Genomic DNA, 57,671 nt, shown 5'->3' with positions numbered 1-57,671 from the left:
TACTGCAAAAGTCGCAATGGGACGGAAAAGACTTCGCAGACGGTCAGTTGCAAGACGTGCCGGTCGGCAGCGGCCCCTATGTTGTCGATGGCTACGAAGCCGGTCGCTATGTGAACCTACGCAGGAACCCCGACTATTGGGGGGCCGATATTCCATTCCGGCGTGGCACCATGAATCTGGATGAAATGCGGATCGAGTTCTATGGCGACGCAACCGTTCTGTTCGAAGCGTTCAAAGCCGGTGAACTGTCCGCAGTACGCGAATTCAACGCAGATAAATGGGACAACCAATACGGATTTCCGGGCGTTCAGCGCGGGGATGTGATCAAGACGGAAATTTCCCATGGCAAACCATCGGGTATGACCGGGTTTGTCATGAACACCCGCAAAGCACCGTTTGATGACTGGCGTGTGCGCGAAGCCCTGACTCTGGCCTTCAATTTTGAGTTCATCAACGACACGATTACCGGCAGCGCGCAGCCGCGCATCACATCTTACTTTTCCGGCTCGGACTTGGCCATGCAACCCGGCCCCGCAACCGGCAGGGTCGAAGAATTGTTGCAGCCTTTCGCGGATGATCTGCTGCCCGGCACGTTGGAAGGCTACGGCCCACCTACGGGGGACGGATCGGCGCGAAACCGGGCCAACATACGCAAAGCCACAAAGCTGTTGGCCGAGGCTGGTTGGGCCATACAGGACGGTGTTCTACGCAACCAGAACGGTGAAGCATTCAAGATGACAGTGTTGCTGCAACAAGGCGACACCGATATGGCGACTGCGGTCGAAATCTATGCCCGCGCACTTGAACGCTTGGGCATTCAGGTTCTGACGGAACAGGTCGACAACGCGCAATACACCGGCCGCACCGCCGAACTGGACTTTGATATCACGCCATTCCGACGTGCGATGTCCCTGTCACCAGGAAACGAGCAGCGCCTGTATTGGGGTAGCGAGAATGCGGACGCCCCAGGAACACGCAACCTGATGGGCGTCGCATCACCGGCCGTGGACGGAATGATTGATGCCATGCTCGCCTCGGAGTCACGAGAGGACTTCGTGGCCGCCACACGGGCGTTGGACCGCGTTCTGACAGCGGGCCGCTACGTGATCCCAATCTGGAGCTTTGATATCGGGCGCATCGCCCATGTCAGCACTTTGAAATTCCCAGACACGCTGCCGATATACGGTGACGGACCGCAATACATGCCCGAAGTGTGGTGGTACGAGGAGTAGTGCGGCCACCCCCGGCCCCCAACCAGATTGTTTAAGCAAGGCTTACGAACTCGGGTGACGCTCGCAAGGTAATGTGCCGATTCATTGAACTCGAGGATGAAAACCGGGCAGTTTTGTCGTTAATAGGCTTTTGATCAGTCAACCGAGTTGTCATCGGTTATTTTTCGGCAAAATCTGGCACATCATTCGACGACACGAGATGTGGAAAAGCACCTCACGAGACCACTGCATAAAGCTATCGAGACTGCATCTAGTGTGCTGGAAAGAAACACACACATGCGCAATGCAAAGCGCTTCAAGCTATTGCAGCGCGCGAAGAACATGGCTTCAATCACGGTCTAAATATCTATATGTTTCTGACACATAAGCCTGATCCATCCAAGCCGTCCGGAACAGAATAAATCTAGCGATCACCCGTCGGACATAAAGTTCACTCGTCCTAAGCGCGACGCGCCGCAGTTCGAAGGTTCCAAACATGAACCTCTCGTGCCCTGCGACATTTTGTCATGTCTCACGTGACGTAAACCCGTTCGTACCCTGTAGTTGGGGAGAGCAGTTCTGAACCCGAACAACTGAAAGCTCGCGATGCTGAACTGGACAGATATCACAAAAGACTGGGGCGCGACCTATGAGCGCGCGAAACGCCGTTTTCCGAACCTGCGCGACCAGGACATGATGCGTGTTTGCAAGGATCGTAAACGGTTCGAAGCCTATCTTGCCGAACGCCACCATCTGACGGTCAACGAGGCCCACGAAGAGGTCGAGGATTTTCTGTTTACTGAACGCCTGAACCGGGAACTTCTGGTGCACGCATCTTAGGACAGTGATGTAACCCAAAGGATGGTCGCATCCTCATCGCTGACCGAAATCACGTTATGCCCCATACTGCCATCGTAGTAGGCACTGTCCCCGCGGCGCATTTCTACCGGTTCATAGAATTCTGTGTACAGGCGAACAACGCCGGTCAACACATACATGAACTCTTCGCCGTCATGGCGTACCCAGCCTTCGAATTCGTCCATTGATCGTGAACGAACGCGGGCCCGATATGGCAGCATCTGCTTTTTTGTCAGTGTTTCAGCCAGCAATTCATGCTCGTAGGTCGCAGTGGCATGGGCAGCGCCTTCGCCCATTCGGGTAACGGCCATACGCCCGATCACCTGATCCCGCTGAGGCGGCGTGAAAAGCTGCGGCACCGAAATCTCGAGCCCGATCGCCAGCTTTTTGAGCGCATCATAAGTAGGCGACATTTGCCCATTCTCGATCTTGCTGAGCGTTGACCGCGCAAGCCCTGCTTGACTGGCCGCCTGTTCCAACGTCCATTTCCGCGCTTTGCGCAGCTCTCGCACTCTTGCGCCAAGGTCCAGCGGTTCGAGTTCCGAATGATCGCCTGCGTCACGGGCAATACGGATAAGGGATTTGGGATCTTGGGTACTCATATGCCTTTCTATAGGGCCAGCCAACCGTGCTTGCAACGCGCCATGCACCGCGATAGCCAGTCGTCATGTTGTCGATCTTCGATCAAGGACCGCCGCCGCCCTGCCCTTCGCCCTTTAATCTGGCCGCACATGTCTTGCGACGGGCAGACCGGAGCGCAGCCAAGACCGCGTTGTCGGTACTTGGTACGGACGGCGCCATCGACTGGACGTATCGCGAACTACAAACAGCCATTCTGGGAACCGGAACAGGCTTGCTGCGGACCGGACTGAAACCCGGAGACATCGTTCTGATGCGCTTAGGGAATACGGTAGACTTTCCAATCGCCTATCTGGGCGCTATCGCCGTTGGCATTGTGCCCGTGCCGACTTCATCGCAACTGACGGAACCCGAGACCGCGCACATGATCGAAGATCTGTCACCTGCGGCTGTTCTACGAGACCCTACAGTCGCCTGCGCGTCGCACCCCTGGCAAATCGACCTGACCGAGCTGACCGCCATGCGAGGTCTGCCTCCTGCTGACTATGCCATGGGTGATCCTGAGCGGTTGGCCTATGTGGTCTATACCTCTGGAACTTCTGGAAAGCCGCGCGCCGTGGCCCATGCGCACCGTGCCATCTGGGGGCGACAGATGATGGTGGACGGTTGGTACAGCCTGCGGGAAGACGACCGGCTGTGCCATGCGGGTGCGTTCAATTGGACCTATACGCTGGGCACCGGTCTAATGGATCCGTGGACCATCGGTGCAACGGCTCTGATCCCTGAACCAGGCACCGACATCTTTGCACTGCCCGCCTTGCTGCGCCAGCACCGCGCTACAATTTTTGCCGCAGCGCCCGGCGTCTATCGCAAGTTGCTCTCACACTCAGAGGAGATTGATCTACCAGACCTGCGCCACGGCCTCTGCGCGGGTGAAAAACTGTCTCGTCATTTGCACGAACACTGGCAACAGGCCACCGGAACCGAGCTTTATGAAGCCTATGGCATGTCCGAATGTTCGACCTTCATCTCGTCCAGTCCAGCACATCCGGCGCGCGGTGAGGCGCTGGGGCAACCGCAACCGGGGCGCCGCATCGCCATTCTCGGGCCGGACGGTCCCATGCCACAAGGTCAGGAAGGAACCATCGCCATCCACCGGTCCGATCCGGGGCTGATGTTGACCTATCTCAACGCCCCTGACGAGGCGCAGGCCCGGATGCTGGGCGACTGGTTCCTGACCGGCGATCAGGGTGCAATGGCCGTCGACGGGCAGATCACCTATCTGGGTCGCGATGACGACATGATGAATGCGGGTGGCTACCGCGTCTCACCGGTTGAGGTTGAATCCGTCTTGTCGCGCTTTCCCGGTATCACGCAGGTTGGCGCGGCAGCGGTCGAGGTCAAAGAGAACACATTTGTGATAGCCGCCTTCTACACCGGGCCCAAAAAGCTGGACGAAGACGCGTTACGGACCTATGTGGAGGCCAATCTGGCCCGGTACAAACAGCCGCGCGCCTTTGTTCATCTGACCGAATTGCCCAGTGGTGGCAACGGCAAGCTCCTGCGCCGCGCCCTGCCGGCCTATTTCAAGGCGTCTACCGAATGACCCAGACCGTCAAGCTCGATATCCTATCCGATCCGATCTGCCCATGGTGCTATATCGGCAAAACCCATCTGGACAAAGCGCTGGCCGCCGTTCCGGATCATCCCTTTGTTATCGAATGGCACCCATTTCAGCTGAACCCGGACATGCCGGATGCGGGCATGGATCGCCGTGAATATCTGGAACGCAAGTTCGGCGGCAAGGAAGGTGCGGTACGCGCCTATGCGCCCGTGGTTGAACACGCCGAAAACGCCGGTTTGAAGATCGATTTTGAAGGTATGAAACGCACGCCCAATACGCTGGACGCGCACCGACTGATCCATTGGGCTGGTATTGAAGGCAAGCAAAACGACGTCGTTGATGGGTTGTTCGATGCCTATTTCGTTCAGGCCCGCGACATTGGCGACCCCGAGGTGCTGGCAGATGTCGCTGACGGTGCCGGAATGGATGCAGCCGTGGTCATGAAACTGCTTAAATCAGACGCCGACCGCCAAGACATGAGCCAGCGCGATACCCATTCACGGGAAATGGGCGTCAGCTCGGTCCCGACGTTCATCGTGGCCAATCAGCACGCCGTTCCGGGCGCACAACCGCCTGAAATGTGGGCAAAAGTTATCGAGGAGATCATGTCTCAACTTGAGGCTTCCCCTGCAGAATAGCACATAGGTCTGTGCAAATTTCCGGTCTGGCGCAACCCGATCCGCCGTGATAGCGCGAACGGGTTAGGAGACCTTCATGGCCAACCGCATGTCCAAGGCGGAGTTCATTGCATTGATCGCAATGATGTTCGCCACCATTGCATTTTCGATTGATTCAATGCTGCCCGCCCTGCCCGAAATCGGCGCGCAGCTAAGCCCGGATGACATCAACCGGGCGCAACTGATCCTAACCTCATTTGTGTTGGGCATGGGGATTGGTACGTTCTTTACTGGCCCTTTGTCCGATGCAATCGGGCGTAAGCCGGTTATATACGGCGGCGCGGCGCTTTATGTCACGGCTTCTGCCGTTGCCTGGGCGAGTTCATCGTTGGAATTGGTATTGATCGCACGCGTGGTTCAGGGGCTGGGCGCCGCCGGTCCGCGCGTGGTGGCGATGGCGATCATTCGAGACTTGTATTCGGGCCGGGAAATGGCGCGGATCATTTCGATTGCGATGATGATCTTCACGTTGGTGCCTGCAGCCGCTCCGATGCTGGGCGCAGGTGTGATCGCGTTGTTCGGTTGGCGTGGGATTTTTGTATCGTTCATTCTGTTTGCACTGGTCATCATCTCTTGGATGGGTGTCCGCCTGCCGGAGTCTTTGGCCCGCGAAAACCGTCGTCCGATCCGGCTGCCGCTGATGATCTCTGCTACGAAAGAGATGTTTTCTCATCCGACCGTCCGCCTTTCGATTATGGTTCAGACCCTGTGTATGGGGGTGTTGTTCACCATGCTGACTATGGTTCAGCCGGTTTATGACGTAATCCATGACCGCGCCGATAGCTTTCCGTTCTGGTTTGGTTTCGTTGCGCTGATGTCCGGGTCAGCCAGCTTGCTCAACGCAGCCCTTGTTGTGCGCGTTGGCATGCGCCGGATGGTGACATGGGCGCTGGGGGGACAAATCCTGATTACCGCCTCCGTTATGGCCCTAAGCGCTACGCAGCTTTCGCCTGACGCCTCATTTGCGCTGTTTGTCTTCTGGCAGACCATGGTATTTTTTATGGCCGGCGTAACACTGGGCAATCTGAATGCCATCGCGATGGAGCCGATGGGCCATATCGCAGGCATGGCCGCTTCGGTCATCGGATCGATTTCAACTGTACTGGCCGCTGCCATTGCAGCCCCTATCGGCTTGTTGTTCGACGGGTCTTTGACACCACTGACGATGGGCATCCTGACTATGTGCATCATTGCTTTTGGGCTGATGGTCCATATGGGACGGATTGAAGACAGATTGCCTGCCTGAATTGTGCTGCGCGACTGAATCGCGCTACTCTCATCACCAAGCCGAGGGGAGTCATTCAATGAGCGATTATTACGATCTGGGCACCTATTCCTGTCCTGTCACAACCACGTCGCCCGAAGCACAGGTCTGGTTCGATCGGGGGCTGAACTGGACATACGGCTATAACCATGAAGAAGCCGTAGTCTGCTTTAAGCGCGCAGCAGAATTTGACCCGGAATGTGCCATGGCCCATTGGGGCGTCGCCTACGCGGCAGGTCCGAATTACAACCTGCCCTGGGATCTGCAGGATGACCGTGGGAAACAAAAGGCATTGGCGTTGGCCTATGACGCTGCCCAAAAGGCACTGGCGCATATGGAGGGGTGCACCGATGTAGAACAAGCCCTGATCCGCGCCCTACCCGCCCGATACCCTCAGCGTGAACCAACCCCGGATATGCACAAATGGGATCACGATTTCGCGGATAGCATGCGTGCGACATTCGCCGCGCATCCTGATCACCTGGACTTGCGCACTGTTTTTGTCGAAGCGTTGCTGAACCTCACCCCCTGGCAGATGTGGGACCTGAAAAGCGGTCAACCCGCTAAAGGCGCCGCCACGCTCGAGGCGCAAGAGACGCTTGAGTGGGCCATGACCAATGATCCGGCCGCCATGTCACATCCCGGGCTGCTGCACCTTTATGTTCACTTGATGGAGATGTCGCCAACTCCGGAAAAGGCGCTCAAGGCCGGGGATGTGCTGCGGACAATGGTGCCCGACGCTGGGCATCTGGTTCACATGCCCACTCATATCGATGTGCTGTGTGGGCATTACCACAACGTTGTGCATTGGAATGAAAAGGCGACCGAAGCCGATCTGAAGTATTACGAACGCGAAGGTGCCTTCAACATCTACACTGGCTATCGCCAGCATGATTACCATTTTACCATCTACGGTGCGCTGTTTCTTGGCCAGATGGAACCGGCCTTACGGGCCAATCAGGGCCTTTGGGACACCACCCCCGAGGACATGCTGCGCATCGAAAGCCCACCGATGGCAGATTTTTTCGAAAGCTACATGTCCATGGGTCCGCATATCCTGATCCGCTTTGGCCGCTGGGATGAGGCTAAGGCGTTGGGGTTGCCGTCGGACCCCGAATTGTATTGCACCCTGACTGCGACAATCCACTACGCACGCGCCATTGCCTTTGCCGCCACGGATCAGGTGGCGCAGGCGGAAGCGGAGGAGCAAGAATTTCTGGCGGCCATGTCGAGGGTGCCTGACTCACGCCTGCTGCACAATAACCGCGTCATTGATCTGCTTGAAATCGCGCGCGAAATGCTGCGGGGCGAGATCGAATATCGCAAACGGAACTATGATGCAGCCTACACTCATCTGCGCCGCTCGGTCGAGCTGGACGACACCTTGCCATACGACGAGCCCTGGGGCTGGATGCAACCAACGCGTCACGCGCTTGGGGCGCTGTTGTTCGAACAAGGTCATGTAGCCGAGGCCGAGGCCGTTTATCGCGAGGATCTGGGACTGGGCGGAACCCTTAGCCGTGCGTCTATACATCCTGACAATGTCTGGAGCCTGAAAGGTTTACATGATTGCCTGAAGGCACGCGGTGAGGGCATTGAAATAAAACAGATTAAACAGCGCTTGGACCTTGCGCTGGCACGCGCTGACCGAGCTGTTGGCGCTTCCTGTTTCTGTGCGCAAGCCGCAATGAAGGCTGCCGAATGAAGTACCTGTCTGCCCTACTGGCCGCTTTGGTCTGCGGTCCGGCTTTAGCTGATCGTCAGTCTTTTCCACCCGTTGATCAGGCCGGTCGTGACCCCGCACTTGTTGCCTTTCGCGACGACCTTCTGGCCAAGATCACCGCGCGCGATACCGAGGCTGTCGTGGCCAGCGCCTGCCCTGATATCTATCTCAGCCATGGCGGCGACGGTGGCCCCGAAGAACTCCGCGAAAACCTGACGGTAGATCCCGAAAAACTTTCTGAAGAGCTTCGCGATCAGGCCGATGAGATGCGTGAAAGCTACTGGGTCGCATTGCAGGATACGCTGTCGCAACCTGGTTACTTCGACGATCAGGGTGAATTCTGGATGCCGCATCAATGGCAGATCAGTCTGCCCGCATCCCTTGACCCGTTCACCGCCTATTTCATCACCGGCGAGAAGGTCACTTTGCGCCGGGAACCTTCGCGTGGTGGGGCTATACTCGGGCTGATCAGCCATGAAGTTGTTTTTGTCCCGGACTATCAGGATGGGGCTGAATACCAATCAGTGCGCCTGACGGATGGCACCGTTGGTCATATGCACAGTGACTTTTTGTGGTCCATGGTCGGCCACCGTGCCGCGCTGGTCAAATCCAATGACGGCAACTGGCAATTGTGCACGTTTGTCTCGGGCGACTAGGCTTTGGCCTTTTTCTTCTGGGCCACCACTTTTTCTGCCAGATCCCGTGCGATGGCAAAGGCACCTTTGATCTTGTCGCTGTCCTTTTTCCAATCCCGACGCACGACGATCTTGTTGTCCTTGACCTTGGCGAGGCCGCGCTGGGCCTGAATGAATTCCACCAACCCCTGAGGTGAGGCGAATTTATCATTGTGAAACTGGATCGTGGCCCCCTTCGGCCCGCCGTCCAACTTGGCAATGCCCGCCCGCTTGCACATCGCCTTGATCCGCACCACCAGCATCAGCGTATTCACCTCTTTCGGCAGACTGCCAAAACGGTCAATCAGCTCGGCAGCAAAACCTTCCAGCTCGACCTTGGTGGACAGCGATGACAGGCGACGATACAGCCCTAGCCGCACGTCCAGATCGGGCACATAGTCTTCGGGGATCAGAACCGGCACACCCAGATTGATCTGCGGTGCCCACTGATCGTCGGCCTCGCTGAGACCCTCCATCTCACCCGCCTTGATCTTGGCAATTGCCTCTTCCAGCATCGATTGATACAGCTCGTATCCCACATCACGCATCTGACCGGACTGTTCTTCACCCAACAAGTTTCCGGCACCACGAATATCCAGATCCTGCGAAGCCAGCGTGAACCCTGCCCCCAACGTGTCCAGCGAACCCAAAACGCGCAGACGTTTTTCGGCCGTATCGGTCAGCTTCTTGCGCGGCTTTGTGGTCAGATAGGCGTAAGCGCGGGTCTTGGACCGCCCAACGCGACCCCTGATCTGATAAAGTTGCGCCAAGCCAAACATATCGGCGCGGTGCACGACCATCGTATTGGCAGTGGGAATATCCAAGCCGCTTTCCACAATCGTTGTGGCCAGCAGGACATCGTATTTCCCATCGTAAAAGGCGTTCATCCGATCATCGAGCTCACCCGCGGCCATCTGCCCATGGGCGACCATATACGTCAGCTCGGGCAGTTGTTCTTTCAGGAATTCCTCGATCTCGGGCAGGTCCGAGATGCGTGGGACAACGTAGAAGCTCTGCCCGCCGCGATAGTGTTCCCGCAGCAGCGCCTCGCGTATCGTCACCGTATCGAACTCACTGACATAGGTTCGGATCGCTAGCCGGTCGATGGGCGGCGTGCCGATGATCGACAAATCGCGTACACCGGTCAGGGACAGTTGCAACGTCCGCGGGATCGGCGTTGCCGTCAGGGTCAGCACGTGGACATCCGACCGCAATTGCTTGAGCCGTTCCTTATGAGCCACACCGAAATGCTGTTCTTCATCAATGATCAGAAGGCCCAGATTGTTGAACCGTATTCCCTTGGCCAGCAGCGCGTGGGTGCCGATCACGATATCGACCGTGCCCCGCGCCATCCCGTCCCGGGTCTGTTGCGCATCTTTTGCCGACACAAAACGGGACAGTTGCCGGACCTCCATTGGGAAGCCCCGGAAACGTTCCCGAAAACTGGCCGCATGTTGCCGCGCCAACAGAGTCGTAGGCGCAATGACCGCCACCTGAACACCCGACATCGCGGCCACAAAGGCCGCGCGCATGGCGACCTCGGTCTTGCCGAACCCGACGTCGCCACAGATCAGGCGATCCATAGGTGCGCCCGAATGCATATCCTCCATCACCTCGGCGATGGCACGCAATTGGTCGTCGGTTTCTTGATAGGGGAACCGGGCGCTGAACTCTTCCCACGCGTGTGGCGGTGGGTCCATCACCGGAGCCTTGCGCAGGGCGCGTTCGGCAGCGATGCGGATCAGCTTGTCCGCCATCTCGCGGATACGCTCTTTCAGCTTGGCTTTCTTGGCCTGCCATGCACCGCCACCAAGCCGGTCTAACAGACCCTCTTCGTGGCCGTATTTTGATAGCAGTTCAATGTTTTCGACCGGAAGATACAGCTTGGATTTTTCAGCATATTCCAGCAGCAGGCATTCGTGGGCAGCGCCTGCGGCGGTGACCACTTCCATACCCATGTAACGCCCAATGCCGTGATCCACGTGGACAACCAAATCACCAGGGCTGAGGGACTGAGTTTCGGTCAGGAAATTCTCGGCCTTGCGGCGTTTCTTGGGCTGGCGGATCAACCGATCACCCAGCACATCCTGTTCTGCGATCACTGTCAGACCCGGGGTTTCGAACCCATGTTCCAGCGCCCAGACGGCCAGATGCAGACCGCGCTTGCCAATTCGGGTGCCGTCAGCGACCGGAACCGCCTCTGCCAGACCTTCATCTTCAATCAAACCCGTCAGCCGTTCCCGCGCCCCTTCCGAATAGGATGCGATCAGCACCGGCCCCTTGCCCAACTTGCTCGTGATGTGGTCGGCCAATGCACCGAACAGGCTTATGCTCTCCTGTTGGCGTTCTGGGGCAAAGTTTCGTCCGATCCGCCCGCCTGCATCGATCACACCCGGCCCACTAGCCTGCGGCAACGGGCTGAACTGCATAACCCGCCTGCCGCCCACCGCCTTATCCCAGGCCGCGTCATCCAGATACAACAGGCCGGGCGGTGTTGGTTTATAGACCGTGTCCATGCGCGAGCGATTCTCCAGCGCATGTTTTCGCGTCTCGTATTGGTCTTCGATGCTATCCCACCGCGCCAACCGCGCTGGCGTCACCTGATCATCGACGGAAATCGTCGCGTCCGGTAGATAGTCGAACAAAGTCTCAAGCTGTTCGTGGAAGAAAGGCAGCCAATGCTCCATACCCTGATGCTTGCGCCCGGCACTGACCGCTTCGTACAGCGGATCATCCGTCCCTGCGGCACCGAATTCGATCCGGTAGTTCTGGCGGAACCGAGTGATCGCTGCCTCATCCAGAATAACCTCGGATACCGGTGCCAGTTCGACCACATCCAATTTCTCAGTCGTGCGCTGAGAGACGGGATCGAATCGGCGGGCGCCGTCCAGAACATCTCCGAACAGATCAAGGCGAACCGGTCCCGATTCACCCGGAGGGAAGATATCGATGATACCGCCCCGGATTGCATAGTCGCCCGGCTCCATCACCGTTGGGCTTTGGGTAAACCCCATGCGAACAAGGAAATTTCGTAAAGCGCCTTCATTGATGCGATGATTGACGCGGGCGGTGAATGCCGCTTCCCGCAGAACATCGCGCGCCGGAATCTTTTGCGTCGCCGCGTTCAGCGTCGTCAGCAAAACGAACTTCTGCGGCATTTGATGCACCAGCGCGGCCAAAGTCGCCACCCGTGCAGCCGAGATATCTGGATTGGGTGAGACACGATCATAGGGAAGACAATCCCAACCGGGAAACACGAAGACCGGCATATCCGGGGCAAAGAAAGATAACGCCGCCCGCATTGCCTCCATCCGCTTGTCATCGCGGGCCACGTGGCAAACCGGCGCGCCCGACCGCGCAATTTCGTTCAGCACAAGCTGTGCGTCAAACCCTTCAGGGGCGCCGCCGACTGTAACGTGGTTCGGAGCCTTCATCGCCTTGCCTTTCAGATTTTTGCTATCCCAGAACGCCGATCGAAATGTTCTGATACATGCCCCAAAGCGCAGTGACCAGCACCGAGATCATACCGATGATCTGGGTATACAGCCGACAGCGAGACAGGGTTTTTGCAACCCGTTCAAGCGTCAGCTCCTCTTGGCGTAACCGCCGGGCGTGAAAAATGTTCACAAGCGTCACGAATGTCATTGGAAACGCCAGCAGGAAAACTGCCTGAGCAAACTCGACTCCGTAAAAAAAGCCCAAAGTACCAAGCCCCGTGGACACAAAGCACACGATGGCCAAAAGCAGCGTTCCGGACATATCAACGATGTTTAGCATCCGATTGGTTTGGATCCGCACGATGTCCAGCAGATCGGCTTCGGCCTGACCACCGACGCGACGGGCGCGGATCACAAGATCATAAGGGACGCCCATCACCCAATGGCTGGTTGACGACCAAACCACCGCCAAGACGATCCAAAACCACAGATTTGAAAAGCTGCGCATGTCGATGAGTTCGAAGATCGAAGTGTACCAGTCCAAACCCAGCCCTTTATTCAAAATCCTCAGGGGGTTCTATCGCACCAGCGCGTCCATTGGTACCCTTGAGACCGTCGCGAATTCATGCCACCCAATGCGGCATTGTTCAAGGAGAACGAGTCATGAAACCGACCATTGCCCCTTTTCCCCTGACCCGGTTCCGGCGTGCGCGTCAATCTGCGGCTGTTCGGGGGTTGGTTCGGGAAAACACTTTGACCAGCGATGACTTGATCTGGCCGGTCTTTGTCAGGGATGGGGAAGGCGTGGAAGAACCCGTGTCCTCGATGCCCGGTGTCATGCGCCGTTCCGTCGACCTGATCGCCAGAGCGGCTGTTGAGGCACAAGCGCTTGGCATACCCGCAATCTGCATCTTTCCTTATACGGATGCGTCTCTCAAAACCGAAGACTGCGCCGAGGCCTGGAACCCAGACAACCTGTCCAACCGGGCGATCAGGGCGATCAAGACGGCCGCGCCTGACATCGCGGTCATGACCGATGTGGCGCTGGATCCCTACAATATCAACGGTCATGACGGCTATGTCGTTGAGGGTGAGATCGTAAATGATCAGACCGTCGAAGCGCTGGTGAAAATGACATTGGCCCAGGCCGAGGCCGGGGCCGATATTATCGGCCCATCGGACATGATGGACGGCCGTATCGGGGAAATGCGCCGCGCGCTGGAAAGTGCTGGCCATCACAACGTTATGATCCTCAGCTACGCCGCGAAATACGCCAGCGCCTTTTACGGGCCGTTCCGCGATGCTGTTGGCGCATCAGGCGCACTGACCGGTGACAAAAAGACCTATCAGATGGACCCGGCCAATTCTGACGAGGCCATTCGCCTGATCGAACGTGACCTGACTGAAGGCGCCGATATGGTGATGATCAAACCGGGCATGCCCTATCTGGATATCTGCCGCCGCGTAAAAGACACGTTTGGGGCACCGACCTACGCCTATCAGGTGTCCGGAGAATACGCGATGATGCAGGCGGCTGCGCAGAACGGTTGGATAGACGGTGAGAAGGCAATGCTGGAAAGCCTGATGGCCTTCAAGCGTGCCGGATGCGATGGCATCCTGACCTATTTCGCCCCGCAGGTCGCAAGGTATTTACAAGACTAAACCGCCGACCCATTGCGGTTTTCCGCTGGTGTGCGAGGCTGCTACGCCAGCTTTTCCCGTGACATAGCGCAACAATCCGCGTAGTCTAACGGCCAAGATCGGGTTCACCCGACATTTCAGGCACTTCGACAGAGATATAACAATCATGAGCAGTTCCAACTCCCCCCGACTGACGCGTCGTGGTTTTGCCCTTGGCATGACCGGTCTGACCTTTACTGCCGCTTGCGGCAACGGGGTCGGTTCATCCAATGCCACCACGATCGACGCCCGCGTCGATGCGACGCTGAACGAAATGTACACGCGGTACCCCAATACGGTCGAGATTTCGCAAAAGGCAACTGGCATGCTGGTCATGCCGTTGATCACCGAAGCCGGCTTTATCTTTGGCGGCGCTTACGGGCGCGGTGCGTTGCGCATTCAAGGCGCAACCGTCGATTACTATTCCGCAGTTTCCGGCAGCGCTGGTTTGCAGATCGGCGCACAACAATACACCCATGTGCTGTTCTTCATGACGCAGGATGCATTGAACGATTTCCGGCGCGCCAGCGGTTGGACCGCGGGTGCCGATATCGGCTATGTTGTCGATGCGACAGGCGAAACCCTGTCAACGGATACGACGACGTTGCGGACCCCAGTTCTGGCGGCCATCTTTGGGCAGGCCGGTCTCAAATTCGGCGCAACCGTAGAAGGCACCAAATACACGCGCATCATTCCTTAACTCGGGCGATACCTACCACTTTTCCCACCCCGTTGCCGTGTTTGTCACTGCGACGGGGTTTTCATTTTGCCCTGTCTTTGACACGTTCTTGCGCCGTTCCTCTTTCGGTCACAGCCGCCATCCACTAGTCTTTGCGACATCGAATTATGAAGAAGAATGTGGGGCATTGATGGGTCTTGTTTTTCGCTGGCTGGTGCGCATTGCCTCGGGCCTGGTCCTGCTGATCCTCGCCGGTGTGGGCCTTGTCTATTTTCTGGCCAGTCAGTCCCTGCCTGAATACGACCAAACCCTAGAAGTTCGCGGGCTGACCGCTCCGGTCGAGATCGTGCGCGATACGGCCAATGTGCCTCATATTCTGGCTGAAACCGACCCGGATGTCTTTTTCGGACTAGGGTATGCCCATGCACAGGATCGCCTTTGGCAAATGACAGTGATGCGCCGCACGGCGCAGGGCCGGTTGTCCGAAGTGTTTGGACCACGCACCGTTCATATCGATAAACTGCTGCGCCGGTTGGATCTGTATGGTCTGGCGCATCGCTCGGTCGAGGTTCAGGACGACTACACCAAAGCTGCACTGAGGTCTTATGCGGCGGGCGTCAACGCCCGCCTGACCGAGATCAACGAAGAAGCGTTGGGCCGCGGCGCGCCCGAGATGTTTCTGTTCAAAACCCCCGTATCCCCTTGGCAACCCGGCGACAGTATTGCGGTGATCAAGCTGATGGGGCTTCAGCTGTCCGGGCATTTGCAGGATGAGGTGCTGCGGGCCCGCACCTCGCTGATGCTGAACAACCCTGAACGGCTGGCCGATATCCTGCCCGACGTCCCCGGGCCCGGAATAGCCGCATTGCCAGAATATGCATCATTGTTTCCAACCCTGCCACGTTATGCGCGCGGAACCGACATGCCCAACACGCCGCTGTCGCCCTTCCCCAAACGTGGGTTGGCCGGGGCATCCAACGCATGGACCGCTGCTCCGTCCCGGTCCGCCAGTGGTGGCACCCTGTTGGCCAATGATCCCCATCTGGGGCTCACAGCTCCGGGTGTCTGGTATCTGGCACATCTGGGGCTGGCCAAAGGCGGCGTCATCGGTGCAACAATCCCCGGCATACCAGCCGTCATGAGCGGTCGCAGCGACCGGCTTGGATGGGGGCTAACCTCGTCCTATCTGGACGATCAGGACGTGCATATCGAGCAGCTGAACCCGAACAACCCAGAAGAATACCTGACACCAGACGGCTACAAAGAGTTTCGCAAACGCCCCTCGATCATCGAAATCCAGGGCGAAGCCCCTATAACGCTGACATTGCGCTGGACTGATAACGGCCCGGTCCTGCCGGGCAGCCACTACGATCTGGAAACGATCACGCCTCCGGGGCATGTTGCGTCTTTATCGTGGACCGCGCTCAGCCCTCAGGACACATCAATGACCGCCTCAATGGCGTTGATGAATGCAGACAATGTGGACCAGGCCATCGAAGTAGCCGAACAGTTTATCGCCCCGTCGCAGAACCTGTCGTTAGTCGATACGGACACGATTGGAATGAAACTGATCGGAGCAATGCCGGGGCGCCATCTGCGCAATCAAAGCCAAGGGCGCATTCCGACACCGGGCTGGATCGAAGCCAACCGTTGGCAAGGGCGCCTGCCCTATGCAGAAAACCCCGAATTCGTTGCCCCTGTAGGTGGTGTTTTGGGCAATACCAACAATAAGATCATTGATCGCCCGTTTCCAAATCACGTGTCTTTTGAGTGGGGCGATACGCAACGCGTCAACCGATGGGAACGTTTGATGATGTCCCGCGAGGTTCACACCCGCGACAGCTTTATCGAAGCGCAATTGGACACGGTCAGTTTCACCGCCCGTTCATTGCTGCCGCTGATCGGGGCTGATCTATGGTTTACAGGGGCGTCCGCCCCCGAAGGCACGCCAGAACGCCAGCGCCAGATTGCCCTGACGCTTTTGGCCGACTGGAATGGTGAGATGAACGAACATCTTCCAGAACCTCTGATCTATGCCGCATGGTTGCGGGCGCTTCAGGCCCGTCTGATCTCGGACGAGCTTGGCCCTCTGGCCGGTGAGTTCAAACATGTTGAGCCCTTGTTCATCGAACGGGTCTACCGCGACATTGACGGTGCTGGGGTCTGGTGCGACGTCCGCCAAAGCGCGCCCAAAGAGACCTGCACGGAAATGGCACGTCTGGCGCTGGACGATGCGTTGATCTGGATATCCGAGCGGTATGGCAGCGCGTTGGAATCGTTGCGTTGGGGCGATGCGCATCAAGCCACTCATGATCACCCTGTTCTAGGTGAAGTCCCCGTTCTGCGGTATTTCGTGAACATTCGCCAGTCTACAAGCGGTGGTGACAACACCCTGCTGCGCGGTCGCACATCCGGCGAGGGCCCGGATCCGTTCCAGAACGTGCACGGTGCGGGCTATCGTGGTGTTTATGATTTTGCCGACCCTGACAGCTCGGTTTTTATCACTGCAACCGGGCAGTCAGGTCATTTTCTGTCTCGCTATTACGACGATCAGGCACAGCTGTGGCGGCGTGGTGAGTACATCCCGATGTCACTGGATATGGATCTGGCGCGGGCCGCGGCTGTCGGCGTCACAAACCTGATCCCGCGATAAGCCATCCGTTCGGCAAGTCCTCGCCCCTTTTTTTTCGTGTCGTGGACGCCGACAGCCGCGCCGCCTACTATCCACTGGCCGACAAACGGCGACCAGGGGACAATCATGGCCAGTATTCGCGACATTCTGAACAATCTCGCACGTGATTACGCAATCGCCTGGAGTTCGGGCGACGCCGATGCCGTGGCCAGCTTTTATGCACACGACGGACAGATTGCGATTAACCGAGGCGAGCCTATCCAAGGCCACGCCGCAATCGCCGAGATGGCGCGCGGCTTTTACAGCGAATTTCCCGATTTAGAAGTCCGGTGCGACATGCTGCGGTGGGCGGGATCTCATGCCATTTTTGTCTGGACCCTCGAAGGCCATCATTCCGAAACCGGTAACCATGTCATCGCACGCGGCTGGGAGGAATGGGAACTGACGCCAGACCATAAGGTTCAGTCTTCGTTGGGCTGGTTTGATGAAGAAGACTACCAGTCTCAGATCAATGGCAAAAAGGCCTAGATCGCAGCAAATTGTGATGCCTGTTTATCGGTCCACAAAACTGCGATTTGGAAGCCGTCTTCTGTCTGTTCTTCAGACCGAACTACGTCATGTCGGTACAACCAGGCACGCTTGTCACCTTCTGCAAAGCTTAGCGTCAGGGTTTCCTCGCGCCGGGTGCCTTGCAGTTTTTCTGCAACCTCGGCCAATAACGTACTGATCCCCTCACCCGTTATGGCCGAAATGGCAAAGATCTCGGCCTCCCGATCTGCTCGGGCCAACGCCGCTTCGCGCTCATCTGCATTCAGCAAGTCGATCTTGTTCCAGACTTCCAGGCGCGGACGGTCTTCATCAACCCCCAGCGATGTCAGGATCGTCTCGACGTCTGCCGCCTGAGCTTCGGTTTCATCATGACTGATATCCCGGACATGTACGATCAGATCAGCGCCCAGAACCTCTTCCAGCGTGGCACGAAACGCCGCCACCAACTCGGTCGGCAGGTTCGAGATGAACCCAACCGTGTCCGACAGAATAATCTCGGGGCCGTCCGGCAATTCCACACGCCGCATTGTTGGATCCAGCGTGGCAAACAGCATGTCCTTGGCCATGACCTCGGCGCCGGTCAGGCGATTGAACAGCGTCGATTTACCCGCGTTCGTATAGCCGACAAGCGCCACAATCGGATAAGGCACTTTGGCGCGCGCCGCACGATGCAGCGTGCGGGTCTTAATGACTTTCTGCAACTGACGCCGTAGACGCACCAGTTGATCATCAATAGCACGGCGGTCAGCCTCGATCTGCGTTTCGCCGGGTCCGCCGACAAATCCCAATCCGCCCCGCTGCCGCTCAAGGTGGGTCCAGGCGCGGACAAGACGTGTGCGCTGATAGCTAAGGGCCGCCATCTCGACCTGCAACACACCTTCGCGGGTTCGGGCACGATCCGAGAAAATCTCGAGGATCAGACCGGTCCGGTCGAGGATTTTAACATTCCATGCCTTTTCAAGATTGCGCTGCTGAACCGGCGTTACAGGGCCGTCGATCAGGACCAGCTCGACCTCGGCGTCATGAAACCTTTCGCCCAGCTCTTCGATCTTGCCGCTGCCGAACAACAACCCCGGCTGAGCGCGCGGCAGGCGCACAATGTCGGATCCGATCACGTCCAGATCGGGCAAAGCCACGGCCAGTGAAACTGCTTCGGCCAGCGCCGGTTCAGGGACACGGCGCTGTTCATCTGATTTGATTTCGGGATGCAGCACCCAAGCCCGGGTGCGCGTCCTGTCATGTTCCATCAAGAGGCGTCTTCGCCCTCGTACAGGTTAATAGGTTGTGATGGCATGATGGTCGAAATCGCGTGTTTGTATACCAACTGCGACTGTCCGTCGCGGCGCAACAATACGCAAAAATTATCGAACCAGGTGATCACACCCTGCAATTTGACGCCATTGATCAGGAAAATCGTGACCGGGACCTTTGCTTTTCGTACATTGTTCAGGAAGGCATCCTGAAGATTCTGTCTGTCCGAAGCCATATTTTTATAAACTCGCCGTTGTTCTTGCTACGCGCTGCGGACCAACGCGCTCCCTCTGCGTGAGTATGGAGTGCCGCGCAGAGATATTCCAGATGAAAAATAAGGCAGTAAAGACCAGACGCAGGCGTTGGCTTAGTCTCGCCAAAGCGATGGTGTGATCAAAGCAACAATTGCAAGCGTCTCAAGACGGCCGATGACCATGGCCGCGCATAAGGTTATTTTGGCGCTTCCGGGCAGGTCAATCAGCCGGATCGGAACATCGGTGGCCAGCTCGATCAACGGCCCGGTTGTGCTCAGCGCGGCGACGCTCAGAACCATCGCTTGCTCAAAACTGGATCCCATTGCGGCCAGCAGCAGGTTGAACACTGCCAGGGTCAGCGCCAAGAGCATCAGGAAGATCCAGGCGATAAAGGCACCACCACTTTGAATGCGCCGGTTGCCGCCACCGGCACCGCTGATCGAAGACGGGTAGATCAGCCGATCAATCTCGCGCGCGCCATTGAGATACAAAGCGAACACACGCAGCAATTTGACACCGCCGGCTGTCGTAGCGACACCGCCGCCAATCAACGCCAGCCCCATCAGGATAAGGCCCGGAGTGCCGAGTCCCGATAACTGCTGCGCATCATCCCAGTTGGCACTCTCGAACCCGGTTGTGGTCAGAAAGGCCATGACCGTGAACATCATCCCCCACAGCACCTGCAGCGCCTGGAGCGGATCGATCTGAACGCCGATTTCGCTTACCCCAGCCAACACGCGGAGAAACAGCAAGGTGGCGACGGCCAAAACGACCATAAGGCCAATACGAAATTCAGGGTCCTTGTCCAGGCGAGAGTAACCGGTTGTCGCCGTGTCTGTGGAAAACGTCAGGCGCGACAAGGCAAAGAACATGAACAAAAACAGGATCGCCTCACCAGTGATACCGGCCTGCGCCCCTTCAAGCCCGCCCACAGGAGAAATCCCGGATGTGGCCATGATCGACATGGCATGACACACCGCCGTCAGTCCGTTTTCGCCGGCAATCAACAGAAGAACCCAGATCACGGCTGTCAGCCCGATGTAAACCGGAGTCAGCGTACGCGTTACACGGATAAGGCGCCCGCGGGGGTCTACCTTTTCGCTTTGTGCAACACCTGATACCGGACGCCCGGGCTGCCCCCGGGCGGTGACCTCGAACCCACCCAGCGACAAGGGCGCCAGAATCGCCGCCGCAGAAATCCACATCAACAGCCCGCCCATCCAGCCGACCAGTGCGCGCCAAAGATGTAGGGGTGCCGTCAGACGATCGGGATTTGGAAACAGATCTGCCCCTGTCGTGGTCAAAGCACTGACCATGTCGAAATAGGCGTTCAGAAAAGTGGTGTTGCCAAGTGCATCATGAAACGGAATCGCCAGAAACACCGGCAGCACCGTGAAGCACGCCAAAAGGACCGCCAACTGACCCAAGGTTCCCCTTCTAGGGATTCGATTTGACGAGGCCAGAGCAATCGTGGCCACCAGAAACAGACCTAGAATCCCCGAATAGAAAAAGGATCTGGACGTATCATGATCATCCAGCGCCAGCGCATAGATCGCGGGGATCCACATCGCGAGTGCGACGCAACCCCAGATCAGCAGAAACAGGGGCAATCGCCGTAGAAGCCCGACTTTTTGTGTTCGAGCGCGCGCCATCAGAAGAAATCGATCGAGACCTGCATCAGCCGCTCAACCTCGGGCACGTCCTTGGCCATCGCAAAGATCGCAACCACATCTTTTTCATCGATCCGGAGGCTGCCCGTCGGTCGTAGAACGTCTTCGCCTTTGCGCACAGCTCCGACCAATACACCTTCGGGGAAATCAATATCCCGCAGCTTTTGCCCCGCCATGGGCGACGTTGACAAGACTTCGGCTTCGATCACTTCGGCCTCGGCATCGCCAATAGAATAGACCTGTCTGACGCGCCCATGGCGGATATGGCGCAAGATCGAGCTGACAGTGGTGGCGCGTGGATTGATGTAGGCATCAATTCCAAGCGGCCCCATCAGGGCCAGCATACTGGGATCATTGATCAGGGCAATCGCCAACGCACAACCTTCGGCCTTGGCGCGCACTGCCGCTAACAAGTTTGTCCGATCATCATCGGTAACGGCCAACATGGCGTCTGCCCGGTCGATTCCAGCCTCACTCAGCAATCCGGCATCCAGACCGTCACCATTCAGAACAATCGTCCGTTCCAGCGCCTCTGCAGCCACTTCCGCACAATGGCGATCACGCTCAACAATCTTTGCTCGCACGCGGCTTTCGCGTTCTTCCAGTGTTTTGGCGACTTCGAGCCCAACATTGCCACCACCGACAATCACCACACGGTCTTGCTTTTTTTGGGACTTACCAAAAACCTCCATTGTGCGGTCGACATCTTTGACGTTGGTAAAGACATAGCACTCGTCACCGACAAAAAGCTGATCTTCGGATTCAGGCGCAAACAGTGTCCCGTCCCGTCGAACCCCAACCACGATTGAACTGAGTGTCGAGAACAGATCGGTCAGTTGGCGCAACGGCGTGTTAACGATTGGGCAGTCTTCATCAACGCGAATACCAAGTAGCTGCGCCTTACCTTCCATGAAAAGTTCGGTGTCGAACGCCGCCGGTGCCGACAATCGGCGCATCGCAGCAGCAGCAACCTCACGTTCCGGGCTGATCACCACGTCGATCGGCAGATGGTCCCGACGGTAAAGATCGGAATGGATCGCTTCGAGATAGGATTTCGACCGCAACCGCGCGATCTTTCGTTGGATTGCAAAGACGGAATGGGCCATCTGACAGGTGACCATGTTCACCTCGTCCGAATGGGTCGCAGCGATGATCATGTCGGCGTCACGGGCCCCTGCCCGTTCGAGCACGTCAGGGTAACTGGCGAACCCTGCAATCCCCTGAACATCCAGCGTTTCAGTGGCACGGCGCACCAGATCGGGATTGTTGTCCACCACAGTGACGTCATTCAGTTCGCCCGAAAGGTGCCGTGCAATCTGCCAGCCAACCTGACCCGCACCGCATATAATGACCTTCATGTATTTGGCCCTTCTGCATGAAATCTTTGAATGACAGATGCCCCCAAAGCGGTCAATTGAATTGTCATACCAGCGTGACTGAGGCAAGGTAAGCATATGAAAACACTGCTTCGCCTACTCGTACCCTTGATGCTGCTGTCCACATGTGGCCCGCTTTCTCTGTACTATCGCGAAGGTGAAAGCGTCTCGAAGATGCAGAGGGAAACCACCCAATGTCAGGTCGACGCTCTTAAGGATGCACCGGTTGCCAATCAGGTGCGGCAGAGCCCGCCGACCTATTGGCCAGGGCGAACGCATTGCGACAGCAATGGCCGCTGCTATCGCTCGGGCGGTTGGTGGCAGCCGGGGCAGATCTATACCGTGGATGTGAACCAGGGCCTGCGCAGCACCGTCGAAGCGCAGTGCATGGCTGCAAAAGGCTATCGCCCCGTCAGCCTGCCGCCTTGCAAACAGAACGTAAAATCCAGCGTCCCGGCAGTTCGGACAACAACGCTACCGCCACTTGGTACGGCTTCCTGTTTTGTGAAGTTCGACGACGGTTCGTTTCAAATCATAACCCCGGGTCAGGCTGGTTAGGATTGCCGACGGGCCTGACGTCGACGGGCTAACCACAGATGCGCGGTGATTGCCGCTGCATAGATACCAATCACTGCTGCAAGCACCCCGGCATCGCCGCCACGCCATAAAACAGCCAACAGAATAGGCGTCCCGAGTAGATTTCCCGCATTGCCCATCTGCGCCATGGCCCCATAGCTCAGCGCCTGCGCCTCTGGCGTTTCATTCAACTCTGGCACGGCGGCAAAACTTCCGCCCTGAACCAATCCCAGTACTGCAAACAGCGCCACACATACCGCAGCCAGTGGCAGCCCCATAAAAGCGGCGCAAAGTATGGAGATTCCCAATGCAAAACCCAGACTAACCACCGCGACACATGACATGACACTCAGTAGTAACGGGACCGCCAACCACGATAAGACGATACCTGCCAGGGGCATGAGCCCGGCGATCGTCGCACTTAGATGCTCTGGCAGGCGCCCCGGTAAAATGGCCAGCAGGGACACAAAAGTCAGAGTATAGAAAAACCAGCCGATTGCCGGAGCGGAAATGAATGGCGAGCGGTAGGCTTTCACATGCGCGTTGACCCATTCCGAGATCCCAAATCCTACGCTTCCTGACTGCTCTAAATCGACGCGAATGCGGCAGGCGTAGATGATCCCCGCTATTAACAGCATCAGCAATCCATGGATCAAAAAGTAACCCGTCAGCCCGAAACGGGCGACCATCGGCAGGCCGGCCCAAGCGTTCAGTGCAAATGCGACCCCGAAAAACGTGCTCCACAAAACCATGGCCGCATTGCGTGCCCGGCCATGCGTGATCTGTGCAATCAAGGTCGGCGCCGCAACAACAATTGCGAGATGCGACAATCCTTCGACCACACGCGTTAACAGCATGACATAAAAGCCAAGCCCGGTTGCTTGAAACAGCGACATGGCCCCGCCCAAAAGAAGGCCCAATATCAACAAGGTGGATGGACCGATCCGACCGGCAATCGCCCCTGAAAAAGCGCCCAGAATAACCCCGATCAAGCTAACGATCGACAACAGCCATCCAATCGTATCCGAGTGTGCAGGATAAAGCTGTGATATCTCGGCAAACGGCACCGCGATCTTGGCAAATTGGGTAGCGGCGCCAAGCCCCGCGAGCCATAACAGTACAACTTGAAAGAAAACGCGAAAAGAATCCGTCATGTCACGGTTCTACTAGGCCAGCACCGCGCGTTGAACGCATAAATTATGCGGTGCTGGCCCGAGAGCCGCTGACCAACCGAACCGGTGTGCCATCCGACAGATACAAGCGCTCCCACCTGATTTCGCCCGCGCTGATCCGGATCCGGTCATGCACAGCCTCGGATGTCAAAAAAGCCTTGGGATTGGGCGAGTGCTGATCCCACCACCCCTCGTTCGCCAATTCAGCTTCGGCATGGCGAATTTCTTCGGTGGCGAATTGCCAAAGTGACACGCCCAGCAAGGCCTGCTGGCTGGTGTTCCAGTCACGCGCCCGACTGGCCGAATAGGCAAGACACTTATGACTGGTCTCTTCTACGAGATGAACACATTCGGTGGAACTCATGACCAGCCGCCGCAAGGCGCTGTCATCTTCCTTGATGGGACCAAGGGCTGAAAACACCGCCTGTTGTGTTTCCAGCAATGGCGTTTGGGCACCGTTTTCCCATCTGGATATCGTGGTTTGATCGACCTGCAACAATTCGGCCAGAGCCGCCTGTTTCAACCCAACAGACCGGCGCAATCGTTTCAGGCGCTTGCCGAAGGCGGGATACCCTCGAGTCTCGAGCGCGTAGCTGACAATATGTGCAGGCCCCTTATTCACACGCGTGTCCTCGTCTGACTGGTTCCCGACACGTGTGATCGCCAACTATTGGACGACGACAGGTCGGAAACGCGATCAGGTTGTCGCGGCTGATTACTCTGCCGGTTCCGGTTCATCCAGTTGCGCCACCCGCGCGCCAGACTTGTTGGACGTGACCACACCCAGAGATTTCAACTTGCGGTGCAACGCGCTGCGCTCCATCCCGACGAAACTTGCCGTACGGCTGATATTGCCACCAAACCGGTTGATCTGAGTCAGCAAATATTCCCGTTCGAATGCTTCGCGCGCCTCGCGCAATGGCAGGGTTGCCAGAGCACCAGACAGAACCACCCGGCCTGATTCTTCGGCCTTGTCCTCATCGCTTGGCAATTCACGGGCTTCAATCGGGCCCGTCCCATCACCCAGGATCAGCACGCGTTCTATCAGGTTCTTCAACTGCCGCACGTTGCCGGGCCACGTCATGGTTTGCAACAAAGCCACGGCTTCCTCCGACAATTCGCGAACAGGCAAACCCTGCGATTCGTTGCACATTTCGATAAAATGCTGCGCCAGAACCGGGATATCTTCGCGCCGGTCTTCCAGCGACGGCACCGCAATCGGTACCACGTTCAGGCGATGATAAAGTTCTTCACGAAAGCGATCCGATGCAATCTCGTCGTCCAGATCCCTGTTGGTTGACGATATCACCCGCAGATCGACCCGCACCTTGTCGGTGCCACCTACACGCTGGAACTGCTGATCCACCAACACGCGCAGGATTTTCGACTGAGTGCCCAAGGGCATGTCGGCGACTTCATCGAAGTAGACAACGCCGCCATGCGCCTCTTCCAGCAGGCCGGATTCAACACCGCGTTCCGAGGATTCGCGTCCGAACAGAACCTCTTCCATTCTCTCTGGCTCGACCCCAGCGCAATTGACTGTCACAAAGGGAGAGTTCGCCCGGTTGGAATGCGCGTGGATATATCGCGCCGCGATTTCCTTGCCGGACCCGGCAGGACCGCTCAGCATCACACGGCCATTCGATTTGGTCACTTTGTCCAGCTGACCCTGCATGGCCCGGAACGAGGCGGACTTGCCGATCATGTCCGAATTGCTGACCTCTTTCCGCTTGAGCGAGGCATTCTCGCGACGCAGGCGAGAGGTTTCCATCGCACGGCGGATCACCACCATCAGTTGGTCGATGTTAAAGGGCTTTTCGATAAAATCATATGCGCCCTGCTTGATCGCCGCCACGGCGATTTCGATGTTGCCATGCCCCGAAATGATCACCACCGGCACATCCGGGTTGTCCCGTTTCACCGATTTCAGGATATCGATCCCGTCCATGCGGCTGTCTTTCAGCCAGATATCCAGGATCAGCAACCCGGGGGGCTCGGAATTGATCGACGACATGCACTCATCCGAGTTTGCTGCCAGCCGGGTTGAATAGCCTTCGTCCTCCAGAATGTCGGACACCAGTTCGCGAATATCGCGTTCGTCATCTACGATCAGAATGTCGCTCATCTTTGGCCTGCTTTCAGTTTGTTGGTTTTAATCGCCTGCTTCTGTGGCGCAGCTGTTGGGGCGATATTGGGCCCCGGTAAACGGATCACAGCCATCGCGCCAAAATGGTCCTGTCCGTCAAAGACGGGCGCGTCTTCCAAAGTCAGCGCGCCGCCATGTTCTTCGATAATCTTTTTGACAATGGGCAGCCCAAGGCCGGTCCCTTCGTCACGTGTCGTAACATAAGGTTCGAACAACCGCGCCCGGTCTTCAGGAAGACCGATGCCGTTATCCGCAATCGTGATGATCGTACCCGCATCATCACTGGAAACCGCCACTTTGATTTGCGGTTTTAGGTTGTCAGGTGCGCCTTTTTCCTTAAGTGTTCCAATGGCTTCACCTGCGTTCTTGATTAAGTTCGTCAGGGCTTGATTCAACATCGTTGCATCCACATCCGCCAGCACTGGTTGATCCGGAAGATCGGCATCGATTTGCACATCCGGCTGTCCTGCCTTTTGCAGCAGCACCGCCTCGCGCACCAATCCGACGACATTCTCCTCACTGCGCTCAGGCTCCGGCATACGTGCGAATTTCGAAAATTCATCGACGATACGCCGCAAATCGTTGGTCTGCCGCACGATCACATCGGTCATCGATTCAAGGCTGTCGCAATCTTCCTCATCCAGCTTGCGCGAAAACTTGCGCTTGATCCGTTCTGCACTGAGCTGGATGGGGGTCAGCGGGTTCTTGATCTCATGTGCGATGCGACGTGCAACGTCGCCCCAGGCCGCCATCCGTTGCGCGCTGACCAGGTCGGTCACATCGTCAAAAGCCACAACATAACCTTCCAGACCACCATCTTCACCGCGCCGGATCGCCATACGCACCAGCAGGTTCTCCAACTGACCCTTTCGGGCCACCTTGACCTCACCCTGAACAGCCTCTTGCCCGCTGCTTTTCAGATTGTCGAACAAGGGCAGGAATTCTGGCACGGCAATGCCGATGGCCAATTGGTCCTCACCGCGCGACCAGTCCAGCAGCCGCTCGGCCGAACGGTTAACGAAGGTCACGCAGCCTTCGGAATCCACGCCGACGACGCCTGACGTCACCGAACTCAGAACAGAATCGAACAAGCGACGGCGGCGCTCGATCTGACGGGTGTTCTCCAGCAAGGTATCTCGCTGACCTTTCAACTGGCGGGTCATCTGGTTGAAGTAACGCCCTAACATGGCGATCTCGTCGTCGCTGGCCTCTTCTATGACCTGCACACCCAGATCACCGGCACCGACGCGTTGCGCAGCCGTTGTCAAACGGCCCACTGGCCGAGACAGGCGTTCCGCAAACCACATGCCCAGCGACATGGCCGCCAGTATCAGGATCAACGCAAAACCGAGATAGAGTAGTCCAAAGTTGAACAGGACCCTGCCCCGTTCACTTTCCAACTGCTGATAAAATCTGGCTGTTTGCTTGGTATCATCAAGCAAGGTCAACAAATCTCCGTCGACCTCACGACTGACGTAGAGATAGCGGTCCAGATAGGATTGCAGCGGTACCAACGCGCGGAATTCGTTGTTTTCCCAATCTGCAATAATCAGGAGCCCAGTGTCAGTCGACTCGACGATCTGTTCGGGCGTCGGTGGTTCGTAGTTGAATAGATAGGAACGATCCCCGCGCGAACGGATTTCACCACTGCCATCAATGACATATGCCTCGCGCAATCCGCGCTGAATCTGCGCTTGCCCTTGCGCCAGAACCTCGCGCAGCTCGGCATCAGAGATATAGAAATCCAGCGAGCGTGCGTTGTCCAGAAAACGCGCCAGAACGGCGGCATCCTGTGTCAGGCCCTGGCGGTGTTCTAGTTCATATGCTTCAGCCGCAGTGAGAGATGAGCCAACAACCTGACGCACCCGGTCTGAAAACCACCCCTCAAGGCCGATATTAACAGTCAGACCGGCGAAAATAGCCACCGTGACCGTCGGCACGAGCGCCAGCAACGTAAATGCACCGATCAACCGCAAATGCAGGCGTGAACCGGCGGATTTCGCGCGCCGCGCTGCGATCAGACTGCCGACCTGACTTAGAACAAGCGCTGCGACCACGAGGACATAGACCAGGTCAGCAAGCAGAATCAGCCGTAGCGTCGGAGCGGTCGCCCCAAGATCAAATGGACCAATAACAAGGTAGGTTGCCAACGCCAGCACGGGTCCTAGAAGAACCAACCCCAAGGTGCCGAAATTGCGCAGTTTTCGGGATTTCCGCCATCGATTAATCGATAGGATCATCCCGCTCTGTGCTCGGGTTGCCACCGTCTGCCCTCATCCTGATGTGCCGCTTGTGCGGCTTACCGCCATATATCGTGGTCTTTACCCGAGAGAGACCCGGATGCCACGGTTTGTGTGGCGATATTACATCAGTTTGCGTCGGCGTGTCACCTGTATATCGAGATCTGTAATCTTTTTCCGCAGCGTATTCCGGTTAATCCCCAGTAAATCGGCGCATTTCGCCTGATTTCCGCCCGTCGCATCCAGTGCAATTTCAATCAGCGGCGCTTCGACCTCGCGCAAAATCCGCTGGTACAGGCCCGGAGGTGGCAGCATATTCCCGTGCAAGTCAAAATAGCGCCTCAGGTGTCGTCCGACAGACGTCGACAGCTTCTCGCGTTCCCCGCCCCCCAAAACCGGTTCAGCCTCGGGCTGGCTTCCCAACACCATTTCGACCTCGGCCTTGGATATCTCATCTGCCCGGCTGGTCAGGCTTAGGCGGCGGATTGCATTTTCCAACTGGCGTACGTTTCCCGGCCAGGAATATCTCCGAACCAGCTCAACCGCCTCGGGGCTAAGCCAGCGTTTCGCACCGCTTTCCCGCTCCTCTCGCGCAAGAAAATGCTCTGTCAGCAAGGTGATATCATCCACCCGCTCGCGCAGCGCAGGGACATGGATCGTGGCACCACATAGCCGGTAGTACAGATCCTGACGGATCCGCCCCCCTTCCATGCCTTCGGTCAGGTCAGTCTGACTGGTGGCCATGAACCGCGGAACATGATCGCCTGGTGTGTCCATCATTCGTACGATACGGGCCTGAATCTCGTCATCTATGTCGGCAATCTCATCGATCAGCAACGTGCCACCACGTACCCGAGCCATGACCCTGGCCGGCCCTTCCAAATCACGAAGATCAGCTGCAGTCGCGGTGACAAAAGGCAACGTGCGCCGGTCCGAAAAATCGTGAATAGCCCGTGCAATCAGGGATTTCCCGGTGCCACTTTCACCTGAAATCATCACCGACAGGTCGGTGTTCATCACCCGTGCCACCAGCCGGTAAAGCGCCTGCATGACCGGTGTTCGCCCAACCAGAGGCAGCTCATCCGGGCGTTCGCCGCTATCGTCGGCGGGCTCTATTTGTGATCGTTGCTTTTGATCCAGTGCCCGGGCGGTACGCTTCATCAAATCCGGCAGATCGAACGGCTTTGGCAGATAGTCATACGCATCCGCCTCGGCCGCCTGGATCGCCGTCATGATCGTATTCTGCGCCGAAATCACGATGACCGGCAGACCCGGACGATCTTCGGCAATTTTAGGCAACATTTCCAAACCATTGCCGTCCGGCATGACGACATCCGAGATCACAACATCACCCTTGCCTTCGCTGACCCATCGCATGAGTGTTGTCAGGGATGAGGTGGCATGCACCTTGCACCCTGCACGCGTCAGTGCCTGGGTCAGAACCGTGCGGATCGTGCGGTCGTCATCTGCGACAAGTACAGTGCCATCCATCAACTGCTCTCCTTATTGTCTTCTGTCTGGTCTCGCGGCGCACGACGCAGCGAGATTCGAAATACAGTGCGGCCCGGCACAGACTCGGCCGAAATCCATCCGTCATGATCCGAGATAATCTTGCTGACCAATGCCAAACCCAGCCCTGTGCCGTTTTCCCGGCCCGAAACAAACGGGTCGAATATGTCACCACGGATGTCTTCCGGCAGGCCCGGACCATCATCAATGATTTCGATCTGCAAGGGCAGCGAGTGACCCGATCCATCGCTTCGTCGCAGGCGAAACGAGTGTTCGAAATATGTGCGCAAGCGAATGGACCCGCCTTTGGGTCCAGCCGCCTCGGACGCGTTTTTAAGCAGGTTCAGAACCACCTGCAAAAACTGATCCGGATCGCCATAGGCGAGCGGCAGCGAAGGGTCATAGTCCTCGATGATTGCCATATCAGCGCCAAAGCCCAACAGTGCCGACCGGCGCGCCCGGTCCAACACATCGTGGATATTGACCGGTTTGAAATCAGGTTGCTGAAGGTTTCCGAATTGCTCGACCTGCTCTAGCAATTTCACAATTCGGCGACTTTCAGCAACAATTAGATCTGTTAGTTCAAGGTCTTGCTGCGCGATATTCATGCTAAGAAGCTGCGCGGCGCCGGTGATTCCGGCCAAGGGGTTTTTGATCTCATGGGCCAGCATTTCGGCCATACCGATGGCCGATTGTGCTGCTGATTTGACCGTGTTCCCCCGTGTCATCCGCCCCGCCAATTCCCGAGGGGATATGATCATGATCATCGATCCCGGATGACCAACCAGTGGGGCAATCTGTAGCGCGCATTGCAATGGCGCGCGGTTCCCAGATCCTGCGTCGACATCATTCACGAACAAGGGGGTACCCTGTGCTCGTGCGCGTAAAAACGCCTCTTCCAGCGGGGCATCCACAGCGATCTGGTCCCAGACCGGATGGCCAATAACCGCCTTGCGCGAGGCATTCAAAAACCCTTCGCCCGATGAATTCACATCCGAGATCCGGTCGTCTGAATCAATGATGAAGGCGGGAACGGGCAGCGAATTCCAGATGCTTTTGTCCGAGTTCATGCCGCTTCCTCGGCCGTGTCGCTCAGCGCATCGCTGATCAGGCGCAACACGTCGTCTGTATCGCGCGACGTTAAGACAGCGCGGCGCAAGGGTGCAGGCGTGCCAGCCTCATCCATGTACCATCCCAGATGTTTGCGTGCCACGCGCAGGCCAAGATCAACGCCGTAGAAGGCCAACATCGCTTGGTAATGGGCCTGCACCATATCAACCAACGCTGCGCCGGTCGGGATTTCGGGCGCGCCGGTTCCATAGATCTCATGACAAACCTGGGCCAGAACCCAAGGCTTGCCCTGCGCCCCTCGCCCAATCATAACGCCATCGGCACCAGATTGATGCAAGGCGGTGCGTGAAGCATTGGTGTCCGTGATGTCCCCATTTGCAATCACCGGGATCGAAACGGCGTCTTTGACGGCACGAATGGCCCGCCAATCGGCATGACCTTTGTAAAACTGGCAGCGTGTGCGCCCGTGTATCGTGACCATCTGAATGCCTGCGTTCTGTGCCCGCCTCGCCACGTCCGGGGCGTTCAGCAAGGCATCGTCCCAGCCTAACCGCGTTTTCAGCGTGACCGGCACATCTACCGCCTCAACGACTGCCTCGATCAGTGTCAGCGCATGGTCCGGTGTCTTCAACAAAGCCGAGCCGGAATACCCATTCGTTACCTTCTTGGCCGGGCAACCCATGTTGATATCAATCACGCGCGCGCCGCGACCCGCGACCTGTCGTGCGGCTTCGGCCATCCAATGCGCCTCGCGCCCAGCAAGCTGAACAGCGGTGTTTTCAACGTCGGCCGACAGTTCCGCACGCTCACGCACGCCCGGCTTGGCTTGCACCATCTCCTGACTGGCGACCATTTCGCTTACCACCATCCCGGCGCCAAAGCGCATCACGAGATCACGGAAGGGCCGATCCGTGATTCCGGCCATCGGTGCCAGCAGCACAGGCGGGTTCAGATCCTTGTCAGCAAGATGCAGGGTCAACGTGCTTAATCCTTGGGCAGTTGCGAGTTTGATATCGAATCCGCGGCGTATGAACAACAAAACGGCGGCCCACAAGCCCGCAAAATCATCATCCGCCTATTTTTTAGGCACAGTGACGCGGGTGATTGCCTCTGCTTTCACCGCCCCCTAAACAAAGACCAGAGCAGAGGAGAACACCCCTAATATGACAACCGCCGCCATTATCGTCGCCGCAGGACGCGGTTTGCGCGCCGGAGGGGATACGCCCAAGCAATGGCGCACGCTGGCGGGACGGCGTGTGGCCGACTGGACCATCGACAGGTTTCGAGGTCACGTGGATCACATCGTATTTGTGCTGTCGCCTGACGACGCGGCCGCATGGGACGAATTCCAGAACAGCGACCTGATTCTGGCCGAGGGCGGTGTTGATCGCGCCGGGTCGGTGCGCAATGGGCTGAACGCCTTGGCAGACCTAAGGGTGGAAAAAGTTCTGATCCACGACGTGGCCCGGCCTTGCGTCAACACGCGGATCATACACGATGTTCTTGCGGCACTAGACACCAAAGTCGCCGCGGCCCCTGGACTGGCTATAACTGATGCCCTTTGGACCGGTCAGCAGGCAACTGTCACCGGAACGCAGGACCGTTCGGCACTTTTTGCTGCGCAAACTCCGCAAGGGTTTCACTATGCCGCCATCGTTGGCGCGCATGCGGCGCATCCCGGCGGGGCGGCGGATGATGTGGAGGTTGCCCGGGCGGCAGATATCCATGTGGCCATCGTGCAAGGTGACGCAGACAATATCAAAATCACCAGACCCGAGGATTTTGCCCGGGCGGAACGCATAATGGGGCTGAACATGGATGTAAGACTGGGCAACGGGTATGACGTGCACCGGTTTGGGGATGGGGATCATGTGATCCTCTGCGGCGTCAAAGTTCCGCATGACCGCAGCCTGCAAGGCCATTCGGACGCGGATGTGGGAATGCATGCTGTGACCGATGCGATCTATGGTGCCTTGGCGCAGGGTGATATCGGCCAGCATTTCCCGCCCTCTGATCCGCAATGGAAAGGCGCCGCTAGTGAAATCTTCCTGCGGCACGCGGTCGAGCTGTGCAAACAGATGGGCTATCGAATTTCGAATGTAGATTGCACGCTGGTGTGCGAGTATCCAAAGATCGGGCCTCATGCGCAGGCCATGCGGGAAGAAATGTCCAGAATCATGGGATTAAACCCCGATCAGGTCTCGGTGAAAGCCACAACCTCCGAACGTCTGGGCTTTACCGGGCGCAGCGAGGGCATCGCCGCATTGGCCACGGCCTGCTTGGTGAAAACATGAGCGTCGCGCAGCTGATCGGAACCGTTTGCGGGGTCGGACACTTGCGTCCCGCACCCGGCACCTGGGGATCACTGGCAGCACTGCCGTTGGCTTGGGTATTGCACACAATCGGAGGGTTCCCCTTGCTGGTGGTGGCGACATTGGTCGTGTTTTTTGCGGGCCTTTGGGCCACGCGCATCATGACTGAAGGACAGAAAGATCACGACCCCTCAGAGATCGTGATTGATGAGGTTGCGGGCCAGTTCATCGCGCTCTGGGCGATTTCATACCCGTCCTGGGCCCACGGCATCGAGATTACCGCGCTCTGGCCCGGCTGGGTGGCCGGGTTCGTGCTGTTTCGGTTCTTCGACATAACTAAACTCGGCCCGGTAGGTTGGGCAGACCGCCGTGGCGATCCGATGGGCGTTATGCTTGATGACGTCATCGCCGGTGTATTTGCAGCGATCGGCGTTCTAGCCCTAGCTGGCATTGCGCATGGAGTTATGGGCCTGTGACCGCCGCCGATCTTCTTGACCGCGCCAAAGCGCGCAACGTGATGATCGCCACGGCGGAAAGCTGCACGGGTGGTATGGTCGCCGCCGCACTGACGGACATTCCCGGCAGCTCGGCGGTGGTCGAACGCGGGTTCGTCACCTACACGAATAAGGCCAAGCAGGACATGCTGGATGTTCGCGCCGAAACACTGGGCACCTATGGCGCCGTGTCGGAAGATGTAGCGCGTGAAATGGCCGAAGGCGCGATTCGCCATTCGCAGGCCCAATTGGCCGTTTCAATCACCGGCATCGCCGGACCGGGCGGATCCGAGTTCAAGCCCGAAGGCCGCGTGTGCTTCGGATTGGCGGCCAAAGGACATCCGACGCGGGTCGAGACCATCGAATTTGGCGCGCCGGGTCGTGACGCCGTCCGTCGCGCAGCGCGCGATCACGCGCTGGATCTGCTGTCCGACGGGCTTTCTCTTTTCGCTTAAATTTCTGGCAATCACCCCAAAATGGCGCAAGTTTAATCACCAGTTGAAAAAAGGCTGCCAAAATAGGCGATCTTTTGGGGTACTGCCTCTTTTTTCCCCGCTCGTCATTCGCTTCAACCCTGTGCACACCACTCACGAAGTGCCGGTTTGCAACGTGTTTTTGTAGACCGACACACCTGAAGCGAAAGAGGAGAACGGCCCATGAACGGAGCCGATACAGCCTGGATCATCGTCGCAACCGCGCTGGTCCTGTTCATGACATTGCCAGGCCTTGCCCTGTTTTATGGCGGCCTGGTTCGGGCCCGAAACGTGCTCAGCGTCTTCATGCATTGCTTTTCCATTGCCTGCCTGATGAGCATCTTGTGGCTGGTCGCGGGTTACTCCATTGCATTTGGTCCGGGTGAGTCCGGGCTTTGGGGTGGCCTGGGCAAGGCATTCCTGAACGGCGTCGACGTTGACAGCCTGTCCGGCACCCTGCCCGAGATACTGTTCTTTGCGTTTCAGATGACATTTGCGATCATCACCCCGGCCTTGATTGTTGGCGCATATGTCGAACGGGTTGGTTTTGGGTTCGTCCTGACGTTTTCGGGCCTTTGGATGTTGCTGTGTTACGCGCCCGTGGTGCACTGGATCTGGGGCGGCGGCATGCTGACCGATGGCGGCATTCTGGGCGAGATTGGCGTGCGGGACTTCGCAGGCGGCATCGTCGTGCACGAAACGGCTGGCATCGCTGCGTTGATCATCGCTGTTGTACTTGGTCCTCGCCTTAACCGCACGACGCCGCCACATAACCCGGGTTTTGTCATGATCGGGGCAGCGATGTTGTGGGTCGGCTGGTTTGGCTTCAACGGCGGCTCGCAATTGGCAGCCGACGGTGGCGCCGCAATGGCCATGACCGTGACGCATTTGTCGGCGGCCACGGCCTCGCTGACCTGGGCCTTGTGGGAAAAGGTCAGGTTTGGCAAAGCCTCGATGGTGGGGCTTGTCACCGGCACAATCGCTGGTTTGGCCTCAATAACACCCGCCTCTGGCTTTGTTGGGCCGGTCCAGGCGCTGATCATCGGTGGCGTTGCGGGCATCCTGTGTCAGGAGGCCGTGTATGTTATCCGCAACGTCCTTAAAATCGACGACACGCTGGATGTGTTTGCCGTGCACGGTGTCGGCGGCATCTTTGGCACGCTCATGATCGCGCTGTTTGGTCTGGGCACATGGACCGCGCAGCTGGGTGGGCTTGTTATCGTGGGTGCCTTTACGGCAGTTGTGACAATTGTGTTGGTCAAGGTGGTTGCACTGATTACGCCGCTTCGCGTAGACGCTGAGACCGAGACAAACGGGCTCGACCTTTCGGTCCACGGAGAGCGCGCCTACGATATGAGCAGCTGAGCCCACCTTAGCCTGCTCTGCCCGCAAGGGCACAAGCGGACCTTTAGGGGTCCGCTTTTCTTTTGCGCCATCCCCTCTCGACTCTGGCCTTGTCGACGGGCTATCAGCCCGCAACGTCACTGCAATCCGCCGAGGTCCCGACATGATCCCCAGTTCATTTCCCGATAGCACCGAAATCGCCCGCCTGACCGCGCGGATGCTGCTTGAGATCAAGGCCGTCCATTTCAATTCCCGCGAACCCTTCACGCTATCCAGCGGTTTGCCCAGCCCGACCTATATCGATTGCCGTAAGCTGATTTCGTACCCGCGCATCCGTTCGACCCTGATGGATTTCCTGACGGTCACTGTGATGCGCGACGTAGGCTTCGAGGCATTCGACAACATCGCAGGCGGTGAAACAGCAGGCATCCCCTTTGCCGCGATGGTCGCCGAACGTATGGCGCTGCCGATGACGTACGTTCGCAAAAAACCCAAAGGCTACGGTCGCAATGCTCGCATCGAAGGAACGATGGGCGAAGGCGATCGCGTTTTGCTGGTCGAGGACCTGACCACCGATGGCGGATCAAAGCTAAGCTTCGTTGATGCAATCCGGGAAACCGGCGCGACCTGCGGGCACACGGCCGTCATTTTCTATTACGGCATCTTCCCTGAAACCGAGAAAACGCTGGGCGATCACGGGGTTCAATTGCACAGCCTTTGCACATGGTGGGACGTGCTGGCCGAGGCCAAAGCGCAGAAAGCTTTTGATCAGGAAACACTTGATGGCGTCGAAGCCTTCCTGAACGACCCACGCGGCTGGCAAGAGGCGCATAAATCGTAAATTAGGGGCTGTGAGTGGTTTGGGGATATCGGCAGTCCGAATCGTCCCCTTGCGCGCTTATTTAGCTAATTTTCGCCTCACCCCTACCAAATGTTGCGAGAACACTGTTCTCATGACAAGATGGGGCAATGTTATCCCCAATCGGGTGGGCAGTTATCCCGACTTACCCCCATTCATTTGCAGATAGCTTGAACCGGGGCATCACGTGTAGAACCGCCGAATGGCAGCGGGGGCAGTATGAACGAGATCAGCAGTATCGAGCAGGCAGCGGCGCAAATTCAGAACGCCGAAACCATGCCGCATTCCATTGAGGCTGAACAACAGCTTCTGGGTGCGATTCTGACCAATAACGACCTGTATGACCGGGTCGCCTCAATCATTGGGGCGGAACACTTCTATGATCCGGTTCATTCGCGCATTTACGAGGTCGCCGCGACCCGTATCGCCAAGAACGCGCTGGCCTCACCGGTCACGCTGAAATCCTTCATGGCCGAGGATGAAGGCCTGAAGGAACTGGGTGGCCCGGCTTATCTGGTTAAACTCGCCGGTGCCTCGATCAGCGCCTTTGCGGTGCATGACTATGCACAGATGATCTATGATCTCGCCATCCGGCGCGAGCTGATCCGGCTTGGTCGCGATATCTCGGACAAGGCGGCACGTGTTGAAGTGTCCAGCGAACCCAAGGAACAGATCGTCGAGGCCGAACAACAGCTCTACCAACTATCCGAGCAGGGCCAGACCGAACAGGGTTTCCAATCCTTCCTCAAGGCGGTCACAGAAGCCGTTAACGTCACCAACGAGGCCTACCAGCGCGGTGGCGGCATGGCTGGGATTTCCACCGGTCTGGCCGATCTGGACAAACAGCTGGGGGGTTTGCACCCGTCTGACCTGATCATTCTGGCGGGGCGGCCGTCGATGGGAAAAACCTCTCTGGCGACCAACGTGGCGTTCAACGTGGCCAAAGCCTATAAACGCGGGCAGAAGCCGGACGGTAGCGAAGGCGCCGTTGACGGTGGCGTCGTTGGGTTCTTTTCATTGGAGATGAGCGCCGAACAGCTGGCGGGCCGTGTTCTGGCCGAAGCGTCCGAAATTTCGTCGCACAAAATCCGTCAGGGTGACATGACCGAGGCCGAGTTCCGCCGCTTCGTGGACGCCGCCAAAGAACTGGAAGCCTGTCCTCTGTTCATTGACGATACCCCTGCCCTGCCGATCTCGCAGCTGGCCGCTCGGGCGCGGCGATTGAAACGGACCCATGGGCTGGACCTGCTGGTGATCGACTATCTGCAGCTATGCCGCGGTATGGCGGAGAACCGCGTGAACGAGATTGCCGAGATTTCGATGGGCATGAAGGCCATCGCCAAAGAGTTGCAGATTCCGGTGATTGCCCTGTCCCAGCTATCGCGTCAGGTCGAAAACCGCGACGACAAACGCCCACAGCTGTCCGACCTGCGGGAATCAGGCTCGATCGAACAGGACGCCGATGTGGTGATGTTCGTGTACCGCGAGGAATACTACAAAGAACGTGAAAAACCCGGTGACCACGAGCTTGACAAGATGGAGGAGTGGAAGCAAGCCATGGAACGCCTGCATGGCAAGGCCGAAGTGATTGTCGGCAAGCAGCGCCACGGCCCCATCGGGACGGTTGACCTGTCATTCGAGGCGCAGTTCACCCGCTTCGGCAATCTGGTCAAGCCCTGGCAGCAAGACGGTCAGGTCGAAGGGTACTGATCACCGTCAATCGGCGTATCACCAAAGCTCCGGCTTGTTCAAAGCCGGAACACAGCGGGACGGACCCGGCACAGGTGTCAGATCCGACCCATGCAGCGATTGACCCAGCCATCCATGCGGATGGTTCAGCGGAAGTGGCGCAGGTACAACATCCTGAGAAACAGGCATAAATCCGGTTTTTCGGTAATATTCAGGATCGCCATAGGTGATCGCGATGTCGAACCCTTTGCCGCGCAGGCCGTCCAATCCGTAAGCGATCAGTTTCTGCCCCACACCTGCCCGCTGCCGATCCGTCCGAACCGCAACCGGTGACAACAAACAGAGCCGCCACGCATCCCCGGCAAACTTAAGCCGTGAAAAGAAGATACACCCAAGCAAGGTACCCTTATCCAACGCGACATAGACAAACAGATCCGTATCCGGCGTTGTAACCATCAGATCATCGACGAACCTGCGGATGATCTGACCCTCATTTGCCCCCTCGGAGGCGGTAAAAACGCTTTCGAAAAGGTTTGGAATTTCGACTTCAAACCCCGCATATCCTTCGACGCATTTCATCACATGTTTCCCCGAGTGCAGCGCGTTCTGATCCCGCGAGTTTTAAATCACCTTATGGCGTCAACATACAGCCCATAGCGGCCAACAGCGGTCACTTACGATTGGTTACGTTCCAGCATGATAGAACGACCGGCAATCGCGGTCGGGTTTGATCCCGCTTGGTGCAAAACTATTGGCCGACACATTCGATCAGAATGTCTAAAACCGGGTGAATTAACCCTGTATCAAGCCGGAAGTTGCTTATGACGCACGGAAATCCCCCGATAAACTGCCTCTTCCCCCTTGACCTCGAAGGCTCCGATGTCATGAACAGTGCCATGAGTACCGCGCGTTTAAAAATCAATCTTCAAGCACTCGTCAGCAATTGGCGGGCTCTTGATGCGACCACCGAAGTTGAAACCGCAGCCGTGGTCAAAGCCGACGGGTATGGCCTGGGTGCCGGGCCGGTTTCATCCGCACTGGCCGAAGAAGGCGTGCGCACGTTCTTCGTGGCCGTGGCCGAAGAAGGCGCCGACGTGCGTAAGGCTGTCGGCCCCGGCCCGACGATCGAGGTTTTCTCGGGTCATATGGAAGGCGACACTGATCTGCTGCGGGCCCATGACCTGACACCGCTGATCAATTCCCCGGAACAGTTTCAGCGCCATTTACAAGCTCTGCCCGACCATCCGTTTGGTATCCAACTGGACAGCGGAATGAACCGTCTGGGGCTTGAGCCTGCTGACTGGGCCGAACTGAGTGAAAAGATCAAGGCATTGAACCCCCGCCTTGTGATATCGCATCTGGCCTGTGCAGACCAACCTGATCATCCGATGAACCAGCAACAGCTCAAGACGTTTCGCGAGATGACAGAAGGCGTGTCAGCACCCCGGTCTCTGGCGGCAACGGGCGGCATTCTGTTGGGCTCTGCGTTTCACTTTGATCTCTGCCGTCCGGGTATCGGGCTGTATGGCGGGTTGCCGTTTGCAGGGGCCAAACCTGTCATAACCATCGATCTGCCGGTCATCCAAGTGCGCGCCGTCGAAGTCGGTGAAACCGTTGGCTACGGCAACACCTGGACCGCGCGGCGTCCGTCGCGCATTGCAACCGTTGCGGCAGGTTATGCCGACGGTCTGCACCGCGCTATCGGTGGTGGAATCGACACCTTTGCGGGCGATCAGCCCTGTCCGGTTGTCGGGCGCATCTCGATGGACTTGATCACCGTGGACGTCACCGATCTGTCCCACGACCCGGATCACCTGCGCATCCTGAACGGCCATCAGACCGTGGATGATCTGGCCGAAGCCGCTGGCACTATCGGCTATGAAATCCTGACCTCGATCGGCCAACGCTATTCACGGGGTTACGTGGAATGACGCCTGTCGCAATGCTGGGTGGATTGGGCCGCGCGGTCCTGGGCTTGCTCGCCGCCTTCGGGCGTGTGGCCTTGTTTGCGCTAGACGCCATTTCCCATATCATCCGCCCCCCGTTTTACCCGCGAGAATTCGGTCTGGCCCTGCTGAACATAGGTTGGCTGTCGCTGCCGGTTGTTGGCCTGACCGCGATCTTCACCGGCGGCGCCCTGGCATTGCAAATCTATGCAGGCGGTGCCCGTTTCAATGCCGAGGCCGTGGTGCCCCAGATCGTGGCCATCGGCATGGTGCGCGAGCTTGGACCGGTGCTGGTTGGACTGATGATCGCCGCGCGCGTGACCTCATCCATCGCGGCCGAGATAGCGACTATGAAAGTGACCGAACAGATCGACGCGCTGGTCACCCTCTCGACCCATCCGATGAAATACCTCACGGCCCCGCGTGTGCTGGCGGCGGTGATAACTGTGCCCGCACTGGTCGCAGTCGGTGACGTCATCGGCATCGCCGGAGGCTACACGGTCGCCACCCAGAACCTGGGCTTCAATCCTGCGACCTACCTTAAGAATACAGTCGATTTCCTTGAACTGCGCGACATCGTCTCGTCCCTGGTCAAAGGTGCTGCGTTTGGCCTGATCGCCGCCATCATGGGCTGCTATTACGGTATGTCCTCGGGTCGCGGCGCACAGGGTGTTGGCCGCGCCACCAAGGGCTCGGTCGAAGCCGCCGCCGTGCTGATCCTCGCCGCCAACTTCGTTCTCACAGGGGTGTTCTTCTCGCTATGATCCGGATGGAGAACGTACATAAAGCCTTCGATGACAACCACGTCCTGCGGGGCATGAACCTAGAGATTCCCAAGGGCACGTCGATGGTCATCATTGGCGGCTCGGGCACCGGTAAATCCGTGGCGCTAAAATGTATTCTGGGCCTGATCACCCCAGACAGCGGCAATATCCTGGTCGACGGCAAAGACGCGCAATCCGGCGACCGCGACGCGTTTCTGGCCCGGTTCGGGATGTTGTTTCAGGGCGGCGCCCTGTTTGACTCCCTACCCGTCTGGCAGAACGTCGCCTTCCGCCTGCTACGCGGCTCGCTGAAACGCACTGCCGACGAGGCACGCAAAATCGCCATCGAAAAACTGCGCCGCGTCGGCCTGAAATCCGACGTTGCCGACCGCTTCCCGGCTGAACTGTCGGGCGGTATGCAAAAACGCGTGGGCCTGGCGCGCGCCATCGCCGCCGAACCCGAGATCATCTTTTTCGATGAACCCACCACCGGCCTCGACCCGATCATGTCCGGCGTCATCAACGACTTGATCCGCGAGATTGTGACCGAGATGGGCGCCACCGCGATGACCATCACCCATGACATGAGTTCCGTTCGCGCGATTGCCGACAACGTGGCCATGCTGCACGGAGGGGTGATCCAGTGGACCGGACCGGTTGAGCAGATGGATGCGTCTGGTGATCCCTATGTGGAGCAGTTCATCAGTGGGAGTGCTGAGGGGCCGATTGAGGCGGTGCGTTGAATTCTCAACTCCATAGAATTATTGGCTAAAAATTCGCGGGACGAGCAATGGTATTCCTTCTTTTGCTAGTTCTTTTTGTTCCGGTAATAGCTGTATGGACTTCGGTCTCGCTGGGAACAAAAATTAGAAAAAATACGCCGTTTCAAAGACTTGGATGCATTCTGATTTGGGTGCCTGTTCTCAGCTTCGTTTGGAACACTGTTTTTGCAATCGCCCTATTTTACATGCCCGAGCTTCCAGAACCTGTCAAAGAACTGATATTTTATTGCAAATGGTTGGGGTACTTTATTTTTTTTGAAGTTTTTCTTGGCCCTGTTGTGACCGTCGGCGTTGCAGCAATTGCCATTCACAAGAGACTCTACGTCATTCATAGTCTCCTAACGATCCTCTTTTGCATTCTAGTTATTTGGTGGTTCTTTTCGCTTCTGTCCTAGTTGCATCGCCATCCAAGGGCTTGAGATCTATCAAACTCCAAAACTAGACAGCCAATTCAAATTGACGCTTGGAATCCTGATTTTAATAACCAATGTAGGCACATGCTCCGCCTCGCCACCCTTTCCCTGCTGATCCTCTACCCCATCGCGTGGTTCGCCCCGCTGATGCGCGCCGGGTTCCTTCCGATCTTTGGCCTTTCAGAGATCAGCGTCATCACCGGCCTTCAGTCCCTGTGGAAATCCGACGTCTTCCTCGCACTGGTCGTCACCATCTTCGCGCTCTTCGCTCCCTACATCAAAACCATCGGCACCGCCCTGATCCAATGGAACCTGCTGGACGCCCGTGTCCAACCCGCACTGAACATCCTCGGCAAACTGGCCATGGCCGACATCTTCCTAATCGCGCTTTACATCACATTGGCCAAGGGAATCTCATACGCGACAATCGAAACAGCATGGGGTCTATACCTGTTCACACTCTGCATCCTGGCGTCGATCCTTCTGGGCTACCTGACAGAACGCCAAAGCAAATCCAGCGACGCTCCGGTTTAACCAAAGCGACGGCGCGTCAGCGCCCGCCGCACCCGATGGCCCGCAGGGCCTGAGGACGCGGCGCGCCACCGGCGGTGAGGAAAGTCCGCAAGGGCTTGAAGAACCACCCATCCTCGGGCACCAAGGGCGCCATGGCAAAAACGACAACTTTCTCCTGCTCAGCCTGCGGCGCGACACATACTCGCTGGTCCGGGCGTTGTGACGGCTGCGGCGAATGGAACACCATCATACAGAACGCACCGCTATCAGCGGGCCCGGCCAAAAAGTCCTTGGGTGGAAAGCGCGGTCAATCCATTGTCCTGTCCGATCTGGCGACCGAAGAAGCCCCGCCACCACGCACCTTGTGCGGCGTGGACGAACTCGACCGCGTGCTGGGGGGTGGTCTGGTGCCGGCCTCGGCCCTTCTGGTCGGCGGTGATCCCGGGATCGGGAAATCGACCCTGCTGCTGCAAGCTGCCGCGCGGTTCGCGCGGGCCGGCGTGAAAACAATCTATGTCTCGGGCGAAGAGGCCAGCGCTCAGGTTCGGATGCGCGCCCGGCGTCTTGGGCTCGAGGACGCGCCGGTGCAACTGGCAGCCGAAACCAACCTGCGCGATATCCTGACCACGCTTGAGGCCGAGAAACCCGGCCTCGCTATTATCGATTCGATCCAGACCATGTGGGCCGACAATGTCGACAGCGCCCCCGGCTCGGTGTCACAAGTTCGTGCGGCAGCGCATGAATTGACCACGTTTGCGAAACGACACGGGGTGTCGATCATCATGGTCGGTCACGTCACCAAGGAAGGCCAGATCGCGGGTCCCCGCGTTGTTGAACATATGGTCGACACCGTGCTCTATTTCGAAGGCGAACGCGGCCACCAGTTCCGCATCCTGCGCGCCGTCAAGAACCGTTTTGGTCCGGCGGACGAGATCGGAGTGTTCGAGATGACCGGTAAGGGGCTGGCTCAGGTCACCAATCCCTCTGCACTTTTCCTGTCCGAACGCGGCACACCAAGCCCGGGGTCTGCTGTATTCGCAGGGATCGAAGGCACTCGGCCCGTACTGGTGGAACTACAGGCCCTTGTTGCCCCATCGCCGCATTCGCAACCCCGCCGCACCGTTGTAGGCTGGGACAGCGGGCGGTTGGCGATGATCCTCGCGGTGCTCGAAGCCCGCTGCGGGATTCCCTTTGCAGGGCTTGATGTGTATCTCAACGTGGCCGGCGGGTTGAAAATTGGCGAACCTGCAGCCGATCTGGCAGTGGCCGCCGCACTTCTAAGCGCGCGCGAAGACACGGCCCTGCCCGCCGATACCGTTGTTTTTGGAGAAATCTCGCTATCTGGGGCACTTAGACCGGCCCCGCAGACCGAAAACAGGTTGAAAGAAGCGCAAAAACTTGGTTTCACAGCTGCAATTGCTCCGGCAGGTGGCAAAACCGGCACTGTGGCAGGTCTGACACTCACCCGACCCTCTGATTTGGTGGGGTTTGTTGGCGAAACCTTCGGAGCAGGTTAAGGTCGCGCCCTGAGGGGCAGAAAAAAAGAACAGGCGAGGGCCATGGAAGGTTTTACAATTATTGACGGGGTGGTCGCCCTGATCATCGTTCTGTCGGGCCTGCTGGCCTATTCGCGCGGGTTCATGCGCGAAGTCATGGCCATCATAGGCTGGGTCGCGGCCGCCGTTCTGGCGTTCATTTTCGCGCCACAAGCGGTACCGCTGGTCAAGGAAATCCCGGTGGTTGGAGATTTCCTGCGCGACAGCTGTGAATTGTCGGTGATCACCGGTTTCGCAGCCGTCTTTGCAATCGCCCTGATCGTGGTCAGCATCTTCACACCGCTGTTTTCCTCGCTGGTGCAGCGCTCGGCGCTTGGCGGGCTGGATCAGGCGCTGGGGTTCTTCTTCGGTATTGCTCGCGGCATCCTGTTGGTGGCCATCGCCTTCTTTGTCTACGACACCGTTATGACCGGTCAGTCTTATACGATCGTTGACGAAAGCCGCTCGGCCAAAGTGTTCGAACAGTTCAGCTCGCAAATCGAAGAGCAGAACCCAGAACAAGCTCTGGGCTGGGTGACACAACAGTATGAAGAGCTGGTGGCAAGCTGTACCGCTGGCACCGAGGCACCTGCCGAAGCGGCACCCTCCGATAGCTGATTACGCAAGTTCACAAGTTTGTATCTAAGCCCGGCGTTTGACTGGGCTTTTTCTTGCGCAGCACTCAGACGAATCCTTCTCCGCCGCAGACAGTGCAACGGCTTGATTTCACCCCGAAACACCCATCACAACGGCTGCTGATCGGCTTGCCATAAACATCGCGGCTTTTGATCACTTCACCCGTCCCGTTGCAAATCTGACAGGGCGCCCGCCCCATACCCTGGCATCGATGGCAGCGCCGCTTGGGCTTTTCTTCTTTGCGATAGGTAGGTTTGTTTTGCCACATACTCGAACCCTGCCTGCGACTTTGGAATAAGAATTGCACCGACGCATCAACATGACAGCATATATGTTTGCGCATGTCACCAACCTCGTGCTGTGTCTTTGCCGAACACAAATGTGACCTGCGGCAATAGGTGTTTGTGATCCTTTGATGACAGCGTCGCTGTTAGGCAGTATGTGGAACCCAACCCGTCACGGAATCGGAGCCGCCGATCTTGTTCTTTCTGTATTCATTTGCCGTCGCGGCTATGATGTTCGCCTATTTGGCGTCAAGAACAGCAGAAATCACACGCTCTGCGCCCTCGATGCAAATGATCCGATCCCGGCGGCCAGTCAAACCTCGCGTCAAAAAATCATAGAAGTTGGAGCCCGTACATGTGTGGGATTTTGGGGATCGCAAGCCGGACACATGATGTCTTTGCGGAAATCTATGATGGGCTGTTGATGTTGCAGCACCGCGGCCAGGACGCCTCGGGTATCGTTACTTACAATGGCGAATTTTTCCGCGAGAAAAAGGCCAACGGTCTGGTGAAGGACGTCTTCAATGCCAGCGATGCCGAGACTCTTATGGGCAAAATCGGCATGGGCCATGTCCGCTATCCAACGGCAGGATCGCTCAGCGCGTCTGAGGCGCAGCCGTTCTTCGTGAACGCGCCCTACGGCATCTATCTGGTTCACAACGGCAACATCACCAACACCGCCGCGCAGCGCGAGAAGGTCACCGGCAAGTACAGCCGACACCTGCGCACCACGTCGGATTCCGAAATTCTACTGAACGTGATGGCCGACAAAGTCGCCGATGCGATCAAGGTCAATGGCAACGCCGACCCGATCCGCAACATCTTTGCTGGGGTCAAAATGACCATGGAACGTGTTCAGGGCGCCTATTCGGTGATCTGTCTGGTGGCGGGCGTCGGGATGCTGGCCTTCCGCGATCCTTATGGCATTCGCCCCCTGTCAGTTGCCAAGCGAGAGGTCGACGGCGCAGGCGACGACTACGCGTTTGCGTCCGAGGACGTAGCTTTTGGCATCAACGGCTTTGACAAGCTGCGCGACGTCAAGCCGGGTGAGGCCATCCTGATCGATCTGGACGGCAACATGCACACGTTCCAGGCGGTCGACGGTCAGTTGACACCTTGTATCTTTGAATACGTCTATCTGGCGCGTCCGGATTCGATGCTGGACGGAGTATCCGTTTACAAAACCCAAATGCGCATGGGCCAGACGCTGGCACGCCAGATTGAGGCCGCAGGGCTCGAGATCGATCGGATCATACCGGTCCCTGACAGCGCCCGCCCTGTGGCACTGGAAGTCGCCAAGGCCACCGGCATTTCGTATCGGGAAGGTCTGGTCAAGAACCGCTATGTCGGACGGACCTTCATCATGCCGGGCCAGGAAGAACGCCAGAAATCCGTACGACGCAAACTAAACGCGGTTCCGTTGGAGTTCAAAGACCACAATGTCTTGCTGATCGACGATTCGATCGTGCGCGGCAACACAATCAAAAAAATCGTTCAGATGTGCCGGGAAGCAGGTGCTAAGAAAGTTTACGTCGCCAGCGCCTCACCGCCGGTGAAATATCCAAATGTCTACGGCATCGACATGCCGACAAAACACGAATTGATCGCAAACGGTAAAGACATCGAAGAGATCCGCGAAGAACTGGGTGCAGACGCCCTGTTCTATCAGCATCTGGACGATCTGATCTGGTCCGCCAAAGAAGGCAATCCTGACATCGAGGCGTTTGACTGCTCGTGTTTTGACGGCGAATACATCACCGGCAGTGTCAGCCCGGATTATCTGGACAGCCTGGAAAACAGCACCCGCGTCAGCAAAAAGCGGGAGGATATGCAAGTTCCGGGCGGGTCGTGGAATGCAGCCAAGCTCGCCTCGGGTTGATCACCGGCATAGACAGGCGGTCTCGACCCGAATCGCAATGCGTTTGGACATCTAGTGCCGCGGTATGTATTGCCGGTTTCGCCTGACCATTTGCCGTCACCGGTAGAAATCCGCGCACGATGCCATCCAGAATATGACGGTCTAGCAAGGGGTTCCAGAAAGCCCGTGTCAGATGAGATTTTGCGACGCTGCGGCAGTCTTTTGTTCCCTTATCCCGTTTGATAGCCGGCACCTGACCACCACTCACCAAAAAGGGGTTGGGGCCCTGCCCTGACCGCATTTCATGTCAAACGCCACTGTCAAAAGCGCGGCCACTCAAAAGGGCGCGTTGAAAAAGAATTCGGTCTCGGTTCTAGGGATATTTGGGCCGAAAGCTGACCTGCATGCTCTGATGCGACTGTCATCCGGCCGTGTGAAAGAGGTGAAAACCGGCAGCCGGGTCGCCTCGGGCACGGTGGTTGCCATCGACGAACATGGCATCATGCTGCGACAAAGCGGCCAAACCAAGCGGATCGCCATCCCCGGCAGCTAATCGCATCTTGACGCCCCGCGTGCGGCGGGTCAAACCGCAGTCATGACCGATCAGATCAAAATCGCCCTTGTCACAGGGGCTTCTCGCGGATTGGGTGCAGCCTTGGCCGAGGCGCTGGTGCCCGACTATCACGTCGTCGCCGTGGCCCGCACAACCGGTGGGCTGGAAGAGCTGGACGACCGCATTCAGGCCAAAGGTGGCTCGGCCACTTTGGCGCCGATGGACATCACGGACCCCAACGCCATGGCGACCCTGTGCCGTGGCATTCATGATCGTTGGGGCAAGATCGATCTGTGGCTGCATACCGCAATCCATACCTCGGCCCTTACGCCTGCGCATTTTGTCGACCCCAAGGAATGGACCAAGGCGATCAATACAAATGCCAATGCCACGTCAATCCTGATCCCGTATGTTGCACCACTTTTGGGTGAGGCCGGGCATGCCGTATTCTTTGACGACCCCAAAGCCGGAGAGAAATTCTACGGCATTTACGGTGCGACCAAAGCGACCCAGATGGCCCTGGCGCGCAGCTGGGCAGCTGAGACCGAGCGCACCGGACCTAGGGTTTCGATCGTCGAACCTGCGCCTATGCCGACGGCGGTACGGGCCCGGTTTCATCCCGGTGAAGACCGCGATGCACTTACCAGCACGTCGGACGCAGCCGCGCAAGTTCTCGCTCAGATTTAGGAATGGCCCTTCGGGCCATGCCTCCGGCGGGGATATTTTTAGCCAGATGAAGCGGCGCGTTATGCGATATAGACGCCGTTGCGACCTGCCAGGTCGACAAAAAACTGCCAAGCGACGCGGCCTGAGCGCGCGCCGCGCGTGGCTTGCCATTCAATGGCTTCAGCCCGCAGCATTTCCGCATCGACAGTAACGCCATAAGCCGCGCAGTAGCGGTCGATCATGGCGAGATATTCGTCCTGATCACAGGGGTGGAAGCCTAACCACAGGCCAAAACGATCCGACAGCGATACTTTTTCCTCAACCGCCTCGGACGGGTTGATCGCGCTGGAGCGTTCGTTTTCGATCATGTCCCTTGGCATCAGGTGGCGGCGGTTAGAGGTAGCGTAGAACACCACATTCTCGGGTCGGCCCTCGATGCCGCCATCCAGAACCGCTTTGAGCGATTTATAGTGCTGGTCATCATGGCTGAAAGACAGATCATCGCAAAACAGGATGAACCTGTGCGGCGCGGCGCGCAGGTGGTTTAGCAAGCGCGCGACCGAGCCCATATCTTCGCGCTGCAGCTCCACCAGTTTCAGGTCAGGATGATCCGCGTGCAACGTGCCATGAACCGCCTTCACTAGGCTGGATTTCCCCATCCCCCGCGCGCCCCAAAGCAGCGCGTTGTTGGCCTTGAAGCCGGTTGCGAACCGACGCGTGTTATCCAGCAGAGTATCCCGCGACCGATTGATGCCCACCAGCAAGTCCAGATCGACCCGATTGACCTGCGCAACCGGCACCAGCCGATCTGGATCCACGTGCCATACAAAAGCCGAAGCGGCGTTGAAATCGGGCGCGGCCAGAGGTGCTGGTGCCATACGCTCCAACGCGTCGGCAATACGATTCAGGGCTTGATCGTCCATCGGTTCCTCCGGAGTATTTCGCAGGGTTTCAATCATGTTCCGTCCCGCGCAACAAGGGCTGCACATGAAAAAGGCGCGCCAAACAAGGGCGCGCCTGATCCAATTTCACAAGCACATTACTTGTCGTCTTCGAAGTCCTGCATCAGGTCATCGTCTGCCTCGGCTTCGTCGTCGTAATAACCGTCGGCACGCAGTTTTTCTTCGCGCTTCTTCTCGACACGTGCCACCAGGAAGATGGAGACCTCGTACAGACCATAGACCACGACAAACAGGATGATCTGAGTGATCACATCTGGCGGTGTGACCAGCGCAGCCAAGACAAGGATGCCTACCATCGCGTATTTTCGAACGCTGCCCAGGCCTTCGGCACTGACCAGCCCGGCTTTGCCCATAAGGGTCAGCAACACTGGCAACTGGAAACACAGGCCAAACGCAATGATGAATTTGAGTGTGATGTCCAAGGACTCGTTGACCTTGCCAAAGAAGGTGATTTTCACGCCTTCAGCGGTTTCAGGGACAACTACGATTTCTTCAGGCACATCGCCACTTGTCGCTGACAGCAGGTTGGCGAAAATCGAGCTGACATCTGCAAAGCCCAAAAAGAACTGCATCGCCAAGGGCGTAACGACAAACTGCGCAAAGGATGCGCCCAGCAGGAACATAAACGGTGACGCGACAAGAAAGGGCATGAAAGCACCCTTTTCAGACTTGTAAAGCCCCGGTGCCACAAAGCGCCACAACTGGTACGAGATCACCGGGAACGCCAGCGCAAACCCGAACACCATCGAGATCCTGAACAGCGTGAACAAGTATTCCTGAGGCGACGTATATTGCAGCGTCGGCGCAGGATCACCCAGGGCACGCAGCGTTGCCTCGATCGGTTGCACCAAAAATTGCAAGATCGGTTCGGCCACCGTGAACGCGACGATGATGCCAATAACAAACGCGATGACGGACCGGATCAGCCGCGTGCGCAGTTCGGCCAGATGTTCAATCAAAGGGGCCGAGGAATCCTCGATTTCGTCGGTCTTGCTCATGTTTTGCTTTCAGTGTTCAGCGCGGCTTCGGCCTCTTCTGCCTTTGCCAGTGCGTCAGCAGCTTCTTTGGCCTTGCGTTCGGCCGCAGCACGGGCGGTCGTGGCCTGAATTTTCTTGGCCTGTTCTGCCCGTTCGGCCGCAAGCTTGCCAGTTTCGCTGTCTGGATCGAACTTGGTTGGATCGATGCTTTTGGCCATATCTTGCGCGGCCTCTTTCACGCCGTCCATCGCGCTCCCGACCGGGTTGGTCGCGGCATTCAGCCCCTTTTTGATCTCATTCACGCCGGCCTCATCAGCCGCATCGTTCATCGCCGAGCTGAATTCACGCGCCATGCCCCGCGCCTTGCCAACCCATCGGCCAACATTGCGGAACAACACCGGCAAGTCTTTTGGCCCGACCACAATCAGGGCGACGACGCCGATGACCAGAAGCTCGGTCATGCCCAGATCAAACATTGGGAATTAGACCTTGTCTTTTTCGGTTTCCGGCGTGACGTCCTTGGCCAGTTCTGAGGCTTCCTGTTCGCCCTCTTCCACGCCTTCTTTAACACCCTTCTTGAACGAAGTGATGCCTTTGCCGACTTCGCCCATCAGCGAACTGATTTTTCCGCGTCCAAACAGGACCAGAACCACAACTGCGATGAGCAGGATGCCGGGTAAACCGATATTGTTAAGCATGTCTTTTCTCCTAGTGCGTCGACGCTACGCGCGCCGGAAATCTGTTTTCGCGTTGTGTTTACGACCCAAAGCGCTCTGCAGAAAGAGATCTGAGGCATTGGATGGCCCGAAATTGATGAGTTTGGGCATTTTCTAAGGGCTCGCCTTTTCCAACTGACAGGTTTATGTCAGTTGATGGTGGCTAGGTCTAGGGCATCTAAACCCAGTCAACGGAGACTCAGATGACCCAAGTCGCAGAAATTGTAACATTCAAACTGGCCAATGGCACCACTTCGGAAGATTTCGTGAAACTCAGTCAGGCCTCGGAAGGCTTCGTGCGTTCAGCGCCCGGCTTTATGCACCGTCAGCTCAGCCTGGGCGAGGACGGTCAATGGACCGACTATGTGATTTGGCAGGACATGCAGTCCGCGAAAGATGCCGCCACAAAGTTTCCAGAACAGGATTTTGCCCCGGCCCTGATGGCCACTATGCAGCCAGACAGCGTTCAGGTCAGACATGAGCATGTGCTATGGAATATGACATCGTAACGGACAGGGCGGCGCGCCCGAGGAAAGTAAATGCGCCGCACTGATCGACTGTTTGATATCATTCAGATCCTGCGTGACGGCAAATTACACCGCGCGCAGGACATTGCGGACCGGCTTGAGGTGTCGGTCCGCACTATCTATCGCGACATGGACACGTTGGTTGCTTCGGGCGTTCCGGTCGAGGGCGAACGTGGTGTGGGATATATGGTGCGCGAGCAGATCACCCTGCCCCCCCTGAACCTGACACCCGCCGAGCTTGAAGCGCTGAATCTTGGCATGGCCATTGTGGCCGAGGCAGCTGATCCCGACCTAAAGGCAGCTGCGGGGTCGCTTGCCGACAAGATCGATGCTGTGCTGCCGACACAGGTCGTGGCTGAGGCCGATACCTGGAAATTCGCCGTCTATCCCTTTGCAGATGCCGCGCGTGGGCTGGCCCATATGGCCCCGATCCGAGCGGCGATCAAATCCCGTCAAAAACTACGCTTGTCCTATCGCCGTATCGACGGTGTTCTGACAGATCGCGTGATCCGCCCCCTCCATATGGAATACTGGGGGCGAGTTTGGACGCTGACCGCCTGGTGCGAATTGCGAGATGGCTTTCGCGTCTTCCGTATCGACCTGATCGAAACCGTCACACCTATGCCCGAAGTCTTTGCGGACGAGCCCGGAAAACAGTTGAGTGACTATGACCCAACCGCCTGATACCGCGTGATATTCTTCGAAGCTTTATCAGCGAGATGGCCGGGTACGGGCGGCACCGAGATCACTTCAGATATGGCTCGGGATCGACAGATTCAAAGCCCTTGCGCACTTCGAAGTGTACATAGGCATTGTCGCCACCGCGCAGCGCAGCAATCTTTTGACCGCGCCGAACCCGATCACCCTTTTTGACGGTGATGCCTTCAACATTGGCGTAAACGGTCAGCAGATCGTTGGTGTGCTTGACCACTATGATTGGCACTTGGTCTGCATCCGCCGTGATGGCCGCAACTGTTCCTGCTTCGGCCGCTTCAACCGAGGTCCCTGGGGCAGCTGCGATATCGATGCCTTCGTTCTTGCCCTTGTCGTAGGTCCGAATGATCTTACCCGACACAGGCAGAGACAACGCCCCTGATCCGGTGGAATTGCTGGGCGCCTCGGCTGTGACATCCGGCGCCTCAGCCGCCTCAATCTTTTCTTCCGGCAATGGTTGTGTCGCACTAGGCGGCGTCGGTGTGGGTGAGCCCTGTCCCGGCTGAGTCACCTCGGTCGCAGCAACCGGAGCAGCCGCAGCGGTTTGCCGAGGGGCCGCCTGGTCCTTGACGGGAATAAGCAGGTACTGCCCTTCCCGGATTGCGAAATCGGGCCCCAGCCCGTTCCACTCGGCCAGCGACTCGACCGGTACGTTGTACAGGCGCGAAATCGTATAGGCGGTTTCGCCACGTTTCACTTTATGTCGCGTCGGCTCTGGACCGGGCTGCACGGGCGCCGTGGTGGCTTTTGGCTTGGCGGGCTCCAATGTCGTCGTCTGAACACCGCTAGAATCGGGTGCCTGATCAATCGCTGTGCCAGCAATTGTGGCAATGTCTACCCCACTCGCACCGCCGACCGATCGCGGCAGGGCGAGGATTTCGCCATCACGCAGCCCGTCATTGGGTTGCAGGCCATTGAACCGGGCCAGTTCCCCTCCGGGCAGGCCCACACGGGCGGCCACATCTGCAACCGTGTCACCCCGGCGGGCAACGGCAACCTGATAGTTGGGATAGGTGATAACGCCACGCCCATCCGGCGCTGGCCTGTTGGCGGTTGCGGATAGCGCGGCTGGCGATGTCGAAAATCCGCCGACTTCACCGCGCAGATCATAGTCCAACGGACCTTCGCACCCGGCCAAGACCGCCAGTGCGGCAACCCCTGTCGCACAGCGGCGTATCGCTGATTTGGAAACTGCTCTCATCATTTTGTCCTCAACGCCTGCCCCTGTTTTCCGGGGTTCCGGCGACCAATTCGATACGTCCTTTACGTCTCGTCCTTCCCAAGCCCCTCAAGCAGAGGCACAAAACGAACAGACGTTAATTCGTCATAGTCCAGACCGTCCTCGGTACGCGTCACCTTAATAAGCTGCTGCACCGCATCCGACTGTCCCACGGGTAGCACCATGATACCCCCGATTTTAAGCTGCGCCAAGAGCGGTCCTGGCGGGTCCTCGGCGGCGGCTGTTACAATGATCCGGTCAAACGGCGCCTGCTCGGGCAAACCATAGGATCCATCTGACAACATCGAAGTGATATTGGTCAGCCCCATTTCGCTGAACAGCTTGCCGGTTTCGTTTACCAAACGCCGATGACGCTCGACTGTGTAGACACGGCGCGCCAGCTTGGACAGGACGGCTGCCTGATACCCCGACCCGGTGCCAATCTCTAGCACCGTGTCGCGTGGGCGCACATCCAGAGCCTGCGTCATCAACCCCACAACTGAAGGCTGGCTGATCGTCTGACCACATGCGATGGGCAGTGGCATATCTTCGTAGGCCCGGTCCGCGAACAGGCCAGTAACAAACCGGCCCCGGTCAACCTTTTCCATCGCAGCCAGAACACGCGCATCTGTCACGCCCCGCTTGCGTAGGGCGAACAGGAATTGCATCACTGTTTCTGGGTCCAGTCCGCTCATTCGATCGACTTCAACGCCTCCAGCGTATCATAGGCCGTCAGGTCAGCACGCATCGGTGTGACCGAGATATAGCCCTCTAGATTGACGGCGGCATCTGTTCCCGGCGCGGTTGGGTTGTGCTGGTATCCGCCCTTAATCCAGAGAAACCGTCGCCCCGAAGGCGAGCTGTGCGGCTCGACCGAAAAGCGGGTATCCTTGCGATAGCCCTGCGGCGCGACACGAGTGCCCAACACTTCATCGGCCGGAACCGGTGGAAAGTTCACGTTGTAGAACAGCCTGTAATCGCCCTGCTCGTCTGGTGTGGCGTCCAAAATGCGGCGCACGAGATCGGCGCCAAACCGCTTGGCGGCCTCGAACGGGTCTTCCAAACCCAGATTACGCGGTCCGAAATACTGCGACAGGGCGATTGCGGGCACACCTTGCAAAGCGGCCTCCATCGCGCCACCGATTGTCCCCGAATACAGCGTGTTTTCGGCCGAGTTGTTGCCCCGGTTCACCCCTGACAACACCAGATCCGGCGGGCATTCGGTCATCACGTCGTGCAACCCGGCCAAAACGCAATCCGCGGGTGAGCCTTCGGCGGCAAATCGGCGGTCCCCCAGTTTTGCGACCATCATGGGATGGGTATAGCTGATGCAATGCCCAACGCCCGATTGCTCGAATGCCGGTGCAACCACCCAGACCTCACCGTCGGGTCCGGCCAGATCCGCTGCAATCGCCTCGAGCGTGATCAACCCCGGAGCGTTAATCCCATCATCGTTGGTCAGAAGAATACGCATGCCCGTTCCACCCCCGCGTTTGGCCCTTGATAGACGCGCCACCGCGTTGCAGCAAGCGACGCGCCGCCACAATCTGCGGCTTTCGCGCACCACTTAGTTGGAAACTGCGGGGCAAACCCTGTCAGACCGGAAATACAAAACACCTGTCACGTCGAATGGTTAGCCACATGACCCTCCCCGGACCCGGAACGAACACGTTCGGAACCGTTGCCCTTAGGATCGAGCCGTCATAGTCCATGCGGAACTCGACGAGGCTTTCATTGCCTAAAAACCGGGCCCGCTCGACAACACCGCGTGCGGCAACTCCGTCCGTGGCCGTCGGCAGGGGACCTTTGCCGTTACGGTCGAAATCCAGCTTGATATGTTGCGGGCGAAAGACAATCTCGACATCTGTTTCATCCGGAACCCCTGGCGCCAGGAATTGACCAAAAGGTGTCTCGGCCAATGCCCCGTTAACTTGCGATCGCAACACGTTGACATCGCTGAAAAATGAGACCGCAGCTTTATCCGCGGGGCGTGTGTACACATTGTAGGGCGCGCCTTGCTGCACGATACGCCCGCCCCGCATCAACGCAATCTCATCGGCCATGCGCATCGCCTCTTCCGGTTCGTGCGTGACCAGCAGAACAGCAGCGTCTTCTTCCTTAAGGATTGCCAGCGTTTCGTCACGGATACCATCGCGCAAACGGTTATCGAGCCCCGAGAAGGGCTCGTCCATCAGCATGATGCGTGGACGCGGGGCCAGCGCACGGGCCAGCGCGACACGCTGCTGCTCGCCCCCCGACAGGTGATGCGGAAACCCGTCGATGAAGCGCATCAGATCGACCTTGGCCAACAGCTGTTCCACCCGGGCGCGTTTTTCGTCTTTACTGCCCTTAAGGCCAAACGCCACGTTGTTGGCTACGCTCAGATGCGGGAACAGGGCAAAGTCCTGAAACATCAAGCCAATTTCCCGCCGCTCGGGCGGCACCCGAAACACCGTGTCGCAAATCAGCTTGCCATCGACGTAGATCTGGCCGCTTTCCTGCATCTCGACACCCGCGATCATTCGCAGCGTCGTGGACTTTCCGCAACCAGACGGGCCCAGCAAACAGGTCACCTGCCCCGCCTGCACGGTCAGGGAAACATCATCCACCACGACCCGCCCATCATACCGGGCGACCAGATTTCGAATTTCCAACCGAGGAGGAGCTGCGTTCTCTGTCACCAATGGACCCCCTTGCCTTTCCCGATCAATTTCATCGGGCTTGGGCCGAGATAGCAATCCCGCCCCTCAGGCGCAAGCGATCAGCTTACGTGCGCAACACACGTCAGCCCGCCTTGCTCCGGAAACGACATAATGCCAATTCCAAGCCTAAATTGACCAATGCCGTATATGGGATGGCCGGTGGCTATGATCGCCGCGTTGGCTCATCTGTTCCTCCGCTCCTCTGCCACCACTCGGCGTAGCCATCCAGAAGCATTTGTAAGTCGTCGAGTGACTGAGGAAACTGAGAGAAACTGTGAGCGACGGGCACATCCACCCAAGGCATCTTTTCATCAGTCATCAATTCCACGAACGGTTCGAACGACGCGGCTCGGTCCAGCACTGACGTCCGCAGGTTAACCCGCCAATCCGCCCCTTCAATCCGGGAATAGATGAAATTCAGGCACGACGCACAAAAATAGTGCGTCCGTCCGCTTGAATGGCGACCGCCTTTGATCACTTCGCCAGTGTAAGAAAAACTGTCACTTGGAAACATCGTTGTGAGAGAATACGCGCTCGCGCTGAATTTATGACAATCGCGACAATGGCACGCCAGGGTCAAAAGCGGCGACGCGGTCACTTTGACCCGCACAGCACCACAAAGGCAGGCGCCTGCATACGGAGGTTTGGGACATACCATAGGAGATCTCTCACTTTCTTTCGTCACTTGCAGAGCGCAAACAGACTTCGGAACTGTTATGCCGAACACTCTGAGTCCAGTGCGCAACAGAAACAGAGTCCTTCGCTGGATGCAGTCTACGTACCCAGTCTTCTGGCGCAACGTCCGCTGCGAGCCCATTGGGGCACATGCTGTACTGAGAAGCCTCAATGAGGCCGAAGGACCCCAGCAGCTACATGCGCATATCTGACCGGGCCAAAAATGTCCTATTTAGTCTAGTCCGTAGGGCGCCTGGTATTCACCTGCACTTTGGAATGCTTGTTTCCCATCCTTACTTCATCAAAAAAAATGACTTGGGTAGGCATTGGTCCATTGTTTCGGCTCACGAATGACCTGTAGATACCGTATTTGAACGAGTAGTTTTTTGGTCGAAATTTTAACCAATCGCTTATGTAGGCTTTTCTTTGCCCGTTGATGTAAACTTCAAGAACTTCGTCGTCGCCCTTAGTGTCAAAATGCAAGACAACATCAGTCCACCTACCCCTCATGGCAGAAATAGAAGCCAGCTCAAATCTTTTGTCAGAATTTCTCACGTTTTTAGAGTCTCCAGACAAAATATGGACTTTAGCAAAGTACTGATTGCCTTTCATTTCCTGTTGTACAACAGGGGGATTGGACTTGAAGCCGCCAGCTTCTCCGCTCGGACCGCCCTTTTGATGAATCTGCCCGACTGTAGTTCTAACTCTGTCGCTTGTTTTGAAGTCCTTCGGTAAGAATACGCTAAATCCGATCCACTGATCCGTTCCATAGGTCCAACGTTTTTGCAGAGTAATCTCCGACCTTTCACGATCCGAACTGCAATCATTCCACCCTTGGTCTGAACCACAGTCACCTGCACGCACTTCAAACCGTTGAGACCATTTCCCTGCTCTAACTTGCTCCTTGGATTTTGTGTGTGCATGAGGGACTTTGGCTGCAAAGTGGTAACCGGGGAGCTGTCGGGCGCTCAAAGGCGTCAAATATGAAAAAGTGGCGAGAAGTGACAAAACTGCAATGAGAAAAACTAACGGCATTGTTCGATACTCCTTCACTGGAATACTAGTACTTCCAACTCTAACGTGATTCGACCTGCGCGTTAAACGACCGGTAATGAACGGCGGCTTTGTCCGGCGGTTTCAACGGGTGAGCGCAACACTTTATTCTTTTTGGAAAGATGGAGTGTGAGAGATGAAATATCGGACGCG

Annotated in this window: 54 protein-coding genes (1 of these 54 running past the window's edge); 29 read left to right on the top strand and 25 right to left on the bottom strand. The window is 57.5% G+C overall.

The features are described 5' to 3' along the window. Together Q1B21_RS20360 and Q1B21_RS20355 are read left to right on the top strand one after the other, a co-directional pair. Window positions 1–1,232 carry the 3' portion of an extracellular solute-binding protein gene (locus Q1B21_RS20360; RefSeq protein WP_299892661.1) on the top strand. Its footprint begins 583 nt before the window's first position, so the window shows 1,232 of its 1,815 coding nt (coding positions 584–1,815); its start codon lies beyond the left edge, outside the window; the stop codon is at window positions 1,230–1,232. 585 nt (window positions 1,233–1,817) lie between these two features. Next, window positions 1,818–2,051, top strand: a complete 234-nt coding sequence (locus tag Q1B21_RS20355; RefSeq protein WP_298934882.1) for a hypothetical protein — start codon at window positions 1,818–1,820, stop codon at window positions 2,049–2,051. Here the strand turns inward: Q1B21_RS20355 and Q1B21_RS20350 are convergent. Then, a complete protein-coding gene (locus Q1B21_RS20350) occupies window positions 2,048–2,671 on the bottom strand; it encodes a helix-turn-helix domain-containing protein (protein WP_298934880.1) in 624 nt (207 codons plus the stop codon). The two genes, Q1B21_RS20355 and Q1B21_RS20350, sit on opposite strands and share 4 nt — an antisense overlap. Before the next feature lie 65 nt (window positions 2,672–2,736). Here Q1B21_RS20350 and Q1B21_RS20345 point away from each other — a divergent pair, with 65 nt between their 5' ends. From Q1B21_RS20345 to Q1B21_RS20325, 5 genes are all read left to right on the top strand, one after another. Further along, window positions 2,737–4,254, top strand: a complete 1,518-nt coding sequence (locus Q1B21_RS20345) for a class I adenylate-forming enzyme family protein (protein WP_299892658.1) — start codon at window positions 2,737–2,739, stop codon at window positions 4,252–4,254. Next, window positions 4,251–4,910 carry a DsbA family oxidoreductase gene (locus Q1B21_RS20340; protein WP_298934878.1) on the top strand — a complete coding sequence of 220 codons (660 nt, stop codon included), beginning with the start codon at window positions 4,251–4,253 and terminating at the stop codon, window positions 4,908–4,910. The genes Q1B21_RS20345 and Q1B21_RS20340 overlap by 4 nt, the downstream gene beginning before the upstream one ends. A gap of 76 nt (window positions 4,911–4,986) precedes the next feature. Beyond that, window positions 4,987–6,195, top strand: coding sequence for a multidrug effflux MFS transporter (locus tag Q1B21_RS20335; protein WP_299892656.1), 1,209 nt, complete (start codon window positions 4,987–4,989; stop codon window positions 6,193–6,195). A 58-nt stretch (window positions 6,196–6,253) separates the two neighbouring features. Further along, window positions 6,254–7,918 (top strand): hypothetical protein, encoded by a 1,665-nt coding sequence (locus tag Q1B21_RS20330; protein WP_299892654.1) that lies wholly within the window; start codon window positions 6,254–6,256, stop codon window positions 7,916–7,918. Next, entirely contained in the window at window positions 7,915–8,592 is a 678-nt protein-coding gene (locus tag Q1B21_RS20325; RefSeq protein WP_299892652.1) for an SH3 domain-containing protein, read from the top strand. The genes Q1B21_RS20330 and Q1B21_RS20325 overlap by 4 nt, the downstream gene beginning before the upstream one ends. Here Q1B21_RS20325 and mfd read toward each other — a convergent pair. Both mfd and Q1B21_RS20315 read right to left on the bottom strand, forming a co-directional pair. Further along, window positions 8,589–12,044, bottom strand: coding sequence for a transcription-repair coupling factor (gene mfd / locus Q1B21_RS20320; RefSeq protein WP_299892650.1), 3,456 nt, complete (start codon window positions 12,042–12,044; stop codon window positions 8,589–8,591). The two genes, Q1B21_RS20325 and mfd, sit on opposite strands and share 4 nt — an antisense overlap. Window positions 12,045–12,066: 22 nt before the next feature. Then, a complete protein-coding gene (locus tag Q1B21_RS20315) occupies window positions 12,067–12,591 on the bottom strand; it encodes a component of SufBCD complex (protein ID WP_299892648.1) in 525 nt (174 codons plus the stop codon). Window positions 12,592–12,710: 119 nt separating this feature from the next. Between Q1B21_RS20315 and hemB the strand changes: the two genes are divergently transcribed. The 4 genes from hemB (at window position 12,711) to Q1B21_RS20295 (ending at window position 17,566) form a co-directional block, all read left to right on the top strand. Next, window positions 12,711–13,709: a porphobilinogen synthase gene (gene hemB, locus Q1B21_RS20310; RefSeq protein WP_299892647.1), complete on the top strand. Its 999-nt coding sequence runs from the start codon at window positions 12,711–12,713 to the stop codon at window positions 13,707–13,709. A 145-nt stretch (window positions 13,710–13,854) separates the two neighbouring features. Beyond that, the gene (locus tag Q1B21_RS20305) at window positions 13,855–14,427 is read left to right on the top strand and encodes a YSC84-related protein (protein ID WP_298934872.1); all 573 of its coding nucleotides are present in this window, start codon (window positions 13,855–13,857) and stop codon (window positions 14,425–14,427) included. A gap of 169 nt (window positions 14,428–14,596) precedes the next feature. Beyond that, window positions 14,597–17,059, top strand: a complete 2,463-nt coding sequence (locus Q1B21_RS20300; RefSeq protein WP_299892644.1) for a penicillin acylase family protein — start codon at window positions 14,597–14,599, stop codon at window positions 17,057–17,059. Between the two features lie 105 nt (window positions 17,060–17,164). After that, entirely contained in the window at window positions 17,165–17,566 is a 402-nt protein-coding gene (locus Q1B21_RS20295; RefSeq protein WP_298934871.1) for a nuclear transport factor 2 family protein, read from the top strand. Here Q1B21_RS20295 and hflX read toward each other — a convergent pair. The 4 genes from hflX to trkA form a co-directional block, all read right to left on the bottom strand. Then, a complete protein-coding gene (gene hflX / locus Q1B21_RS20290; protein ID WP_299892642.1) occupies window positions 17,563–18,834 on the bottom strand; it encodes a GTPase HflX in 1,272 nt (423 codons plus the stop codon). The two genes, Q1B21_RS20295 and hflX, sit on opposite strands and share 4 nt — an antisense overlap. Then, window positions 18,834–19,073: an RNA chaperone Hfq gene (gene hfq, locus Q1B21_RS20285; protein ID WP_005982826.1), complete on the bottom strand. Its 240-nt coding sequence runs from the start codon at window positions 19,071–19,073 to the stop codon at window positions 18,834–18,836. The genes hflX and hfq overlap by 1 nt, the downstream gene beginning before the upstream one ends. 132 nt (window positions 19,074–19,205) lie before the next feature. Continuing rightward, window positions 19,206–20,744, bottom strand: coding sequence for a TrkH family potassium uptake protein (locus Q1B21_RS20280; protein ID WP_299075687.1), 1,539 nt, complete (start codon window positions 20,742–20,744; stop codon window positions 19,206–19,208). Then, window positions 20,744–22,120 (bottom strand): Trk system potassium transporter TrkA, encoded by a 1,377-nt coding sequence (trkA, locus tag Q1B21_RS20275; RefSeq protein WP_299075689.1) that lies wholly within the window; start codon window positions 22,118–22,120, stop codon window positions 20,744–20,746. Before trkA ends, Q1B21_RS20280 begins: the two co-directional genes overlap by 1 nt. 96 nt (window positions 22,121–22,216) lie before the next feature. Between trkA and Q1B21_RS20270 the strand changes: the two genes are divergently transcribed. Continuing rightward, complete coding sequence (locus Q1B21_RS20270; protein WP_299892640.1) at window positions 22,217–22,696, top strand: hypothetical protein; 480 nt, start codon at window positions 22,217–22,219, stop codon at window positions 22,694–22,696. Here Q1B21_RS20270 and Q1B21_RS20265 read toward each other — a convergent pair. From Q1B21_RS20265 to dusB, 7 genes are all read right to left on the bottom strand, one after another. After that, window positions 22,693–23,868, bottom strand: coding sequence for an MFS transporter (locus tag Q1B21_RS20265; RefSeq protein WP_299892638.1), 1,176 nt, complete (start codon window positions 23,866–23,868; stop codon window positions 22,693–22,695). The genes Q1B21_RS20270 and Q1B21_RS20265 overlap by 4 nt on opposite strands. Window positions 23,869–23,911: 43 nt before the next feature. Further along, window positions 23,912–24,508: a helix-turn-helix transcriptional regulator gene (locus tag Q1B21_RS20260; protein WP_299892636.1), complete on the bottom strand. Its 597-nt coding sequence runs from the start codon at window positions 24,506–24,508 to the stop codon at window positions 23,912–23,914. Between the two features lie 93 nt (window positions 24,509–24,601). Further along, window positions 24,602–26,011, bottom strand: coding sequence for a sigma-54 dependent transcriptional regulator (locus Q1B21_RS20255; RefSeq protein WP_298934864.1), 1,410 nt, complete (start codon window positions 26,009–26,011; stop codon window positions 24,602–24,604). After that, window positions 26,008–28,272, bottom strand: a complete 2,265-nt coding sequence (locus Q1B21_RS20250) for a PAS domain-containing sensor histidine kinase (protein WP_298934863.1) — start codon at window positions 28,270–28,272, stop codon at window positions 26,008–26,010. Before Q1B21_RS20250 ends, Q1B21_RS20255 begins: the two co-directional genes overlap by 4 nt. 123 nt (window positions 28,273–28,395) lie before the next feature. Further along, window positions 28,396–29,763: a response regulator gene (locus Q1B21_RS20245; protein WP_298934862.1), complete on the bottom strand. Its 1,368-nt coding sequence runs from the start codon at window positions 29,761–29,763 to the stop codon at window positions 28,396–28,398. Further along, entirely contained in the window at window positions 29,763–30,851 is a 1,089-nt protein-coding gene (locus Q1B21_RS20240) for an ATP-binding protein (protein ID WP_298934861.1), read from the bottom strand. The genes Q1B21_RS20245 and Q1B21_RS20240 overlap by 1 nt, the downstream gene beginning before the upstream one ends. Next, window positions 30,848–31,831, bottom strand: coding sequence for a tRNA dihydrouridine synthase DusB (dusB, locus tag Q1B21_RS20235; protein WP_299075700.1), 984 nt, complete (start codon window positions 31,829–31,831; stop codon window positions 30,848–30,850). Before dusB ends, Q1B21_RS20240 begins: the two co-directional genes overlap by 4 nt. Window positions 31,832–32,015: 184 nt before the next feature. Between dusB and Q1B21_RS20230 the strand changes: the two genes are divergently transcribed. The 6 genes from Q1B21_RS20230 to Q1B21_RS20205 all read left to right on the top strand — a co-directional run bounded on the left by Q1B21_RS20230 (window position 32,016) and on the right by Q1B21_RS20205 (window position 38,044). After that, entirely contained in the window at window positions 32,016–33,146 is a 1,131-nt protein-coding gene (locus Q1B21_RS20230) for a bifunctional 2-C-methyl-D-erythritol 4-phosphate cytidylyltransferase/2-C-methyl-D-erythritol 2,4-cyclodiphosphate synthase (protein ID WP_299892633.1), read from the top strand. Then, window positions 33,143–33,640, top strand: coding sequence for a phosphatidylglycerophosphatase A (locus tag Q1B21_RS20225; protein ID WP_299892631.1), 498 nt, complete (start codon window positions 33,143–33,145; stop codon window positions 33,638–33,640). Before Q1B21_RS20230 ends, Q1B21_RS20225 begins: the two co-directional genes overlap by 4 nt. Beyond that, the gene (locus Q1B21_RS20220) at window positions 33,637–34,113 is read left to right on the top strand and encodes a CinA family protein (RefSeq protein ID WP_299892629.1); all 477 of its coding nucleotides are present in this window, start codon (window positions 33,637–33,639) and stop codon (window positions 34,111–34,113) included. Before Q1B21_RS20225 ends, Q1B21_RS20220 begins: the two co-directional genes overlap by 4 nt. A gap of 201 nt (window positions 34,114–34,314) precedes the next feature. Beyond that, the gene (locus Q1B21_RS20215) at window positions 34,315–35,496 is read left to right on the top strand and encodes an ammonium transporter (RefSeq protein WP_299075707.1); all 1,182 of its coding nucleotides are present in this window, start codon (window positions 34,315–34,317) and stop codon (window positions 35,494–35,496) included. Window positions 35,497–35,638: 142 nt separating this feature from the next. After that, on the top strand, window positions 35,639–36,316 hold the full coding sequence (locus Q1B21_RS20210) for an orotate phosphoribosyltransferase (protein WP_298934855.1): 678 nt from the start codon (window positions 35,639–35,641) through the stop codon (window positions 36,314–36,316). A gap of 237 nt (window positions 36,317–36,553) precedes the next feature. After that, window positions 36,554–38,044 carry a replicative DNA helicase gene (locus Q1B21_RS20205; protein ID WP_298934854.1) on the top strand — a complete coding sequence of 497 codons (1,491 nt, stop codon included), beginning with the start codon at window positions 36,554–36,556 and terminating at the stop codon, window positions 38,042–38,044. Window positions 38,045–38,062: 18 nt separating this feature from the next. On the opposite strand, the gene Q1B21_RS20200 is transcribed toward Q1B21_RS20205, so the two are convergent. Continuing rightward, a complete protein-coding gene (locus tag Q1B21_RS20200; protein ID WP_299892625.1) occupies window positions 38,063–38,602 on the bottom strand; it encodes a GNAT family N-acetyltransferase in 540 nt (179 codons plus the stop codon). 317 nt (window positions 38,603–38,919) lie between these two features. Between Q1B21_RS20200 and alr the strand changes: the two genes are divergently transcribed. The 9 genes from alr to Q1B21_RS20155 all read left to right on the top strand — a co-directional run bounded on the left by alr (window position 38,920) and on the right by Q1B21_RS20155 (window position 47,994). Then, window positions 38,920–39,954 carry an alanine racemase gene (alr, locus tag Q1B21_RS20195; RefSeq protein WP_299892623.1) on the top strand — a complete coding sequence of 345 codons (1,035 nt, stop codon included), beginning with the start codon at window positions 38,920–38,922 and terminating at the stop codon, window positions 39,952–39,954. Beyond that, the gene (locus tag Q1B21_RS20190) at window positions 39,951–40,733 is read left to right on the top strand and encodes an ABC transporter permease (RefSeq protein ID WP_120635602.1); all 783 of its coding nucleotides are present in this window, start codon (window positions 39,951–39,953) and stop codon (window positions 40,731–40,733) included. Before alr ends, Q1B21_RS20190 begins: the two co-directional genes overlap by 4 nt. Then, entirely contained in the window at window positions 40,730–41,476 is a 747-nt protein-coding gene (locus Q1B21_RS20185; RefSeq protein WP_299892621.1) for an ABC transporter ATP-binding protein, read from the top strand. Before Q1B21_RS20190 ends, Q1B21_RS20185 begins: the two co-directional genes overlap by 4 nt. Before the next feature lie 536 nt (window positions 41,477–42,012). Then, entirely contained in the window at window positions 42,013–42,462 is a 450-nt protein-coding gene (locus Q1B21_RS20180; protein WP_299075722.1) for a paraquat-inducible protein A, read from the top strand. 131 nt (window positions 42,463–42,593) lie between these two features. Beyond that, on the top strand, window positions 42,594–43,958 hold the full coding sequence (gene radA, locus Q1B21_RS20175; RefSeq protein ID WP_299075728.1) for a DNA repair protein RadA: 1,365 nt from the start codon (window positions 42,594–42,596) through the stop codon (window positions 43,956–43,958). Between the two features lie 42 nt (window positions 43,959–44,000). Next, on the top strand, window positions 44,001–44,594 hold the full coding sequence (locus tag Q1B21_RS20170; protein WP_298934847.1) for a CvpA family protein: 594 nt from the start codon (window positions 44,001–44,003) through the stop codon (window positions 44,592–44,594). Between the two features lie 657 nt (window positions 44,595–45,251). Continuing rightward, window positions 45,252–46,775 carry an amidophosphoribosyltransferase gene (gene purF / locus Q1B21_RS20165; RefSeq protein ID WP_299892616.1) on the top strand — a complete coding sequence of 508 codons (1,524 nt, stop codon included), beginning with the start codon at window positions 45,252–45,254 and terminating at the stop codon, window positions 46,773–46,775. A 283-nt stretch (window positions 46,776–47,058) separates the two neighbouring features. Continuing rightward, on the top strand, window positions 47,059–47,307 hold the full coding sequence (locus Q1B21_RS20160) for a hypothetical protein (protein ID WP_298934845.1): 249 nt from the start codon (window positions 47,059–47,061) through the stop codon (window positions 47,305–47,307). 42 nt (window positions 47,308–47,349) lie between these two features. Further along, entirely contained in the window at window positions 47,350–47,994 is a 645-nt protein-coding gene (locus tag Q1B21_RS20155; RefSeq protein ID WP_299075734.1) for an SDR family oxidoreductase, read from the top strand. 59 nt (window positions 47,995–48,053) lie between these two features. Here Q1B21_RS20155 and Q1B21_RS20150 read toward each other — a convergent pair whose 3' ends face one another. From Q1B21_RS20150 to Q1B21_RS20135, 4 genes are all read right to left on the bottom strand, one after another. Beyond that, on the bottom strand, window positions 48,054–48,896 hold the full coding sequence (locus Q1B21_RS20150; RefSeq protein ID WP_299075737.1) for an ATP-binding protein: 843 nt from the start codon (window positions 48,894–48,896) through the stop codon (window positions 48,054–48,056). 116 nt (window positions 48,897–49,012) lie between these two features. Then, window positions 49,013–49,933 carry a twin-arginine translocase subunit TatC gene (locus Q1B21_RS20145; protein WP_299075742.1) on the bottom strand — a complete coding sequence of 307 codons (921 nt, stop codon included), beginning with the start codon at window positions 49,931–49,933 and terminating at the stop codon, window positions 49,013–49,015. Beyond that, window positions 49,930–50,388 (bottom strand): Sec-independent protein translocase protein TatB, encoded by a 459-nt coding sequence (tatB, locus tag Q1B21_RS20140; RefSeq protein ID WP_299075745.1) that lies wholly within the window; start codon window positions 50,386–50,388, stop codon window positions 49,930–49,932. The genes Q1B21_RS20145 and tatB overlap by 4 nt, the downstream gene beginning before the upstream one ends. Before the next feature lie 6 nt (window positions 50,389–50,394). Beyond that, on the bottom strand, window positions 50,395–50,610 hold the full coding sequence (locus Q1B21_RS20135; protein ID WP_120635614.1) for a twin-arginine translocase TatA/TatE family subunit: 216 nt from the start codon (window positions 50,608–50,610) through the stop codon (window positions 50,395–50,397). A gap of 221 nt (window positions 50,611–50,831) precedes the next feature. Between Q1B21_RS20135 and Q1B21_RS20130 the strand changes: the two genes are divergently transcribed. Together Q1B21_RS20130 and Q1B21_RS20125 are read left to right on the top strand one after the other, a co-directional pair. Continuing rightward, window positions 50,832–51,137 (top strand): hypothetical protein, encoded by a 306-nt coding sequence (locus Q1B21_RS20130; RefSeq protein WP_299892610.1) that lies wholly within the window; start codon window positions 50,832–50,834, stop codon window positions 51,135–51,137. 30 nt (window positions 51,138–51,167) lie between these two features. Continuing rightward, complete coding sequence (locus Q1B21_RS20125; RefSeq protein ID WP_298934839.1) at window positions 51,168–51,839, top strand: YafY family protein; 672 nt, start codon at window positions 51,168–51,170, stop codon at window positions 51,837–51,839. A gap of 61 nt (window positions 51,840–51,900) precedes the next feature. On the opposite strand, the gene Q1B21_RS20120 is transcribed toward Q1B21_RS20125, so the two are convergent. From Q1B21_RS20120 to Q1B21_RS20095, 6 genes are all read right to left on the bottom strand, one after another. Further along, entirely contained in the window at window positions 51,901–53,070 is a 1,170-nt protein-coding gene (locus tag Q1B21_RS20120; RefSeq protein WP_299892607.1) for a peptidoglycan DD-metalloendopeptidase family protein, read from the bottom strand. 62 nt (window positions 53,071–53,132) lie between these two features. Beyond that, window positions 53,133–53,783, bottom strand: coding sequence for a protein-L-isoaspartate(D-aspartate) O-methyltransferase (locus tag Q1B21_RS20115; protein ID WP_299892604.1), 651 nt, complete (start codon window positions 53,781–53,783; stop codon window positions 53,133–53,135). Next, window positions 53,780–54,562: a 5'/3'-nucleotidase SurE gene (gene surE, locus Q1B21_RS20110; RefSeq protein ID WP_299892601.1), complete on the bottom strand. Its 783-nt coding sequence runs from the start codon at window positions 54,560–54,562 to the stop codon at window positions 53,780–53,782. The genes Q1B21_RS20115 and surE overlap by 4 nt, the downstream gene beginning before the upstream one ends. 121 nt (window positions 54,563–54,683) lie before the next feature. Beyond that, a complete protein-coding gene (locus Q1B21_RS20105) occupies window positions 54,684–55,769 on the bottom strand; it encodes an ABC transporter ATP-binding protein (RefSeq protein WP_299892598.1) in 1,086 nt (361 codons plus the stop codon). A gap of 184 nt (window positions 55,770–55,953) precedes the next feature. Next, window positions 55,954–56,448, bottom strand: a complete 495-nt coding sequence (locus Q1B21_RS20100) for a GFA family protein (RefSeq protein ID WP_299892595.1) — start codon at window positions 56,446–56,448, stop codon at window positions 55,954–55,956. A gap of 254 nt (window positions 56,449–56,702) precedes the next feature. Beyond that, window positions 56,703–57,500: a heparin lyase I family protein gene (locus Q1B21_RS20095; RefSeq protein ID WP_299892592.1), complete on the bottom strand. Its 798-nt coding sequence runs from the start codon at window positions 57,498–57,500 to the stop codon at window positions 56,703–56,705. Between the last annotated feature and the right edge of the window lie 171 nt (window positions 57,501–57,671).

Source organism: uncultured Ruegeria sp., from assembly GCF_947504215.1.
In the GTDB taxonomy this organism is placed as follows: domain Bacteria; phylum Pseudomonadota; class Alphaproteobacteria; order Rhodobacterales; family Rhodobacteraceae; genus Ruegeria.
This window is presented reverse-complemented; position numbering and strand designations above follow the sequence as displayed.

Excerpts from the sequence above, each read along its gene's own strand:
- Q1B21_RS20355 (WP_298934882.1), top strand. The coding sequence starts at position 1,818 with ATGCTGAACTGGACAGATATCACAAAAGACTGGGGCGCGACCTATGAG.
- Q1B21_RS20350 (WP_298934880.1), bottom strand. The coding sequence starts at position 2,671 with ATGAGTACCCAAGATCCCAAATCCCTTATCCGTATTGCCCGTGACGCA.
- Q1B21_RS20345 (WP_299892658.1), top strand. The coding sequence starts at position 2,737 with ATGTTGTCGATCTTCGATCAAGGACCGCCGCCGCCCTGCCCTTCGCCC.
- Q1B21_RS20340 (WP_298934878.1), top strand. The coding sequence starts at position 4,251 with ATGACCCAGACCGTCAAGCTCGATATCCTATCCGATCCGATCTGCCCA.
- Q1B21_RS20335 (WP_299892656.1), top strand. The coding sequence starts at position 4,987 with ATGGCCAACCGCATGTCCAAGGCGGAGTTCATTGCATTGATCGCAATG.
- Q1B21_RS20330 (WP_299892654.1), top strand. The coding sequence starts at position 6,254 with ATGAGCGATTATTACGATCTGGGCACCTATTCCTGTCCTGTCACAACC.
- Q1B21_RS20325 (WP_299892652.1), top strand. The coding sequence starts at position 7,915 with ATGAAGTACCTGTCTGCCCTACTGGCCGCTTTGGTCTGCGGTCCGGCT.
- mfd (WP_299892650.1), bottom strand. The coding sequence starts at position 12,044 with ATGAAGGCTCCGAACCACGTTACAGTCGGCGGCGCCCCTGAAGGGTTT.
- hemB (WP_299892647.1), top strand. The coding sequence starts at position 12,711 with ATGAAACCGACCATTGCCCCTTTTCCCCTGACCCGGTTCCGGCGTGCG.
- Q1B21_RS20305 (WP_298934872.1), top strand. The coding sequence starts at position 13,855 with ATGAGCAGTTCCAACTCCCCCCGACTGACGCGTCGTGGTTTTGCCCTT.
- Q1B21_RS20300 (WP_299892644.1), top strand. The coding sequence starts at position 14,597 with ATGGGTCTTGTTTTTCGCTGGCTGGTGCGCATTGCCTCGGGCCTGGTC.
- Q1B21_RS20295 (WP_298934871.1), top strand. The coding sequence starts at position 17,165 with ATGGCCAGTATTCGCGACATTCTGAACAATCTCGCACGTGATTACGCA.
- hflX (WP_299892642.1), bottom strand. The coding sequence starts at position 18,834 with ATGGAACATGACAGGACGCGCACCCGGGCTTGGGTGCTGCATCCCGAA.
- hfq (WP_005982826.1), bottom strand. The coding sequence starts at position 19,073 with ATGGCTTCGGACAGACAGAATCTTCAGGATGCCTTCCTGAACAATGTA.
- Q1B21_RS20280 (WP_299075687.1), bottom strand. The coding sequence starts at position 20,744 with ATGGCGCGCGCTCGAACACAAAAAGTCGGGCTTCTACGGCGATTGCCC.
- trkA (WP_299075689.1), bottom strand. The coding sequence starts at position 22,120 with ATGAAGGTCATTATATGCGGTGCGGGTCAGGTTGGCTGGCAGATTGCA.
- Q1B21_RS20270 (WP_299892640.1), top strand. The coding sequence starts at position 22,217 with ATGAAAACACTGCTTCGCCTACTCGTACCCTTGATGCTGCTGTCCACA.
- Q1B21_RS20265 (WP_299892638.1), bottom strand. The coding sequence starts at position 23,868 with ATGACGGATTCTTTTCGCGTTTTCTTTCAAGTTGTACTGTTATGGCTC.
- Q1B21_RS20255 (WP_298934864.1), bottom strand. The coding sequence starts at position 26,011 with ATGAGCGACATTCTGATCGTAGATGACGAACGCGATATTCGCGAACTG.
- Q1B21_RS20250 (WP_298934863.1), bottom strand. The coding sequence starts at position 28,272 with ATGATCCTATCGATTAATCGATGGCGGAAATCCCGAAAACTGCGCAAT.
- Q1B21_RS20245 (WP_298934862.1), bottom strand. The coding sequence starts at position 29,763 with ATGGATGGCACTGTACTTGTCGCAGATGACGACCGCACGATCCGCACG.
- Q1B21_RS20240 (WP_298934861.1), bottom strand. The coding sequence starts at position 30,851 with ATGAACTCGGACAAAAGCATCTGGAATTCGCTGCCCGTTCCCGCCTTC.
- Q1B21_RS20230 (WP_299892633.1), top strand. The coding sequence starts at position 32,016 with ATGACAACCGCCGCCATTATCGTCGCCGCAGGACGCGGTTTGCGCGCC.
- Q1B21_RS20225 (WP_299892631.1), top strand. The coding sequence starts at position 33,143 with ATGAGCGTCGCGCAGCTGATCGGAACCGTTTGCGGGGTCGGACACTTG.
- Q1B21_RS20215 (WP_299075707.1), top strand. The coding sequence starts at position 34,315 with ATGAACGGAGCCGATACAGCCTGGATCATCGTCGCAACCGCGCTGGTC.
- Q1B21_RS20210 (WP_298934855.1), top strand. The coding sequence starts at position 35,639 with ATGATCCCCAGTTCATTTCCCGATAGCACCGAAATCGCCCGCCTGACC.
- Q1B21_RS20205 (WP_298934854.1), top strand. The coding sequence starts at position 36,554 with ATGAACGAGATCAGCAGTATCGAGCAGGCAGCGGCGCAAATTCAGAAC.
- Q1B21_RS20200 (WP_299892625.1), bottom strand. The coding sequence starts at position 38,602 with ATGAAATGCGTCGAAGGATATGCGGGGTTTGAAGTCGAAATTCCAAAC.
- alr (WP_299892623.1), top strand. The coding sequence starts at position 38,920 with ATGAGTACCGCGCGTTTAAAAATCAATCTTCAAGCACTCGTCAGCAAT.
- Q1B21_RS20190 (WP_120635602.1), top strand. The coding sequence starts at position 39,951 with ATGACGCCTGTCGCAATGCTGGGTGGATTGGGCCGCGCGGTCCTGGGC.
- Q1B21_RS20185 (WP_299892621.1), top strand. The coding sequence starts at position 40,730 with ATGATCCGGATGGAGAACGTACATAAAGCCTTCGATGACAACCACGTC.
- Q1B21_RS20180 (WP_299075722.1), top strand. The coding sequence starts at position 42,013 with ATGCTCCGCCTCGCCACCCTTTCCCTGCTGATCCTCTACCCCATCGCG.
- radA (WP_299075728.1), top strand. The coding sequence starts at position 42,594 with ATGGCAAAAACGACAACTTTCTCCTGCTCAGCCTGCGGCGCGACACAT.
- Q1B21_RS20170 (WP_298934847.1), top strand. The coding sequence starts at position 44,001 with ATGGAAGGTTTTACAATTATTGACGGGGTGGTCGCCCTGATCATCGTT.
- purF (WP_299892616.1), top strand. The coding sequence starts at position 45,252 with ATGTGTGGGATTTTGGGGATCGCAAGCCGGACACATGATGTCTTTGCG.
- Q1B21_RS20160 (WP_298934845.1), top strand. The coding sequence starts at position 47,059 with ATGTCAAACGCCACTGTCAAAAGCGCGGCCACTCAAAAGGGCGCGTTG.
- Q1B21_RS20155 (WP_299075734.1), top strand. The coding sequence starts at position 47,350 with ATGACCGATCAGATCAAAATCGCCCTTGTCACAGGGGCTTCTCGCGGA.
- Q1B21_RS20150 (WP_299075737.1), bottom strand. The coding sequence starts at position 48,896 with ATGGACGATCAAGCCCTGAATCGTATTGCCGACGCGTTGGAGCGTATG.
- Q1B21_RS20145 (WP_299075742.1), bottom strand. The coding sequence starts at position 49,933 with ATGAGCAAGACCGACGAAATCGAGGATTCCTCGGCCCCTTTGATTGAA.
- tatB (WP_299075745.1), bottom strand. The coding sequence starts at position 50,388 with ATGTTTGATCTGGGCATGACCGAGCTTCTGGTCATCGGCGTCGTCGCC.
- Q1B21_RS20135 (WP_120635614.1), bottom strand. The coding sequence starts at position 50,610 with ATGCTTAACAATATCGGTTTACCCGGCATCCTGCTCATCGCAGTTGTG.
- Q1B21_RS20130 (WP_299892610.1), top strand. The coding sequence starts at position 50,832 with ATGACCCAAGTCGCAGAAATTGTAACATTCAAACTGGCCAATGGCACC.
- Q1B21_RS20125 (WP_298934839.1), top strand. The coding sequence starts at position 51,168 with ATGCGCCGCACTGATCGACTGTTTGATATCATTCAGATCCTGCGTGAC.
- Q1B21_RS20120 (WP_299892607.1), bottom strand. The coding sequence starts at position 53,070 with ATGAGAGCAGTTTCCAAATCAGCGATACGCCGCTGTGCGACAGGGGTT.
- Q1B21_RS20115 (WP_299892604.1), bottom strand. The coding sequence starts at position 53,783 with ATGAGCGGACTGGACCCAGAAACAGTGATGCAATTCCTGTTCGCCCTA.
- surE (WP_299892601.1), bottom strand. The coding sequence starts at position 54,562 with ATGCGTATTCTTCTGACCAACGATGATGGGATTAACGCTCCGGGGTTG.
- Q1B21_RS20100 (WP_299892595.1), bottom strand. The coding sequence starts at position 56,448 with ATGGTATGTCCCAAACCTCCGTATGCAGGCGCCTGCCTTTGTGGTGCT.
- Q1B21_RS20095 (WP_299892592.1), bottom strand. The coding sequence starts at position 57,500 with ATGCCGTTAGTTTTTCTCATTGCAGTTTTGTCACTTCTCGCCACTTTT.